Raw genomic sequence first — 55,154 nt, forward strand, 5'->3', positions numbered from 1 at the left:
TGCCCCTCGTAGACGCCGTCGGAGTAGGCGTCAGCGCTCGCCGGCGTGCACTGGGCGGTCAGACCCGCGTAGGAGTCGAAGATGGCCTGCGGCGTCAGGTCGTCGGCCATCTCGGCCGCCGACACCGTGACTCCGGAGGTGCCCCACGACTCCGAGAACTGCTGCAGGTTCGTGCTCGCCCGCACGTCGATGAACTGGTGGCCGCCGATCCCCTCGAAGGGGGCCCCGTCGACGTCGGTCCAGTCGGCGGGCACCTCGACGCTCAGCACGCCGGAATCGTCGCCGACCGTGACGTACTGCCGGTCGTCGGCACCTCCGCCGGTGTGGGCGCCGATGCCGGGCACGGTGACCGCCGCCAGCTCCTTGCCGTTGAACTGGCCCCGATAGAACGTGTCCTCGGACGGACGGTAGACGTCGACGTCGATCGTTCCGTCGACGCCCTGCGTCTTGATCACGTCGCAGTACTCCTCGAGCGACCCGTCGGCGGCGAGCGTCGTGCCCGCCATCCGCGTCAGCACATCTCCCGGCAGGATGCCCGCCGCGTCGGCCGGCGAGCCGGCCTTCACCGAGCTGACCCAGACACCGAGCGGTGCGCCGTCGTCGTCGAGCGGAAGCGCTTGCGCGTTGACTCCGAGACTCAGCACGTCTTCTCCGGCCATCAGCTTCTTCAGCACTTTCTGCGCCTCGTCGCGATGGATGGCGAAGTTCGAGTCGAGCTCGGCGACGCTGGCGTAGTTCACACCCACGACCTGACCGCTGGCGTTCACCAGCGGGCCTCCGGAATTGCCGGGCCGGATCTTCGCATCGTGCTCGACGATGTGGTCGATCGAGGCCCAGGCGGTCTGCCCGGCCGTGTCGTTCTTCGACACGATGCCCTTGGTGAGTGTGAACTCCGGGTCACCGAGCGGAAAACCGGCGGCGTAGACCTCTTCACCGGTGGTGATGTCGCCCTTCTGCCAGTCGAGGAAGGGGAACCCCGTTCCGTCGACCTTGATCACCGCGAGATCGAGGCACTCCGACGAGCCGAGGATCTCGGCGCTGTACTCCTCATCGCCACCACCGACATGCACCTTCGTGGTGCCGGCGCCTGCCACGACGTGGTTGTTCGTGAGCGCCAGTCCGTCGGCCGAGATGAAGAACCCCGATCCGAGCCCCGCCTCCTCGGAGGTCTGCCCGTCGTCGGGGTTCGCGAACGTTCCCTCCGACTCGATCTGGATGGTAGCGGACTGCACGCCGTCGAAGCCGGCAGCACCGCCCGCTCCGCCGCCCCCACCGCCGGCGCAGCCGGCGAGCGTTCCCGTTGCGAGAAGGACGGACGCGGCGACGGCCGCGCGGATCGGAACGGATCGGCTCATGGTCTCTCTTTCGACAGGTCGTTGCTGAGCGCTGCTCAGCTATCGCACCATCTTACAGAGAAACGAGTATTTGTCAGCCTTGTCGGGTGAGTGTGCCGATCGAGGTTCCCGTGTCGTCGACAACCACGGCGGTGCGGCCGTCGAGCGTCAGCCCCACGGCCTTCGAGAGCCAGGTGTCGACGCCTTCGCAGTACATCATCGTCGACGCCAGACCGGAGAGCACGATCGAGCCGCCGGCGCCCGCGCTCCAGGAGCCCATCAGGTTGTTGCACCCGTCTTTACCGGTGACCTTGCCGTCGGTGAAGGTGAGGAAGACCTCGGCGCCCTGCTGCGCATCCGACGACCAGGTGCCGATGACGCTTCCCGCGGCATCGGGCACCGTCCCTTCCGGTGCGGGGACGAGCGTGACGACGGCCGCTCCGTCGGAGTCGGTGAGCAGAAGAGAGTCGCCGTCGATGAGCGCGAGGACCGCGCCCGTGAGCATCTTCGGCAGAGCGGCGCCGTCGCAGGCGATCAGCGTGCTCATGCCGGCCGACACCGTCAGCGACCCGTCGGCCGCCACGGCCCATTCGCCCTCGACGCCGTTGCACCCGTCGGAGCCGGTCCACGTGCCGTCGTCGGCGAAGTCGAGGAAGGGCACGTCCGGAGAGTCATAGCTCTCCTCCGTCACCCAGGCGCCCACGAGGTCGGTCGCGGTCGCCGGATCGGCTTCGGCCGCGCCGGCGGTGGACGAGGGCGTCGAGGAGCCGGATGCGCAGGCGCTGAGCGCCAGCACCACGGCGAGGCCGATGGCCCCCAGACCCAGATTCGTGGCTGCACCGAGCTTCATCTCGATCACTCCCGTTTCGCTGTGTGCCGGTCGGAGGACCGGATCTGGCTCCACGGTAACAACGGCAGATAACGCGGAGGACACGTTCTGCCGGGAATCAGCTGACGTTCAGAGGCTGTCCAACGGCACATCCGGATCGATGAGGGCAGCACGGTCGACGACGTTCCCGCGGCGGATGACGCCCTGCACCGCCTCGTTGACGTCCCAGACGTTCACGTTCATGCCGGCGACCACCTTGCCGTCGGCCAGCCAGAAGGCGATGAACGCGCGCGCATCCTTGTCGCCGCGGTACACCACCTCGGCGTGCCGGGCGAGCGGCCCGAAGCCGGAGTACTCCATGCCGAGGTCGAACTGGTCGGTGTAGAAGTAGGGGATGTCGTCGTAGACGACGTCGAGCCCCAGCATCGAGCGCGCCGCCACAGCCCCGCCGTTCAAGGCGTTGGCCCAGTGCTCGCTGCGCAGGCGGAGGCCCACGAGCGGATGCCAGGCGTCGGCGATGTCGCCCGCCGCGACGATGTGGGGGTCGCTCGAGCGAAGATGCTCGTCGACGGCGACACCCGTGGTGAGCTCGAGCCCCGCCGTCTCCGCCAGCTCGAGGTTGGGTGCGGCGCCGATGCCGAGCACCACGAGATCGGCGGGCAGCACGGTGCCGTCGGCCAGTTCGACTCCGGTCACGGCGCCGCCGGCTCCGACGAGTCGCGCCACCGCGGCGTTGGTGCGCAGCTCGACCCCGTTGTCGACGTGCAACTGCGCGAACACGCCGCCGAGCTCCGCGCCCAGGGCAGCGGCCAGCGGCACGGCTCCCCGCACCACGACCGTCACGTCGTTGCCGAGGGTGCGCGCCGTGGCCGCGACCTCCAAGCCGATCCAGCCCGCTCCGATCGAGACCACACGCCGGCCGCCGCCGGCCAGGAGGCCCCGGAGCGTCTCCGCGTCGTCGAGCGTGCGAAGCAGGTGCACCCCGTCGAGATCGATGCCATCGAACTCCGGACGGCGCGGATGCGACCCCGTCGCGAGCAGCAGCTCGGAGTACCGCAGCTCGCTGCCGTCGTCGAGCGCCACGAGGTGGTCGATCGGATCGACGCTCAGCGCACGCACGCCCGTGAGCAGTTCCACGTCGTGGTCGGCGTACCACTCCGGCTTCTCGACGAACACGCTGTCGCGATCGGCCGCGCCGCTCAGGAACTCCTTCGAGAGCGGTGGCCGGATGTACGGATGGTGCTCCTCCAGGCCGACGAGCACGACCCGCCCGTCGAATCCCTCCTCCCGGAGCGTCTTGGCGGCGGTCGCGCCCGCGAGGGCCGCGCCGACGATCACGAAGCTCTGCTGGGCATCCGTCATGCTTCTTCCTTTCGGAGACGACCTGCCCAGCGTACGCTCCGCGATATCGACGCGCGAAGTACCCGGGCACTCATGGGAATCCCGGGCTGACGCGGCCTTAGGCTGGAGGGGATGCGACTCCTCCTGATCAGACACGGCCAGACCATCGACAACGTGCGCGGCGCCCTCGGCACCGTGGTGCCCGGACCGGGACTCACCGAGCTCGGGCGCGAACAGGCCGCCGCCGTTCCGGCCGCACTCGCCGGCGAGGAGATCGAGGCGATCTTCGTCTCCACGATGCTCCGCACACAGCAGACGGCCGCGCCGTTGGCAGAGGCGCTGGGTCTGGAACCGACCGTGCTCGAGGGCCTCCAGGAGATCGACGCGGGTTCGCTCGAGGGCCGCTCCGACGAGGAGGCGATCCACACCTACACGGGCACGATCTTCACCTGGTGGACGGATTTCTCCGCACGCATCCCCGAGGGCGAGAACGGAACCGAGTTCTACGAGCGCTACGACGGCGTGATCAGCGCCCTGAGCGAGCGCTACGAGGGCACGATCGCGGTCGTCAGCCACGGCGCCGCCATCCGCACCTGGGCCTCCTGGTCGTCGACGAACCTCGACGCGGAGTTCAGCCGCGCGCATCCGCTCGAGAACACCGGCGTCGTCACCCTCGAAGGCTCGGCGGCGGAGGGGTGGATCTGCACCCACTGGCAGGGCACACCGCTCGGCGGTCTGGCGCTGGAAGACGCGTCGGCCCCGGACCCCACGGGCGAAGCGCTCGGCTGAGTCCGGCTGAGCTAAGCTCGGCGCAGGTGCGAGCGCCGGCAGGGGGCCGGGTCGCAGAACGGACGAACCGATGACCGAGCACCGCGAATCCGACATCCGATCCCGGTCGCTCAGCCGCCGGGGCCTTCTGACGGCAGGCGCGTGGGGCGTGCCGGTGGTCGCGCTGGCCGTGGCGTCGCCCGCGGCAGCCGCGAGCGGCAGCGACCCCGTGTTGACTCCCTATGGCCCGGTCGAGGTCGACTCGCACACGCAGGTGTTCGGGCTCTCGCTCTCGAACCTGCCCGGGCTGCCGCCGAGCGAGGAGGGCCAGTACGACGGCGTCATGCTCGACTTCTGCCTGCCCGAGGGCCTCGCCGTGCTCGCCGTGAGCCCCGGCTGGGCCTTCGCCGGCGCAGTCGACAACGTCTACGAAGGCGGCGACTGTTATGTCTGGAACACGGGCGCGATCGAAGCCGGAACGACGTCGGTCGAGGTGACCGTGGGCCTCGACCCCGCCCTGGAGTCGCTCGAGGGAATCCTCGGGGCCGACTGCAGCATCGCCTACGACTACCTGTCGATCGTGTCGTGGAACTACCTCTACGGCACGTCGAGCGGCATCGTTCTGCCGAACTGTGCTGCCCCGAACGCACGCGGCTGACCCAACGAACGTGCACCAGTGACCGGTGGTGGAGATGGGGGGAATTGAACCCCCGTCCATCGCTGTGATTCTGCGCCTTCTACGGGCGTAGCCTGTGCAGACGTTCTACTCGGCTCCGACCTTTGCCACAGGCACCTAGGTCGACGAGCCCAGTCTCAGTGCAAGTCCCGCGTGGCCCTGAGGCTCAACCACGCAGCAATCTCTCTAGATAATGCCGGAACCCGGGTAGAGAGCATTCCCGGACCGACAGTTGCTATTTAGCTAGGAAGGAAGTCCTACGCCGCAAGGGCGAAGGAGGCCTTCTTGGCCGCAACAGTGCTGTTTGAATTGGCACTTATATTTTGCGGAGGGCGTTAACGAGATAACCCCGCATCCTCGACCCGCTTCTCGCAGTTTCGCAGGCGATGTCGAAACCGATCATCCCCTCGATGGGTCACTGGTGCACGCTGTTGAGTTGTCAAACGCTGTTCCGGGCTTCACCCTGGAGCAGCCCTCTAGTCTACGACAGATTCGCGCAGTCATGTGCATGGAATATCGTGGGAACCATGTCAGAGACGATCATCACCGTGGCCGGGTCGAGTCGCCTGCGCCGCAACCCCGAGCGCGCCCGGGTGCGCATCGGCGTGGGCTTCGAGGGCTCCAAGCGCGACAGTGTGCTCGCCGCCACCCGTGCAGCGCACGAGTCACTCACCGGTTCGCTCGAATCGATCCTCGACGAGCGCGACGGACCGGTGATCGGCTGGCACTCCGAAGACATCCGGGTCTGGGGCCAGCGCCCCTGGAGTCAGGACGGCACGCGGCTGCCGGTGGAGTTCCACAGCGCGGTCTTCGTCGACGCCGAGTTCGACGACTTCGAAGCCCTGTCGGAATGGATCGACGTCGTGTCCATCCGCGACGGCATCGCCATCGACGGCATCGAGTGGCTGCTCTCGCACGAGACCGAGGAGCAACTGCAGGCCGAAGCCCGCCGCGGCGCGGTCGTGGATGCGGTCGCCAAGGCCCGCGAATACGCCGCCGCTCTCGGCCTGGGCGACGTCGTGCCGATCTCCCTCTCCGACCCCGGGTTGCTCGACAACCCGGCGCCGGCCCCGCAGTTCGCGGCGATGACGATGGCCAAGGGCGCACCCGGCGGAGGCGGCGGCATGGAGTTGCGGCCCAGCGCGATCGTGATCGAGGCCACCGTGCACGCCCGCTTCTCGTCGCAGTCCGCCCTCACGTGAGCGGCGCCGGTTCTCGCCCCGAGCGGGGTGCATCACCCGCCGTGCCCGACCTCACGGGCCGCACCTTCGTCGTGACCGGAGGCACCGGCGGACTCGGCTACTGGGCCGGCGAACAGCTGGCGGCAGCAGGCGGCAGCGTCGTCATCGCAGCGCGCAACCCCGAGCGGGGCGCCGCGGCGCTCCGCTCCCTCTACTCCCACGTGCCCGGTGCGGATGCGCGCTTCGTGCGCCTCGACCTCGCCGACCTCTCCTCGGTCGCCGACGCCGCCGCCGAACTAGCCGCACTCCCCCGCATCGACGCCCTGATCGCGAACGCCGGGGTGCTCGCCTCCCGTGGCCGCCAGACCACTCCCGACGGGTTCGAATCGATGATCGGCACGAACTTCCTCGGCCACTTCGCCCTGATCGGCCGGATGCTCCCCGCCCTGCTCGAGCAGCCGGTCGCGACCCGGATCGTGCACCTCGGCAGCATCAGCCACGAATTCTTCCGGCTCGACCTCGACGACCTGCAGGCGAGCACCGGGCGGTTCCGCGAGTTCCGCACCTACGGGCGCTCGAAGCTCGCCGTGATGACCTCCGGTTTCGAGCTCGACCGACGACTCCGGTTGGCGGGCGCCTCAGCGGCGAGCCTGGTGGCGCATCCGGGGTACTCGGTCGACGAGCTCGCACCGCGACGCGACATCCTGCCCACCCCGAAGAGCGCACCGGCACCCGTGCGCACCGCCTACCGCGCGATCGCTCAGGGCAAGGATGCGGGCGCCTGGCCGCTCGTGGCTGCGGCGACCGACCCGGGCGCAGCCGGCGGGCAGTACTGGGGCCCGTCGGGCTGGCGCCAGCTGAAGGGCCGCCCCGCCGTCGTGGCTGCGAAGTCCTACGCCCGCGATCCCGCGATCGCCCGCCCGCTCTGGGCGGCCGCCGAGCACCTCACCGGCGTCACCTACGACTTGCCCTCCTGACCCTCGATCTTCTTGCCCCCATTGGCCCTAAAACCCGGGGTTTGAGGCGGAAGGGGGCAAGAAGGTCGTCAGTCGCCGAGGGCGCGGTGGCTCGACATGGCGCGGTCGGCCTCCCGCTTGTCCTGCCGTTCGCGCAGCGCCTGGCGCTTGTCGTACTCGCGCTTGCCCTTCGCCACCGCGATCTCGACCTTCGCCCGCCCGTCGCTGAAGTAGAGCTTCAGTGGCACGAGGGTGTAGCCGCCCTCTTTGGTCTTGTTGTGGATCTTGAGGATCTGCTCCTTGTGCAGCAGCAGCTTGCGCTTACGGCGCGGCGGATGATTGTTCCAGGTGCCCTGGTTGTACTCCGGAATGTGCACCGCGTCGAGCCAGGCTTCTCCGCCCTCGACGAAGGCGTAGCCGTCGACCAACGAGGCCCGGCCTTCCCGCAGCGACTTCACCTCGGTGCCGGTGAGCACGAGGCCCGCCTCATAGGTGTCTTCGATGGTGTAGTCGTGTCGCGCCTTGCGGTTGGTCGCGACGACCTTCTCTCCGCGTTCGCGTGGCACGGTGTCTCCTTGGTTCAGAACGATGGGCAGCCCGGAATGGGGCAGCCCACCATTCTAGACCTTCAGATAGCGGGTGATCGCGACCTTGGCCGCCAGCGCCGCAAGCAGCGCACCGCCGACGATCAGAATCGGCACCACGAAGAACGCATCACTCAGGCCGATGAAGGAGGTGAAGGGCAGCGCCACCGCCAACTGGTCTTGCACGAAGAACTTCACGACGAGCACCAGGGCGGCGCCCGCCAGCACCGATCCGATGAGCGAGGCGATCACCCCTTCGACGATGAAGGGAGTCTGAATGAAGCGATTCGACGCACCGACGAGCCGCATGATGCCGATCTCCCGGCGCCTCGAGAAGGCGGAGAGCCGGATGGTCGTGGCGATCAACAGCACCGCCGCCACGAGCATGATGATGGCGATGCCAAGAGCGGTGATGCTCGCGATGTTCAGAATGTTGAAGATCTGCTCGAGGTAACTGCGTTGATCCGTCACACTTTGAACCCCGGGAAGACCGGACAGGCTCTCCACCAGCACATCGGACTGCTGTGGGTCTTTCATGTTGACCCAGTACGTCTCAGCAAGCAGGTCCGGCGTCACATACTCCGTGACCGGGTTGTCGGCGAACTGCTTCTGGAAGTTCGCGTACGCCTCGTCGTGATCTTCGAAAAAGTACTGTTTGATGAACGGCTGCAGTGTCGGCGAATCCAGCTGTGCTTTCACCGCGGCCTTCTGATCTTCGTTCGCTTCGCCGCCGGCGCAATTCTGCCCCGTGTCCGTCGCGGTGCACATATAGATGGCCACTTGCGCTTTGTCATACCAGAAGCTCTTCATCTGGTTGATCTGGAACTGCATCAGTACGGCGGCGCCCACGAAGGTCAGCGAGATGAAAGTCACGAGCACGACGGAGATGACCATCGAGACATTGCGCCGGAGGCCGGTGCCGACCTCACCCAGGATGAGTGCGAATCTCACGTCGTGGGCCCTACGTTCTGGTCTTTCGCCGGGTCGGCCGGGGCGCCGGGCGCCCGCAGGCCGAGTTTCTCGGCGAGGGTGAGTGATTCGGTGGCCGGGTCGTGCGGATCCGGCTGCGGCGGGTTCACCGGCATCGGCGGGGTTCCCGGATGCGCGCCCGCGGGCACGACCGGACCGGTCTGAGCGGGTGCGGTCTGAGCCCCGTTCGGAGCAGGCGCGGCCTGCACCGGGCGCTCGTACTGCGGCGTCGGCGGCACCGTCACCGGCTCGGAGACGGGCTGCTGCACGGGCACGGGCTGCGAGGCGGGCACGGGCCGCGACACGGGTTGCATGGGCGGTGGCGCGACCACGGGCGTGGCTTGCGTCGAGGTGGGCACCGGCGGTGCGTAGCGCGGCGGGGCGACGTGCGGCTGCGCAGGCCCGACCGGCCGCGCGAGTCCTTCGGAGAGCGCGATCTCGGCGGTGAGGCCGGAGTCCTGCAAGGCGATCTCGGCGGTCATTCCGTAGGCGCCCTGGTCTTCGTCGCGCACGATCTGACCGGTGACCAGCTCGATCACGCGGCGCTTCATGTGGTCGACGATCGCGTTGTCATGGGTGGCCATGACCACGGTGGTGCCGCCCGCGTTGATGCGCTCGAGCACCGTCATGATACCGGCGCTGGTGGAAGGGTCGAGGTTGCCGGTCGGCTCGTCGGCCAGCAGGATGGCGGGCTTGTTCACCACGGCGCGCGCGATGGCGACGCGCTGCTGCTCACCACCGGAGAGCTCGTGCGGCAGGCGGTTGGCCTTCTCGGCGAGCCCGACCATCTGCAGCACGTCGGGAACCGCTTCCTGGATGAAGCCGCGCGACTTGCCGATGACCTGCAGGGTGAACGCCACGTTGTCGAAGACGTTCTTCGACGGCAGCAGCCGGAAGTCCTGGAACACGACACCGAGGTTGCGCCGGAAGTAGGGCACCTTCCGGTTCGAGATCGCATTGAGGTCTTGGCCGAGCACGTGGATGTTGCCACTGGTCGGCCTGTCCTCCTTGAGGATCAGGCGGAGGAAGCTCGACTTGCCCGATCCCGAAGCCCCCACCAGGAAGACGAACTCCCCGCGCAGGATTTCGAGGTCGATCGAGTTGAGGGCCGGCCGCTTGGTGCCCTTGTAGGTCTTGGTTACGTGATCAAACCGAATCATGACGTGTCGAGACTAAGCAGCGCTGCACGCTTTTCGGGGTCGCGACTCGCTGGACACGCCGATTCATAGAAACGGCATCCGGGCGCACCCGCCTTGCCTACTCCGTCTTGCGCTTGCGCCACCGGATGCCCGCGGCGATGAAGCCGTCGAGGTCGCCGTCGAAGACGGCCGAGGGGTTGTTCACCTCGTACTCGGTGCGGAGGTCTTTCACCATCTGGTAGGGCGCGAGCACGTAGCTGCGCATCTGGTCGCCCCAGCTCGCGGTGATGGTTCCGGCCAGTTCCTTCTTCTGCGCCGCCTCGGCCTCGCGCTGCAGCAGCAGCAGTCGCGATGCGAGCACGCGCATGGCGGCGGCACGGTTCTGGATCTGGCTCTTCTCGTTCTGCATCGACACCACGGTGCCGGTGGGGAGGTGGGTGATGCGCACGGCGGAGTCGGTGGTGTTGACCGACTGGCCGCCGGGACCGGAGGAACGGAAGACGTCGACCCGGATGTCGTTCTCGGGGATCTCGATCGCCCCGGCCTCCTCCATCAGCGGGATGACCTCGACGGCCGCGAAGCTGGTCTGGCGCTTGCCCGCCGCGCCGAAGGGGCTCATCCGCACCAGGCGGTGCGTGCCCGCCTCGACCGAGAGGGTGCCGAAGGCGTAGGGTGCGTCGACCTCGAAGGTGGCCGACTTGATGCCCGCCTCCTCGGCGTAGCTCGTGTCCATCACCGTGACCGGGTAACCGTGCTTCTCGGCCCAGCGCAGGTACATGCGCATCAGCATCTCGGCGAAGTCGGCGGCATCCACTCCCCCGGCGCCGGAGCGGATGGTGACGACCGCGGGCCGCGCGTCCCACTCCCCGTTCAGCAGGGTCTGCACCTCGAGGTCGCCGAGCACCTTCTGCAGGCTCACCAGTTCGGCCTTGGCCTCCTCGGCCGACTCCTCGTCGTTCTCGGAGTTGGCCAGCTCGATCAGCACCTCGAGGTCGTCGAGCCGGCTCTCGATCGATTCGATGCGCGCCAGCTCGCCCTGGCGGTGGCTCAGTGCGCTGGTGACCTTCTGCGCCTTCTCCGTGTCGTCCCAGAGATCGGGAACGCCGGCCTCCTCACTCAGGCGCGCGATCTCGGCCGTCAGCGCGTCGACGTCGACGACCGATCGGATGTCTGCGAAGGTGCTCCGGAGCTGGGCGATCTGTTCTGAAAGGTCAATGTCTAACATCGTCCCGACAGTCTATCGAGTGGCCCTCGCCGGCCCCACGACGGACGCATTGCTTAGCAGGCGTAAAGTAGTCGCAATGAGTGTGCAGGCGGGCGACGACTTCCGGTTCCGGTCGATCGCGCTCCCCGCCCTCCTGCCGTCTCTCCTCTTCGGCATCGGCGAGGGCGCGATCATCCCGATCATCCCCGCCGTGGCCTCCTCGCTCGGCGCGGGACTCGCGGGCGCGGGGTTCATCGCGGCGATGATCGTCGTGGGGCAGCTGGCCGGCGACATCCCGAGCGGCTGGCTCGTGTCGAAGATCGGCGAGCGGGTGGCCATGATCTCCGCCGCCGTGCTCTCGATCGCCTCCGTCACCGTGGCCATGTTCGCCGCCACCGCCACTCTCTTCGGCGTCGCCATCTTCTTCCTCGGCCTCTCGGCAGCGGTCTTCGCGCTCGCCCGTCAGGCCTTCATGACCACCTTCGTGCCGGTGCGCATCCGGGCCCGCGCGCTCTCCACCCTCGGCGGCTCGTTCCGGGCGGGCTGGTTCATCGGGCCGTTCCTCGGGGCGGCGGTGATCGGGCTGACCGGCTCGGTGCAGGCCGCGTTCCTGCTCCACATCACCTGCGCCGTGATCGTGACCGTCGTGCTGATCGCGATGCCCGACCCCACCGCGAACGTCGCGAAACCCGATGCCGGCGAACTGCTCGTGCGTGCCGAGTCGGTGAGCCTGTTCACCACGATCTGGCAGAACCGCGGCGTGCTGCTGCGGATGGGCAGCGGCGCCGGGGTGGTGGGCGCGCTCCGCGCCAGCCGGATGGCCATCCTCCCGCTCTGGGCGGTGAGCATCGGCCTCTCCGAATCGTCGACCGCGCTCATCGTGGGAATCGGTGCCGCCGCCGACTTCGCCCTCTTCTACACCAGCGGCCAGATCATGGACCGCTTCGGCCGGCTCTGGAGCGTGGTGCCCTCGATGGTCGGGATGGGGCTCGCGCTGATCACGCTGTCGTTCACCCACGACCTGCCCGGGGCGGTGCAGTGGTTCGTCGTCGTGGCGATCGTCATGGGGGTGGCCAACGGGGTGGGCAGCGGCATCATCATGACGCTCAGCGCCGATCTCGCGCCGCGGGACGACCCGGCCCCGTTCCTCGGCGCCTTCCGCTTCACCGCGGATGCGGGGGCCGCCGCGGCGCCCCTGGTCGTGTCGGGCATCGTGGCCGTGGCGTCGCTCTCCCTCGCCACCGGGTTGGTGGGCGTGGTGGGACTGGTGGGCGCGGGCATCCTGATCCGCAACGTGCCACGCTATCTGCCGCACATCCCGCGCGCCGCCCGCTGACACCCACGCCCCGTCGAGGGCGCGCACGGCCGGCTCAAAGGATGCCGAGCAGCCACCCCCTACACTGGAATTAGCTTTGCGGGAGTGGTGGAATTGGCAGACACGCAGGATTTAGGTTCCTGTGCTTTCGAGCGTGAGGGTTCAAGTCCCTTCTCCCGTACTCTCGATGTTTAGTGCCGCCGGGTGGATGCACCACCCCGACGACTGGAGAACCCCGCTGTGATCGCCGCCTCTGCCCCCGCCTCGCTCATCCCGTGGCTCGACCCCAACATCCTGCTCGGCGGCGTCTTCGGACCCGTGGCCCTCCTGGTGGTCTGCGCGATCGTGTTCGCCGAGACGGGCCTGCTCGTCGGGTTCCTGCTGCCCGGCGACACGTTGCTCTTCTTCACCGGGGTGCTCGCCGTGACGGGCAAGTTCGGCGTCGACATCTGGTGGGTCTGCCTCGCCATCTCGCTCGCCGCCTTCCTCGGCGGCGAAGTCGGCTACCTCATCGGCCACAAGTTCGGTCCGCGCATCTTCGAGCGCAAGGAATCGGGCCTGTTCAGCGTGCGCAACGTCGAACGCACCAACGAGTTCTTCGAGCGCTTCGGCGGCTTCGCCGTGATCATCGCGCGCTTCGTGCCGATCGTGCGCACATTCGCCCCGGTCGCCGCCGGCATCGGCCACATGAACTACCGCCGGTACTCGCTCTACAACGCCATCGGCGCCCTCATCTGGGGTTCGGGCATCACCCTGCTCGGCTACCTGCTCGGGCAGATCCCGATCGTGAAGAACTTCGCCGAGAACTACCTCGACCTGGTGCTGATCGGAGTCGTGGTGCTCACGGTCATCCCCACCGTGTTCCACTACATCCGCACGGCCCGCAAGGCGAAGCGGGATGCCGCCGCCGCCGACGCCGAACAGGTCGAGGTCACCGGCGCCGCCGAGAAGCTCACGCTCGAGCCCGAGGTGTTCGGCAACGACGTCGACGGCCGCGCGTAAGGCAGGCCGCCCCTCCTGCCCCTCGTCTAGAGGTGCTGCTGGTCCTCGTGCCGGGCGTGCTCGGCCGGCTCGAGCTGGAAGGTCGAGTGCTCGACGTCGAAGTGCGCGGTGAGACACGTGCCGAGCGAATCGAGCAGGGGCCCGGTGTCGCCACGCTCGAACACCTCTCGCGCCACCACCACGTGGGCCGAGAACACGTACTGACCCGAGGTGATGGCCCAGACGTGCACGTCGTGCACGTCGACCACACCCGGCTCCTCGAGGATGTGCGCGCGGATCTCCTGTACGTCCATCGCCGACGGAGTCGACTGGCTGAGCACAGAGAACACGTCGCGCAGCAGGGAGACCGCGCGCGGCACGATCATGGCGGCGATCAGGAGCGAGGCGATCGCATCCGCCTTCTCGAATCCGGTGGCCAGGATGACCACGGCCGCCAGGATGACGGCGATCGACCCGAGCAGGTCGCCCAGCACCTCCAGATAGGCGCCGCGCATGTTGATCGACGTCTTGGCTCCCCCGCGCAGGATCAGCAGCGAGGTGAAGTTCGCCACCAGGCCGATGCAGGCCACCACGAGCATCAGCCCACCACGCACCTCCCCGGGTTCGGAGGAGATGAGCCGGGTGACGGCTTCGAAGGTCACGAACACGGCCACGCCGATGAGGATGAGGCTGTTCGCGAGGGCGCCGAACACCTCGGCGCGCTGATAGCCGTAGCTGTGCCGGTCGTTCGCCGGGCGCGCGGCGACGATGGTGGCGATCAGCGCGATGATCAGGCCGATGAGGTCGGAGAGCATGTGCCCGGCATCCGCGAACAGCGACAGCGAGCCGGTGAAGAAGGCGCCGATCACCTCGACCACGAGCACGGTGGCGACGATGGCGATGGCGAGTGTCAGGCGGGAGCGGTTCGCGCCCGCACCGTGGCTGTGGCCGTGACCACCACCGGCTGAACCGGCCCCGCCGCCGCCACCCGCGCGCGCCGCCTCGTCGCGCGCCACCGCCGCGGCGTGCGCCGACCCCGGCCCGCAGCCGGCGGCGTCTCCGTGGTCGTGGCCGTGCTCGTGCGCGGCGGATTCGTTCGTCATCACCTCAACGGTAACCGCCCGCGAGAGCCTGGTGCCAGCGCGTCGGCTACTCGGGAATGAGGCTCGTTCTCAGTACCGGGATCGCCGCCTCGAAGGCGCGTGCCCGGTGACTGATGGCGTTCTTCTCCTCCGGCTGCAACTCGGCCGCCGTGATGGCGAACCCTTCGGGCACGAAGATGGGGTCGTAGCCGAATCCGCCTCCGCCGTGCGCCGCGGTGGCGAGCCGGCCCGGCCAGCGGCCGGAGACGACCTGCTCGAACCCGGTCGCCGGCACCACGATCGCGATGTGGCAGTCGAAGTGCGCGGCGCGGTGCTCGGGCGCGATGTCGGCGAGCTGGTCGAGCAGCAACGCGAGGTTGGCCTCCGAGCCGCGCCCGTGGCCCGCCCAGCGGGCCGAGAAGATGCCGGGCGCGCCGCCCATCACGTCGACGCCGATGCCCGAGTCGTCGGCCATCGCCGGGAGTCCCGAGTGCGCGGCCGCGGCCCGGGCCTTGATCAGGGCGTTCTCGGCGAAGGTCGTGCCGTCTTCAACGGGCTCGGGGCCGTCGTAGGCCACGATCTCGAGCTCGGGCAGGGCCGACCCGAGGATGCCTTGGAACTCCTGCACCTTGTGGGCGTTGTGGGTGGCGAGCACGACGCGCATCCGGATGCCTACTCCCCCGCTGCGCCGGCGGCGAGCACCGCGTTCTGCAGCACTGCCAGCTCGGTGGTGCCGAGCAGCGCCAGGTCGAGCAGCGAGTTCAGTTCGGACCGGTCGAACGGCGCACCCTCGGCCGTGCCCTGCACCTCCACGAACAGTCCGCGGCCGGTGACGACCACGTTCATGTCGGTCTCGGCCCGCACGTCTTCGACGTAGGCCAGGTCGAGCATCGGATCGCCGTCGATGATGCCCACCGAGACCGCCGAGACCGTGTCGAGCAGCGGCTGCGAACGCTGCCCGATGAACTTCTTCTCGCGCGCCCACTCGATGGCGTCGGCCAGCGCGACATAGGCGCCTGTGATGGCGGCCGTGCGGGTGCCTCCGTCGGCCTGCAGCACGTCGCAATCGATCACGATCGTGTTCTCCCCCAGGGCCTTCATGTCGACCACGGCACGGAGCGAGCGGCCGATCAGGCGCGAGATCTCGTGGGTGCGGCCACCGATCCGGCCCTTCACCGACTCGCGATCCATCCGGTCGTTGGTGGAGCGCGGGAGCATCGCGTACTCGGCCGTCACCCAGCCCTTGCCCGATCCCGACTTCCAGCGCGGCACGCCGTTGGTGAAGGAGGCGGTGCAGAGCACCTTCGTCTTGCCGAAGGAGATCAGCGCCGAGCCCTCGGCCTGGTCGCTCCAGCCGCGCTCGATGGTGACCGCGCGCAGCTGATCGGGGGTTCGGCCGTCTTTGCGGATGATGTCGGTCACGAGTGGCTCCTTGTGGGATCGGTGATGGGGATGGTGCCGGTCTCCACCAACTCGACGGAGGACACCTCCGGCCCGAGGAAGAGCTCGGACAAGCGGATGAACTCCTCGGCGCTGCCTCCGGTCGCCTCGTAGCGGTATTCGGCGCGGCCGGGCGAGGTGCGCTCGATGCCGGCGCGCACCAGGGTGCGATAGACGTCGTTCGCGGTCTCGGTGTCGCTCGAGACGAGTCGCACCCCCTCGCCCACGACGTAGGAGATCGCGCCCTTGAGGAAGGGGTAGTGGGTGCAGCCGAGCACCAGGGTGTCGATTCCCTGCTCCACCAAGGGCGTCAGGTACTTCTCGGCGAGGGCGACGAGTTCGCGGCTCGTGGTGTCGCCGGCCTCGACGTGCTCCACGAACTCGGGGCAGGCCTGGGTGAAGAGCTCGAGGTGCGGCGCGGCCGCGAAGGCGTCGTTGTAGGCGCGCGAGGTGATGGTGGCCGTGGTGCCGATCACGCCGACCTTGTTGTTGCGCGTCACCGACACGGCCGTGCGCACGGCGGGCTGGATGACCTCGACCACCGGCACGCTGTAGCGCTCACGCGCATCCCGCAGCATCGCCGCCGACGCCGTGTTGCAGGCGATGACGAGCATCTTCACGTCTTGCTCCACCAGGTCGTCGAGCACCTCGAGGGCGAAGCGGCGCACCTCGGCCAGCGGACGCGGACCATAGGGCGAGTGCGCCGTGTCACCCACGTAGAGGATGGATTCGCGGGGCAGCTGGTCTCGCACCGAGCGTGCGACGGTCAGGCCACCCACGCCGGAGTCGAAGATCCCGATCGGCGCATCACTCACGATAGGACAGCCTAGCCCGAGTGCCACGGCCTAAGCTCGGAGGGTGACCGCGTCCACCGCCCTGCTCACCGACCGCTACGAGCTCACGATGGTCGATGCGGCCATCCGCGCCGGCACCCATGACCGGCGGAGCGTCTTCGAGGCCTTCGGCCGCTCGCTCCCGGCCGGCCGGCGGTACGGTGTCGTGGCCGGAACGGGAAGGCTGCTCGAACTCATCGAGGGCTTCCGGTTCCAGGATGCCGAGCTGGAGTTCTTGAGCGAGCACCGGATCGTCAGCGCCCCCACCCTCGACTGGCTGGCCGGCTACCGGTTCTCCGGAACGATCACGGGCTACCGCGAGGGCGAGCTCTACTTCCCCAACTCGCCGATCCTGGTGGTCGAGTCCAGCTTCGCCGAGGGCGTCCTGCTCGAGACCCTGATCCTCAGCGTGCTCAACTACGACTCCGCGGTCGCCGGTGCCGCGTCGCGCATGGTCTCCGCCGCGCGTGGCCGTCCGCTCGCGGAGATGGGCTCGCGACGCACGGGCGAGCGCTCGGCGATCGCCGCCGCCCGTGCCGCCTACATCGCCGGCTTCGCCGCCACCTCGAACCTCGAAGCCGGGCGCACCTGGGGCGTGCCGACGATGGGCACCGCCGCACACGCCTTCACCATGCTGCACGACACCGAGGAGGAGGCCTTCCGCGCGCAGGTGGCCGCGCTCGGCCCCGGCACGACCCTGCTCGTCGACACCTACGACGTGGCGGAGGGCGTGCGCACCGCCGTGCGGGTCGCCGGCCCGGAACTCGGCGCCGTGCGCCTGGACTCCGGCGATCTGCTGACCCTGGTCTCGGCCGTGCGGGCTCAGCTCGACGAGCTCGGCAACCGCGACACGAAGATCACGGTCACCAACGACCTCGACGAGTACACGATTGCCGCCCTGGCGGCCACCCCGGTCGACTCCTACGGCGTGGGCACCTCGGTGGTCACGGGGTCGGGCTCTCCCGCGTCCGGCATGGTCTACAAGCTGGTCGCTCGGCAGGACAACGCGGGCGAATGGATCTCGGTGGCCAAGAAGTCGCCGGAGAAGGCGACCCACGGCGGCCGGAAGCATCCGGTTCGCGCGCTCAGCGCATCCGGCATCGCCACCTCGGAGACGATCTACGTCGGGGCGGCGGCGCCGTCGGTGGTGCCGGGACGGATGCTGCACACCCGGCTGATGACCGACGGCGTCGCGGATGCCGTCTTCACCGGCCCGCACGGGGTCGCGTCGGCGCGGGAGCGGCGCGCGATCGCGTTGCGCGAACTGCCGCCCGAGGCGTTCCGGTTGGCGGCCGGCGAACCGGCCCTGCCGACGGTGTACGTCGACGCCGAACCGTCGGCTACTCGTCGATGAGCTTCTCGTAGATCTCTTTGCAGGTGGGGCAGATCGGGAACTTCTCCGGGTCGCGACCCGGCGTCCACTTCTTGCCGCACAGCGCCTTGACGGGCTTGCCGGTGAGAGCCGACTCGAGGATCTTCTCCTTCTGCACGTAATGCGAGAAGCGCTCGTGGTCTCCGGGGTCGAACTGTTCGGCCTCGATGAGCTCCTGGAGCTCGCGGTCGAGCGTGGCCGTGCCTCCACCGGAAGGGATGTCCCCGGGCTCGGAGATGCTGTCGAAAACGGGATTGACCATGGGGTCAATTGTAGATCGCTCCGGCGGCGGTTGGCCCGCCGTTTCAGTTGCGCTGCGCGGCCGCCAGGATCTCGGGACCGCGGCGTGTGAAGATGCGTGCGCCCCAGGCGACACCAAGCACGACCACGACGACACCGATGCCGAGGCCGGTCCAGAGCGACACCCAGAAGTAGTCGGGGTCGACGAACACGCCCAGCACCCCGTAGACGACGGCGGGGGTGGAGAGGATGAGCGTGGCACCCAACGAGAAGCCCTGGGCCAGCACCGAGGTGGCGCCGGTCGACTGCGGCTGCGTGAACGCGCTGTCGCCCGGACGGCTCGCCGGATAGGGGAAGCGGGCTGAGAAGATGCTGCCGAGACCGAGACCGGTGAGCACCAGGCAGGTGCTGGTGCCGAGCACCGCGGGAAGCGCATCCGGGTTGTCGGCGAACACCACGCTGAGGAACGAGCCGATGCCGATCAGCGGAATGGCGATGAGCACGACCGGGATCATCCGGCCGATACGGTCGGCGACCCCCACGCGCCCGGCCACGACGTGCAGCCAGATGGCCGTGTGGTCGAACGCGACGTCGTTGTGCACCACCCAGCCGAGGAAGATGCACATCAGCGGGATCGGCAGGAGCGCCGTGTATCCGATCGGGATGCCCACGAAGACGAAGACGACCACGGTGACGATCGGGACCACGGGCACGATCACGAGTTGGGCGTAGTAGCGCGCGTCACGGCCCCAGTAGGTGAGCGAGCGCGCGGCGATGGCACCGGTGCGCGTGGTGGGGGTGCGCCCGAACCACCCGAGACCGGCATGGTCTCGGGTCTCGCTCTGGTGACCGGGTGTCACGAGCATCAAGGCCACGAGGCCTTTCCAGGCCAGCCAGACGAGCGCCAGGGTGGCCAGCGCGATCAGGAGCTTCAGAACCGAGAAGACCCATTGTCCGTTCGCCGCATCGGCCGGGATCGCCCAGACCGCGCCGAGCGGCGTCCAGCCGAGCACGTTCTCGAGCGCGGAGAAGAAACCGCCTCCGTCGTCGCCCCAGCCCGTGAGCATGAGCAGCAGGATGCCGGGAACGATGACGATGATCGCCAGCACGCCGACGGTCACCCCGATCTCGCGCGATCGGCGGGTGACGAAGACGAACGCCGAGATCGAGGTGGCGAGCCGCGCGCCGAGCACGCAGGTGAGTGCCCCGACGACCGCCGACACCACGGCGAGGAGCGCGGAACCGGGCGATTGCGACCAGGTGGCGATGGTGGCGAGGCTCACCAGGGTGACGATCAGCGAGGGGACGCTGAGGAAGGCTGCGATGAACAGGCCGAAGGCCATCGCTCCGTCACTCACCCCGTACAGCGAGAACGAACGCGGATCCATCGGATCCTGCGTGCTGAAGAACAGCGGCAGCAGGAAGAACCCGGCCACCACGGCCGAACCGCCGATCACGACGATGTTGCGCGTGACCTCGGGCTCCCCCGTGCGGAGCGAGAACAGGATGGCGATGAGCGCGATCCCCATGATCACGGCATACGCGGTTCCGATGATCACCCCGACGAGCTGAGGCGTCGGCCGTTTGACGTTGTTGGCGAGGAGGCGCAGCCTCAGTCGGAGGAACTCAGCAACCATTCCATGCCTTCTGCGCTCTTGCGGCCGCCCGCGAGTTCGACGAATCGTTGTTCGAGTGTGCCGCCGTCGCGCACCTCGTCGACCGTGCCCTTGGCGAGCACCTGGCCTTCGACGATGATGGCGACGCGGTCGCAGACGCGCTGGATCATGTCCATGCTGTGGCTGGAGAGCACGACGGTTCCGCCGCCCGCGACGTACTTCTCCAGGATCTCGACCACGTTCGCGGCCGACACCGGGTCGACCGATTCGAAGGGCTCGTCGAGCACCAGGAGGCGCGGTGAGTGGATCATCGAGCAGGCCAGTGCGATCTTCTTCGTCATGCCGGCCGAGTAGTCGGAGACCAGCCGGCCGAGGGCGTCTTCGAGGCCGAAGGCGGAGGCGAGGTCGTCGCTGCGGTGGGCCACCGTCGCGGCGTCGAGACCGCGGAGCGTGCCCGAGTAATAGAGCAGCTGGCGGCCGGTGAGCCGGTCGAACAGCCGCAGCCGGTCGGGCAGCACGCCGATCAGGCGCTTGGCGGCAACCGGGTCGCGCCAGACGTCTTGCTCGAGCACGGTGATGGTGCCGCCGTCGGGACGGAGGAGGCCGGTGACCATCGAGAGGGTCGTGGTCTTGCCGGCGCCGTTCGGGCCGACGATGCCGTAGAACGAGCCCTGCGGCACGTCGATGTCGATTCCGGCCACCGCGGTGGTGCTTCCGAACTTCTTCACGAGGCCCCTGATGGAGAGCGCGATGTTGTCCGGATCGATGTCGCGCACCACCAGTGGCGGCGTGGACACCGCGGCGCGCGGCTTCCGCGGGGTACGGGGCACCCGAGGTGTGCGGGGAGCCGGCGTCGCCGCGGACGGCCTCGCCGGAGCCGGGATCGCGGGGATGACCACGATCTCCTCGGCGGGGGCGGGCGCGGGGGGAGCTGCGACGACCGCGGTCTCGATCCCCTCGGCCGTTCCGGTCGTCGGCGGAGCCGCCGTGGTGGGCTTGGCGGCGGGTTTGCGCTGCGCGGGCTTCCGCGGCGCGGCGGGCTTCTTGCGGGCCGGTGCCGGTGCCGACGTTCCGGCGGCGGCGACGTCGGGCGCCTCAGCCGGCGCGGCCGGCGCGGCCTTGGCCGCGGTCGACGGGCGACGGGCGGCGGTGGGCTTCGCCGGAGTCGTCGGCTTGGCGGGAGTCGCAGGCTTCTGCGCCGGGGTGCGTTTCACGGGCGTTCGGCCCGCGGTCGCGGAGGCCGAACCGGCCGCTTTCGCGGGGGCGCGGCGAGGAGCGCGTGGGCCGCCAGACCGTGCTCCCCCGGCATCTGGAGTGTCTGACTCTGAGCTCACCGCACTAACCTATCAATCCCTTTGCCGCCCTGCACCGGGCTCGTCGCCCTTCCGGAGGGCTCGGTCACGAAGCCCTCAGTCTGACACCTCTTCGGCCCGGCGCACGCATCACGAAACAGAAACGATACACACAGCCTCCCTTGCCCCGAAATGGGGGCACAGTACACTGATCGGAGGCATGACGAGGTGTCTGGAACGAAACCGAGAGGTTAATCGGGCCTGAACTCTGCACTGCTATTCGGCAGACGGCGCTTCACGCCCGTTCCTCTCCCAGCACCGCAGGATCAGCAATGATCGCCAACCAGAGGAGACAAACGTGACCACCCAGGTCGTCATACTTGCCGCAGGCATGGGAAGCCGGCTCGGCCGGTCACTCCCCAAGCCTCTCACCGAGCTGAGCGACGGCCGCACCATCATGGGGCAGCAGTTCGACAACATCCGGCACGCTTTCGGATCGAACGCGAAGGTCACCATCGTCGTGGGCTACAAGCTCGAGCACATCATCGAGGCGTTCCCCGAGGCATCCTTCGTCTACAACGAGGAGTACGACCAGACGAACACCTCGAAGAGCCTGCTGCGGGCGCTCCAGGCGTCCACGTCGGGTGGGGTGCTCTGGATGAACGGCGACGTCGTCTTCGACCCCAGTGTTCTCGACCGCGCCGTTCCGATGATCGCGCGCGACCAGTCGTTCGTGACGGTCAACACCGCGAAGGTCTCGGATGAAGAGGTCAAGTACACGACGACCGCGGAGGGCTACATCGACGAGCTCTCCAAGACGGTCGTGGGCGGTCTCGGCGAGGCCGTGGGCATCAACTACATCTCCTCGCGCGACAAGGCCTCCTTCATCCGTCACCTGCAGAAGGTGAACGACCAGGACTACTTCGAGCGCGGCATCGAGCTCGCGATCGAGAAGGACAAGGTGCTGATCGAGCCGGTCGACATCTCCGACCTGTACGCGGTCGAGGTCGACTTCCAGGAAGACCTGGAACGCGCCAACCTGTTCGTCTGAAATAGAGTAGGGGCCGACCGACAACGGAAGGGTCCCGGCACGTGAGCGCAGCGACACTGGCGCCGCTGTCTCGTAGGAGCGGCGGGTGGTCGCGGTACCGGCATTCGCTGTGGCTGCTGACCCGCCGCGATCTGCGGGTGCGCTACTCGACCTCGGCGCTCGGCTACGTCTGGTCGATCCTCGATCCGCTCGTGATGGCGGGCATCTACTGGTTCGTCTTCACCCAGGTGTTCCACCGCCCGGTCGGCACCGAGCCCTACATCGTGTTCCTGCTGTCGGCACTGCTTCCGTGGATGTGGTTCAACGGCACGGTGTCGGATGCGACGCGGGCCTTCCTGCGCGAGGCGAAGCTGATCCGTTCCACCAAGATCCCCCGCACCATCTGGGTGAACCGCCTGGTGCTGTCGAAGGGCATCGAGTTCCTCGCCAGCATCCCGGTGCTCGTGCTCTTCGCGGTGTTCGCGGGGGCGACCGTGAACGGGGACGTGCTGCTGTTCCCCCTGGGCATCCTGCTGCAGGCGGTGCTCACGGTCGGCGTGGCGCTCATCGTGGCGCCGCTCGTGGTGTTCTTCCGCGACCTCGAGCGCGCCGTGAAGCTCGCCCTGCGCTTCCTGTTCTACGCGTCGCCCATCATCTACGGCACCCATGACCTGCCGGAGAGCTTGCAGCCCTGGGCGGCGTTCAACCCGCTCTCGGGCGTGTTCTCGCTCTATCGCGCCGGATTCTTCCCCGACCAGCTGGACTGGTATCAGGTGGGCGTGGGAGCCGGGATGGCCCTGGTGCTGCTCTTCATCGGCATCCTGGTTTTCCAGAAGTCCGAGCGCAGCGTGCTGAAGGAGATCTGAGCGTGCCGAGCCAGAGCGACGTCATCACGGTCGACCGCGTCGGCATCCGGTTCAAGCGCAACCGCCGCGCCCGCCGGAGCTTCAAAGACCTCTTCGCGGGGAGCTCGCGACGCTCGCGACCGGGCGAGTTCTGGGCGTTGCGAGACGTCAGTTTCACCGTGCGGCGGGGCGAGGCGATCGGCGTCATCGGGCGCAACGGTCAAGGCAAGTCGACACTGCTGAAACTCGTCGCCGAGGTGGTGCTGCCCGACGAGGGGCACGTGCGGGTGCGTGAAGGCGTCGCGCCGCTGATCGAGATCACCGGAGGATTCGTCGAAGACCTCTCGGTGCGCGACAACGTCTATCTCACGGCGGGGCTGCACGGCATGACCCGCCGCGAAGTGGATGCGCGCTTCGACGACATCATCGCCTTCGCCGAGATCGGCGACTTCCTCGACACCCCCTACAAGCACCTGTCGAGCGGGATGCGCGTGCGGATCGCCTTCTCCGTGATCTCGCAGCTCGAGGAGCCGATCATCCTCGTCGACGAGGTGCTGGCCGTCGGCGACAAGGGTTTCCGCGAGAAGTGCTACCGGCGCATCGAGGAGTTGCTCGACGGCGGGCGCACCCTCTTCTTCGTGTCGCACAACGAGCGCGACCTGCGGCGTTTCTGCACGCGAGGGCTCTATCTCGACAAAGGGCGGCTGGTGTTCGACGGCCCGATCGAGGAGGCGCTGGAGCGCTACTCCTCCGACACAGCCGACCCTTCCTGACGAAGTTATCCACAGTTGGCCGGCGGAGGCCGGTTGAGGGGCTCCATTGTCGGTGGTGGGGGTTTTGCTCTGGGCATGGCAAGCAGTCACATCACTCATCACGAAACCGATTCCGTCGCCTACCCCGTGCCGCTCCGCCTCGATCGACGCGATGCACCACGGAGCTACCGGCTCAGCAACATCAGCGACGAGCCCATCCGGGGCCTGTCGTTCAGCCTGCTGGGTTCGGGGCTGATGCGCGCGACCGCTCCGCTCCTCCTCGCTCCCGGGCAGGAGGTGCTGCTGCGCATCCGGGGCGAGTCGTTGCCTCAGTCCGCGGTGCTGATCATCCGCTGGTTCCGCCCGAACGGAGACGAGTATCTCTGGCGGGTGAGCTTCTGATGACGGCCGTCAGGCCGACGGGCTGGGCTCGTCGCCGGCCTCGCGGGCCCGGATCAGGTCGGCCACCGTGATCTTGTGCGGCCGGTCGGGCAGCATGTCGGCCGACATGCCGTCGAGGAGCACCGCCGGGTTGAGGTTCAGCGCACCCGCGATGCGCAGGATCGTGTGCAGCGACGGGTTCGCCTGACCCCGTTCGATCTTGCCGAGATTCGTGAAGTGGAGACCGGCGAGTTCGGCGAGTTCCATCTGGTTGATCGCGAACCGATGGCGTTCTTCACGGATGCGAGCACCGAGCAGTCGGGCGGCGTCAGACGGAACAGAACTCACACGTCATGCCTACCGGCCCCATGCTCGGGCAACCAGAGCACGCACGGCGCACGTGTTGGAGGCGGTGGTGTCAGCGCTACATCGCTACCGGCCACTGCGCGCGACAAGCGGCGCCGCGACCCGGTTCACCGCGAGGTCGAGCAGGGCCCAGGCCATGCGCCGACGAGCGGAGAGGTGGCGGGTGAAGACGGCCGTGTACTCGATCTCGGGTTCGCTTCCGCGATTGCGCTTGAAGTCGGCGACCCCGCTCGAGTTGTGCAGGTCGACGCCCGCCTCGTGGGCGGTGCGAGCGATCAGGTAGCTGAGCATGCGATAGATGCCCGTCTCCTGCGGGAGGGTCGTGTCGTAGCCCACGAGCGGCGCCGCGAGCAGGCCGTGGGCCACGCGCGAACCGAAGACCCCGTCGATCCGGCCGTCGCGCTCCAGCACGGTGAATTCGAGCAGACCCGTGTGCTGGGCGAGGGCGACGAAGGCGGCGGTGTACTGCGGGTTCGATCGCGAGTACTTCGCGATGTAGAGCCGACGGTAGAGGTCGGCGATGCGAGCGTGGGCCGGGTCGGGATCGGGTGCGGCACTCGACCCCGCCGAACCGGAAGGAAGGCGGCGAGCCGTGTAGCCGGAGGCCTCGAGCACGGCTCGATCGCGCTTGACGTCGCGAAGGGTGGCCCATTCGGAGTCGCGCGTGGCGGTGAACAGCACGCTCCGCGAGGGGATCAGCCGGTACCCGGCGCGCCGAAGCGTCTCCGGAAGCCGACGGCCCCGGCCGTGCACACTGCGCCACGCGATCGCACGACCCGGATGCGCCGCGGCGAGTCGTGCGGTGAGCTCGAGAACGGCGCGCTCATCGGGGTCGGGCAGGAGGTTGGTGGAGAGCAGCGCATTCCCCACCATCACCACGTCGTCGACCTGGCCGGCGCGGAGCGCCGCGTCGAGACCGACCAGCATCGCGCGCGCGAGGCCTCGTGCCGCCGGCGACGGCAGCTCCCGGAGCTCCTCGCGGGCATAGCGCACGTAGTGGGTCAGGGGCGACACGACGTAGCTCGGCGGCATGGTCGAGGGTTTCGCTCGATCGCGCCGGCCGGACGGGCTCGTCAGCGCGAGCACCTCCCCTCCCACCTCGACGCTCCCGAGCTCGACATCGACGTTCTCGACGAACACGCTCGTTCCGCCGGTGGCGCGCACGCCGTCGACGAACGCCGCGACGACGTCAGGGTGAAGCGATGCGTTGCCATGTCCAGAGCCCGGGATCGCGATCGATGCGGGTTCCGGTGGAGGCGGACGGACCGCCATCGCACGGCGGGATGGAAGCTCCTCCCCGTTCCATTCCAGGTCGTGCGTCGAAGCCGCCGTGAGCGAGACACCGGCCTGACCGGCCGTGCGCGCCTGCACCGCGACCGACCGGAGGAGCGTCGGGATCGGGATGCGATCGCCCGGCGGCCGGAGCGCATCCGGTGACCGCGTCTGCGACACCCACCGAGCGACATCGGCGGGTCGCTTCATGCCCGCCGCCGCGTACATCGTGTGCGGGATGGCGAGTCGCGCCGACGGCCGGCTGGGCGGGTGCGCCTCGATGCCCCGGAACGCGCCGGCCAGTCCGTCGCCCCGCGCGAAGAGGTGCACACCGCTGGTCGCTCGCGGGTTGCATTCGAGCACCCGGAGCCCCGCATCCGTCTCCATCAGGTCCAGGCCGAACTGGCCGGTGAGCGAGAGGTGGCCCGCGAGGCGGTCGGCGATCGCGCGTGCCTCGGCTCCCGGCCCGGTCGCGGCATCCAGCCGTTCGAAGGCCACGCCGGCGCCCACCCCGGCGCGCCAGACCGGACGGTAGGCCACGAACGCCGTCACCCGGCCGTCGACGGCGACCGCGTAGCTGCAGAACTCCGAGCCCTCGAGCTGTTCTTGTACGAGCCACGGCTCGTCGCGCGTGATCCGGCCGATCTCGGGGAGCGGCTCGCCCGTGGCGACGAAACAGGTGCGGGTGCCGAACCGGGAGAACGCCGGCTTCACCACGAGTGCGGCCCCCGGATGCGCGGCACGGCGAGCCGCCCGCCGCCGCCAGGCGATGCGCGAACAGACCACCTCGGTCGTCGGATGCGCCACCCCGACCTCGTCGAGCAACCCCACGAAGGCCGCTTTGTCGTGCAGCCGCCTCAGGGTGCTGATCGAGGGCGCGAACAGCAGCTGTCGCAGGATGGCGAGCGAACGCTCGGGCGCCGCCGCGGCCGAGACCGGCGCGGCCGTGTCGGCGGCGTCTGCGACCGCGGCCAGCCAGAAGGTCTCCTCACAGGTCGGCAGCACGAGGTCGACCGCGTGCCGTCGCGCGATGCCCGCGACGGCGTCGGCGAACTCCCACGGCCGGAACCGCGCCGAGGGCACCCGGTAGGCCACTCCGACGGTTCGCGACCTCGAGCTGAGCGCCGGCTGGCTGTCGGCCACCACCACGAACGCACCCTCCTCCGCGAAACGGCGCGCCAGATCGAGGGTCGCGGGCGCCCGCGAACCGGTCAGCAGCACCGCCGTCATCCGCGGCTCAGACCGCGCTGGACGACTGCCAGAGGTTGATGCCGGCGTCGACGGCGAACTCGTCGATGCGCGCCAGCTCGGCCGGGTCGAACGCCAGCGCGTTCGTGGCATCGAGGTTGTCGTCGAGCTGCTGCACGGAGGAGGCGCCGATCAGCACCGAGGTCACCCGCTCGTCGCGCAGAGCCCAGGAGAGGGCGAGTTGCGCGAGCGACTGGCCCCGGCCGGAGGCGATCTCGTCGAGCGCGCGCACCCGGGCGAGCGTCTCGTCGGAGAGCATCCGCGACGACATCGACCCCTCTCGGGCCGCTCGCGACTCGGCCGGGATGCCGCCCAGGTACTTGTTCGTCAGCAGGCCCTGCGCCAGGGGCGAGAAGGCGATGCAACCCACGCCCAGCGCTCCGAGCGTGTCGAGGAGCTCCTCTTCGATCCAGCGGTTGACCATCGAGTAGGAGGGCTGGTGGATGAGCAGCGGGGTGCCGAGCTCGCTGAGGATGCGCGCCGCCTCGACGGTCCGCTCGGGCGAATACGAGGAGATTCCGGCGTACAGCGCGCGGCCGGACTGCACCGCGGTGTGCAGCGCGCCCATCGTCTCCTCGAGCGGCGTATCGGGATCGGCGCGGTGCGAGTAGAAGATGTCGACGTAGTCCAGACCCATCCGCTCGAGCGACTGGTCGAGAGAGGCCAGCAGATACTTGCGGGAGCCGTGGTCGCCATAGGGGCCGGGCCACATGTCGTAGCCGGCCTTGGTCGAGATCACCAGTTCGTCGCGGTAGGGCCGGAGGTCCTCGGCGAAGATCCGCCCGAAGTTCGTCTCGGCGCTGCCGTAAGGGGGCCCGTAGTTGTTCGCCAGGTCGAAGTGGGTCACACCACGGTCGAAGGCGCGGCGCAGGATGGCGCGCTGGGTGTCGAGCGGCGTTTCGTCGCCGAAATTCTGCCAGAGGCCGAGCGACACGGCGGGCAGCAGGAGTCCGCTGCGGCCGGTGCGACGGTAGGGCAAGGTGGCGTAACGGTCGTCGGAGGCGAGATAGCTCATCGTCCGATGATTTCACGCACCGGAGGCCACGCGCACGCACTCCGCCATCGATCGGCGCATGTAACGGTGCCAGATCGGCCCGATCACCCGCTCCACCACGAATCGCCGGCGCGCCAGTGGCCGGAAGCCGTAGGTCCACCGGATGACCGACCCACCGGGGCGGGGCTCATAGTGCCAGCTGGCATAGGCATCCGACACCAGACGTCCGAGCGTCTTCGTGAATCCGGTGACGCGATATTCGAACAGCCCGGTCGCATCCGGCGTCTCCGGGGGTGCGTAGCGCACGAGCTCCTCACGGAACTCGCTGCCGTCGGAGAGGTGCACCGTGCGTCTCTCGCCGGGGTGGTTCCACGGTCCGCTCTGATCGGAGACGCCCACCACGGCCGGGAGCACACGCAGGTAGCCCCGGAAGAGAGTTCGGCCGTCGCGGGGCACCACCCGGTCGAACGCCGACCGCGCCGACACGGCGGTCTCCCCCTCGACACGGAATTCGACGAGCTCCATCCGCCCACCGTATTCCTTCCCCCTACGCTGGGACCATGCCCTCCTACCGTGTCACCATGATCGTCGGAACCCTCGAACTGGGCGTGCGCCCCGAGGAGGTGCTGCCGACTCTCACCCAGGCCATCGCCGACTTCACCACCGTCGAGGCGTCGGACATCGCCGTCGTCGGTGGATCGCCGCGGGTCACCGTGCGGTTCACCGCCGACTCCGACGAAGCCGCGTTCCTGATCGCCGAGCAGGGCATCGACGGCGCACGGGTCTCGGCCGAGCCGATCGCCTGGCAGGTCACCCGAATGGTTCAGGGGCGCTGGGAGTCTCTCGCGTGAGGCGCAGGAACGCCGACAGGGTGGCCAGATCGGCCGCGTTCACCGGGAGGTGGTCGGCCAAACCCGGTGAGAACACCAGGTAGGCCGCCCATTTCGCGCGGGAGACCGCGACGTTCAACCGGTTCTTCATGAGCAGGAAGCCGATGCCCCGCGGAACATCCGCGGCGGAGGACGCGGCGAGCGACACGATCGCCACCGCGGCTTCGCGCCCTTGGAACTTGTCGACCGTGCCCACCGGAACGTCGGGCATCCCGGCGGCCGTCAACACCGCGCGCAAGCGCTCGACCTGCGCGTTGTAGGCGGCGACGACGATCACGTCGGTCTCGATGAGGGGGCGTGAGCCTCCCCCCGCATCCGCATCCGCATCCGTATCCGCCTCGACCGGATCGCGCCACGGCCGCCCGAGCAACCCTCGCACGATCTCCGCCACTCGCTCCGCCTCTTCGAGCGACTCGGTCGAGTTGCCGTGGTGCGCCACCGGGTGCAGGTGCAGACCGGGTGCGATTCCATCGAGCGACCGATCGGTGGTGGCCGGCAGCTTCGCGTGCAGCTCCCCCCCGTAGGAGAGCTGGCTCACCGGCTCGCACACGGCCGGGTGCATCCGCCAGCTCACGTCGAGGAAGAAGCCGAGCTCCGCCGGCAGCACGTCGTGCCCGTCGGTCAGCCAGCCGAGCGCCGACGTGTCGACGGGCTCCGGATGCGTACCCTGCGTCACCTGTGGGAGCTGCTGCGGGTCGCCGAGCAGCAGCAGGTTGCGCGCGGCAACGCTCACCGCGATGGTGTTGGCGAGCGAGTACTGCCCGGCCTCGTCGACCACGAGCAGATCGAGCTGCCGGCGGCCGACCCGGCTGATGTTCGTGAAATCCCATGCGGTTCCGCCGACGACCGATCCGGAGCCGGAGGCCCCCGCCCGGGCCAGGAACCGGCTCAGGCCGTCGCGCTGCAAGGGGGTGAAGGCGACTTCGGGCGACTCGCTCGCCTTGCCCACCAGCTCCGGCGCGACGCCCGCATCGACGATGGCGTCGAGCATGTTCTCGACCACGGCGTGCGACTGCGCCACGACCCCCACGGTCCAGCCGTGCCGGTTCACGAGCTCGGCGACGACCCGCGCCCCCGTATAGGTCTTGCCTGTGCCCGGAGGTCCCTGAACGGCGAGGTAGGAGTCGTCGAGCGCCAGCAGGGAATCGCGGATCGCGTCGATGGCACCCCGCGCGCCCTCGCGCACCGGTTCGAGCGCACGCCCGTCACGCCGCCGCGGCGGGCGACGGCGCAGCAGGTCGACCGCCGCGTCAGCCGGAAAACCGGGCAGAGCATCGGCCAGCCGCTGCCCCCACTCCGCGATCGCGACCTGCAACGAGGTCGTCTTCGGCGGCGCCGACGGCGTGATCGCCACCGGCAAGGCCGGGTAGCCCACGCCGTTCATCGTCTGGCGCTCTTCGAAGAGGTACTGGGTCACGCCGTTGGGCAGCGCGATCACGTCGAGCAACGCCGTGCGCGCATGCGCCACCCGATCGCTCACCCGCGACCGGGGCGCGGGCCACGGATGCGGAGGGTCGTAGACGAAGAACCGCCCGCTCTGCCCCGGCTCGAGCCGGCTGCCGGGCGCCAGCTGCCCGCGCAACCGCACCTCACGGCGATCGGTGCGTTGACCGGGGCCGCGGTACCAGTCGGTCTCGACCACCGCGGCCGACACCACGAGCACGTCGCGCGTGTCGGCCCACTCGTCGATCGGCTGGTCGAGACGGTTGAAGTGCTCCCACCAGAAGGACTTGTCTTCGCGACGGTGGTAGTCGATGGCCGCGGCGGCAAGGGCGATCGCCGTCTCGTCGGCGGTGCGATGGGCGGGATCGGCGTGCTCGATCCGTGAGCTGAGCGACCGGTGCAGAGCACTCGGCTCGAACGGCGCCGCCGCCTCCGCCGCGTTCGCGGGCGGCGGCGCTGCGGCGAACGCATCCGCAACACCGTCCAGCGTGAGATCGCTCGCCGCGAACAGCGCGTCGTCGGCCACCGGGGTCGCGCCGTTCTCGGCGGCCCTTGCGAGCAGCCAGTCGCGCAGCCGCAGCGTCGACACGCAGTCGTACTCGTTGTAGTCGGCGATCTCGCGCAGCTGGGCTTCGGCGGCGACCGCGGCCTCCGCATCCGTTCGGCCGCGCTCGCGCAGCTCGACGTAGTGCACGTAGGCCACGATCGAATCGGCCGCGTTCGTGACCTCGCTGTCGCGGTAGAGCGCGCCCATGTAGAGCGGCTCGAGCTTCTTCAGGCTGTAGGAGGGCGAGCTGACCCGGATGCTCTTCTTGACCACCGGGTAGAGGTCGACCAGCACGTTGCGGCGGAGCAGTTCGTCGAGCTGCTCCTCGCCCACGCCGTGACGCGCGGTGAGCGACTGCAGGTGCGCCCGCTCGTAGTTGGCGTAGTGGTAGATGTGCATGCCGGGATGCTCGCGGAGCCGGTCGGTGGCGTAATCGAGGAAGGCACGGAGAGCTGCCTTCTCTTCGGCGTGGTCGTGCGCCCAGAACGGGCGGAACGCGGTGCCCCCGCCGGGCGCGTGCTCCACCACCCCGAAGAGGTAGTCGAGCCCCCAGTCGGGCCCGGCGTTCTCGCTGTAGAGCGGATCGCCCTCGAAGTCGAAGAAGATGTCGCCCGGATCGGGCACCGGCAGACCGGCCAGCCCGTTCGCGTCGTAGACCCGGTAGGCCAGGCCGTCGCGACCCGCCACCTGCATGCGTGCCTGATCGCGCAGCGTCTCGAGCGTCGATTCGGGCAGATCGGCGACCAGCCCCTCCGACTCGGCGAGCTGATCCATCGTGGTGATGCCCGCATCCCGCAGCCGGGTTCGCTGGGTGATGCGGATGCCGGCGACGAGGAGCAGGTCGCGGTGCGCCTCCACCTCAGGGGTGCACACCTCGCAGCGACCGCAGATCGCATAGCGCGGATCGCCCCATTCCACGGCCGGCGCCAGGAGCCGCTCGTCGAGCATGGCCTCGAGCCGGGCGCGCCGATCGAGGAACACCGGCAGGATGTCGCGCAACGAATGCGTCGACGTCGATCCGTCGCCGAGCAGCAGGTGCACCTGCGGGCCGACCGCCACGCCCAGCCGCTCCAGCTGCTCGGCGTAGGCCGCGACCTGGAGCAGCGCCGTCACCTTCGCGTGCCGGGCCAGTTTCGTGTCGTAGACCTCGTACACCGGGCCGGCTGCGACCGATCCGGATGCGCCTGGTCCGGATGCGGAGCCGGGGCCCCGCGCATCCGGAACCCGCACCAGGAAGTCGGCGAACCCGAGGAACCGGCCGTCGAAGAAGGTGCCCTGGAACACCACGTCAGCCCCGGCACGGAGGGCCTCGAGCGTCACCGCCTGGTGCGCCAGCAGGGCATCGGGGGTGGCGCGTTCGGGCCGCTCGATCTCGGCGACGCCCGCCGGAGTCACCCCGTCGAAGGCCCCGAAGCGCTCGCGGAACGCCTCGAGAGCTCGCTCCTCGTGCGCGTCGCCCAGCCGGGCCGCTCGTTCGAGCATCGCGTCTCCGCCGTCGGGAACAGGCGGGATGCGCCCGAGCTTCGCGTCGAGCCGGCGCATCAGAGCGAACTCGCAGTGCGCGGCGGCGGTGAGGTCGGTGGCGCTGTAGAGCACGGTCTGGGGGTGCTCCGCTCCACCGACGACGATCATCCGCTGCCCTTCCCGCACGGCCCCGGGATCGAGACCACCATCAGGGTAGCCCCGGCCACCGACACCGGAGTGGGCGTGCGAGGGCTAGGGTCGGAGCATGGCGGGCAGGACGGTCGTGATCACCGGGGCGAGTGACGGAATCGGGGCCGCCGCGGCGCGCGAGCTGCAGCGGCGCGGAGACGAGGTGGTGGTGGTCGGGCGCTCGCCCGAGAAGACCGCCGCTGTGGCCACGGAACTCGGTGCCGCGTCGTTCACGGCCGACTTCGCGCGGCTCGACGACGTGCGCACCCTGGCCGCGGACCTGCTGGCCCGATACCCCCGGATCGACGTGCTCGCCAACAACGCGGGAGGCCTGATGGGACCACGCGAGGAGACCGTCGACGGGCACGAGAAGACCTTCCAGGTGAACCACCTGGCGCCGTTCCTGCTCACCCTGCTGCTGTCGGACCGTCTCGCCGAGAGCGGAGCGACCGTCATCGCCACCTCGAGCGTCGCACACCGCCTCTACAGCGACTTCGACATCGACGACCTCGAGTCGCGACGCCACTACCGCCCGGAACTGGCGTACGGCAACGCGAAGCTGGAGAACATCCTCTTCACCCGCGAACTCCACAAGCGCTTCCACGACCGGGGCATCTCGTCGGCCGCGTTCCACCCGGGCGTGGTCGCCACGAGCTTCTCGGCGGGTTCCCGCAGCGGACTGCGGCTGATGTACCGCTCCGTGCTCAATCGCCTCATCCTGCCGGCCGAGAAGGGCGCCGACACGCTGGTCTGGCTCGCCACCACCACTCCCGGGGTCGACTGGCAGAGCGGCGGCTACTATGCCAAACGCAAGCCCGCGCGTCTCAAGAAGGGCGTCGACGATCCGGCGCTGGCCGCCGCCCTCTGGGACCGCAGTTCGGCGATGGTCACGCGCTGACCACCGGCCCGCAGCGGCGGGAGCAGGAGCAGGAGCCTCAGGCGCCGACCGGCGAACGGATGCCCGCAGCCGGCAGGATGACGCCGTCGATCAGCGAGATCAAGAACTCGCGATCGACCGGCTTCTTCAGCACGAGCGTGCGATACGACGCCATCGAGGGCGAGACGAGCGCCAGCGCGTCGATGTCGACATCGGGCGAGATCTCGCCGCGATCCCGTGCCCGGCGCATCAGGATGCGATTCACCTCGGCACGCGGCTCGATGATGGCGGAGTTGATCGCATCCGACAGCTCGGGATTGCGCGACAGCACCGACATCAGACCGCCCATGATCTGCAGTTTGCGCTCGGCGTCCTCCATCGACCGCGGCTTGATCATGGCGACCAGATCGCCGCGGAGGGTGCCGGTGTCGGGGAGGCGGGCGTGGTCGAGGTCGCCCTTCTTCATGCACGCCACCGCGTCGATCACCAGCTCGCCTTTCGAGGCCCAGCGCCGGTAGAGCGTGGCCTTGCCGGCCTTGGCCCGCGCGGCCACCATGTCGATGGTCATGCCGTCGTAGCCCTCTTCGGCCAGCACGTCGAGTGCCGCCTCGAGGATCTCGGGGTCGCGGGTGTGATCGCGCTTGCGGCCGAGCCTGGCCTGTTCAGGCGCCTCAGGCGCGTCGGCGTCGAGCTCGGAGTCGATGAGTTCGGATGCGTCGTCGAAATCGTTCTGCGTCATTGCGGCGATCTCCTTTCCTGACGTTCGGGTTAATTCTAGACCGATTAGATCCGAAACTGCTCAGTACCGTATATAGTCGTCTTCATGTCTCAGACCCTTTCCGACAGCGCCGCCTCCGCCGGCGCCCCCATGGTCTCCAGCCGTCGCTGGTGGACCCTGGTCACCGTCGCCCTCGCGCAGCTCATGGTGGTGCTCGACGCCACCGTCGTGAACATCGCGCTCCCCGCCGCCCAGGCCGACCTCGGATTCTCCGACGGCGACCGCCAATGGATCATCACCGCCTACTCCCTCGCCTTCGGCAGCCTGCTGCTGCTCGGCGGGCGCCTCTCCGACCTGATCGGCCGCAAGCGCACCTTCATCATCGGCCTCATCGGGTTCGCCGTCGCCTCCGCCCTCGGTGGCGCCGCCGACAGCTTCGGCACGCTCGTCGCGGCCCGCGCGCTGCAGGGCGCCTTCGGCGCGTTGCTCGCGCCGACCGCACTGGCCGTGCTGACCACGACCTTCACCATCCCGAAGGAGCGTGCTCGCGCCTTCGGCGTGTTCGGCGCCATCGCCGGTGTGGGCGGCGCGGTCGGGCTCCTGCTCGGCGGCTTCCTCACCGAGGCGTTCGACTGGCGCTGGAACCTCTACATCAACGTGTTCATCGCCGTCGTCGCCGTCATCGGTGCGAGCATCTTCGTGACCACCCTCAAGCGCACCGGCCCGCGCCCGAAGCTCGACATCCCCGGCACCCTGCTGGTCTCGGGTGCGCTCTTCTCGCTGGTCTACGGCTTCTCGAACGCCGAGACCGACGGCTGGGACTCACCGCTCACCTGGGGGTTCCTCGGCGCGAGCGGCGTGCTGCTGATCGCCTTCGTGCTCTGGCAGCGCCGCGCGACGCATCCGTTGCTCCCGCTCTCCATCGTGCTCGACCGCAATCGCGGCGCCGCCTACAGCTCGGTGCTCATCGCCGGCGCGGGGATGTTCGGCATCTTCCTCTTCGTCACCTACTACCTGCAGACGACGTTGCAGTACTCGCCGATCCAGACCGGTCTGTCGTTCCTCCCCATGATCGGCATGCTCGTGCTGGCCGCCCAGCTCTCGACCAACATCTTCGTGCCGCGGTTCGGTCCGAAGATCATGGTGCCGTTCGGCATGCTCGTCGCGATGAGCGGCATGATCTACCTCACGCACCTCACTGCCGACAGCGTCTACGCGGCCGACATCCTGCCCCCGCTGATGATCCTCGGCTTCGGCATGGGCTCGATCATGCCGGCCTCGATGCAGACCGCGACGCTCGGCGTCGACCGGCAGTTCGCCGGCGTCGCGTCGGCGATGGTGAACACCAGCCAGCAGGTGGGCGGCTCGATCGGCACGGCGCTGCTCAACACGCTCGCCGCGACGGCACTCACCGACTACGTGGCCTCGAACCTGCCGGCCGACCCGCAGGTGCTGGCTGACGCGGCCGTGCACAGCTATGCCACCGCCTACTGGTGGGGCGCCGGGTTCTTCGCCTTCGGCGCGGTGCTCGCCGCACTGCTGTTCCGCCGCAAGGGCCAGGGCCTGTCGCTCTCGCACACCCCGGCCACGGCGACGGACGCCGCGCCCGAGCCCGTCATCGCCCACTAGGCAATCTGCACGGGGGCCGCACGCACGGTGCGGCCCCCGACGGCGATGTCCTCGCCACCCAGACGGCGGGTGAGGATGCGCGAACCCGCTCCCTGATCGATCGCCAGGTCGCGATCGAGCTGCGCCGTGAGGCGCACGGCCGCGGCACCCGTCGCCTCGTCTTCGGCGATGCCCATCGCGGGCGCGAACATCCGCGACCTCAGGTGACCGGACTCCTCGTCGATCCACGCCCAGAAGTAGTGCTTGCCCTCCGTGAATGCGGCCGGGTCGAGAGCGTCGACCTCGGCCGCGGTCTCGAGCGGATGCCAGATGAACTCGGGCGCCCAGGATGCGCGGCCCGTGATCCAGGTGAAGTCGCCGTCGTGACGCACCGCCACGTCACCCGCGCGCACGCGCAGCACATCGACGGGCAGGCCGGACTGCGCCAGCCACCACGCCGTGCCCACGCACGGGTGACCCGCGAAGGGCAACTCGGCCGCCGGAGTGAAGATCCGGATGTGCGCCGTGCGGCCATGGGGCACCGGCCCTTCGTCGATCTCGTCGACGAAGACCGTCTCACTGAATCCGAGCGCCGTCGCGATCTCCTGCTCCCGGCCCCGGGTCTCCCCCGACGACCGCAGCAGCCCGAGCGGATTGCCGTGCCCACCCTCGGGGTCGGTGAACACGGAGACGACGTCGACGGTGAGCTGCGATTCCATGCTCCGAGTCTGCGCGCCGCGCCGCCCGCGCTCAAGCCGCCGCCCGGCATCCGGTGGCCTTCTCTGGTGCGGCGTCAGCTGTGCACGGCGATGTTCGCCGAGATCGCCGTCCAGTTCGTGCCCACCGTCATGTATTCGGTGTGCAACCAGACGCGCTGCTCGGGCGATTGCAGCTGCAGGGTCGCGCCATAGCGCCCGAACCGCTCGGCGTCGACGCAGCTCGCCTCGGTCTGCTCGCCGCCGAGGGTGCTCTCGGCGATGAAGCAGACGTCGTCGTCGCGGGTCACACCCACCCAGAACTCGGTCTCGTCGTGCACGGTCAGCAGCCGCAGCGACGAACGCACGAGCTCGGAGTCGGAACCCGGAACGATGGGCGGCGTCTCGCCGCCGGCGAGAACGGTGCCCTGGTCGAGGTGCGCGATCTTGGAGTACGCATCGGTCGGATGCGCGGTGCACCCGGCGAGCACCAGTGCACCCAGCACGAGCACGGCGGGGATCGCGATGGCGACGGTACGCGAACGCATTCGGATTCTCCTGAGGGCTGGCCGAAACGGCATCCGGACTACTCCGACACACCCTAGGACACGAAAATGACCGTCTGCTCGGAGCAGACGGCCAGGCGGCGCGGTGCCGGGTGCGGTTGACTCGGGGCATGCGGATCCTCATCCTCGGCGGCACCGAGTTCGTCGGAACCGCGCTCGTGCAGGCCGCCCTGGACCGCGGTGCCGCGGTCACGACGCTCACCCGCGGCACGCATCCGCCGGCATCCGGGGTCACCGCACTCGTCGGCGACCGGCGCGAACCCGCACGCCGCGGGCTGGCGGCCGTGCTCGACGAGGCATCCCGCTCCGGACGGTGGGATCTCGTGGTCGACACCTGGTCGTGGGAGCCGTTCGCCGTGCGCGACAGCGCCCGCGTGCTCGCGCCACTGGCCGACCGCTATGCCCTCGTGTCGAGCCGATCGGTCTACGCCGACCCGCTGCCGGCGGGTGCCGACGAGTCGGTTCCGCTGGTGCCGGCGAACCCCTCCGACGGCGACCCCGTGGCGGTGGCGGCCGAGACCGGAGCCGGCACGCCGCCCGAGCTCGTGGTCGACTACGCGCGAGGCAAGGCCGGCGCCGAGCTGGCGCTCCGCGAATCGTTCGGCGACCGGGCGCTCCTCCTGCGACCCGGCCTGGTGCTGGGGCCGCGCGAGAACGTCGGCCGGTTGCCGTGGTGGCTCTCGCGCATCGCCCGGGGTGGCGACGTGCTCGCGCCGGGGGTTCCGGATGCGGGCATCCAATACGTCGACGCCCGCGATCTCGCCGAGTTCGCGCTCGACGCTGGTCTCCGCGGCGCCTCCGGAGCCTTCAACGTGGTGACCCCGCCCGGGCGGCACACTCTTGGCGAGCTGCTGGCAGCGTGCATCGACGCGACCGGATCGGATGCCCGCCTGCGCTGGGTGGCGGAAGAACGCATCCTCGCCGCCGGTATCGAGCCTTGGACCGAGCTGCCGATCTGGCTTCCCGCCGGGCCCGATCACGACGCCATGCACCGCGCCGACGTGTCGGCCGCGCTGGCCGCCGGTCTGCGCTTCCGCCCCCTCACCGAGACGGTGGCCGACACCTGGTGCTGGCTCCGCGCGATCGGTGGTGCCGCGCCCCTGCGCCTCGACCGCCCGCCCGTCGGCCTCGACGCGGAGAAGGAGCACGCGGTCCTCAGCGCCAGGAAGCCTCCGGCAGTGATTGGATAGCTTCATGCCCGACACCTCGACGTACATCGACGACTTCGCCGAGTTCATCCGATCCTCGCCCTCCTCCTACCACGCGGCGGCCGAGACGGGCCGCCGACTCGATGCAGCCGGGTTCCGGGCCCGGCGGGAGACGGATGCCTGGAGTGCCGAGCCCGGCCTCTTCTACGCCATCCGCGACGGCGCGATCATCGCGTGGGTGGTGCCCGAGGGCGCCGGTCCGCTCACCCCGTTCCGCATCCTCGGAGCGCACACCGACTCCCCCGGGTTCAAGCTGAAGCCCCGCCCGACCATCGGCTCGAACGGGTGGCTGCAGGCCGGAGTCGAGGTCTACGGCGGGCCGCTCCTCAACTCCTGGCTCGATCGTGAACTCGAACTCGCGGGCCGCATCGTGACCCGCGACGGGGAGGAGCGGCTCGTGCGCACCGGGCCCTTCCTGCGCATCCCGCAGCTCGCCATCCACCTCGACCGCGAGGCGAACAACGGCCTCACGCTCGACCGGCAGCGCCACACCGCTCCCGTGTTCGGCGTGGGCGAGGTGTCGCAGGCCGACCTCGTGGGATTGCTCGCCGGATTCGCCGGCCTCGGCTCGGGCACCGACGCCGCGGCCGAGATCGCGGGCTACGACATCCTCACCGCCGACACCCAGTCGCCCGCCCGTTTCGGTCTCGACGACGCGCTCTTCGCGGCCGGCCGGATGGACAACCTCAGCTCGGTGCACGCCGGCCTCACGGCTCTGCTCGTCGCCGCGGAGTCGCCCACGCCCGGTCACATCTCGGTGGTGGCGGCCTTCGACCACGAGGAGCTCGGCTCCGAGTCACGGTCGGGCGCGAGCGGGCCCTTCCTCGCCGACGTGCTGACCCGCCTCGGCGCCGCGTTCGGCGGCGGGGTCGACGAGCGTGCTCGGTCGCTCGCGGCATCCTGGTGCCTCTCCTCCGACGCGGGGCACTCCGTGCATCCGAACTACCCCGAGCGGCACGACCCCGCCAACCAGCCGGTGGCCGGTCGCGGACCGTTGCTGAAGATCAACGCCAACCAGCGCTACGCCACGGACGCCCCGGGTGCGGCCCTCTGGAGCCGCGCGTGTGCTCAGGCGGGCGTGCCCTACCAGGAGTTCGTGTCGAACAACGGGGTGCCGTGCGGATCGACGATCGGTCCGCTCACGGCGACCCGGCTCGGCATCCGCACCATCGACGTCGGGGCACCGCTGCTGTCGATGCACTCCGCCCGCGAGCTCGCCCACGTCGACGATCTCGTGGCCCTCTCCGCCGCGATCGGGGCGTTCTTCGCGCCGGAGGACTGACCCCGAGCCGTGCGGCGACCGGTCACCGCTGGTCGCGCTGACGCTCCTCCGCGAGTGGGACTCCGCCGTCCGCGCCATTCACATCAGGCGCATCAGAGGCATCAGGCGCCTCGGACACCGTCTCGTCGCCCGCCGGCCGCTGTGCGCGGGCCGCCGCCATCGCGGCCCGGCCCGACGGAAGCAGGATGGCCACGACGATCACCAGGATGGTCGCCACCCCCGCCACCACCAGCAGCGTCTGCACGCTGATCACGTCGGCGAGCGGGCCGAACACCATCATGCCGATCGGGGTGGCCAAGGCCATCACGATGCCCACGTAACTGAACACGCGGCCGTGCTTCTCCGGGTCGACGGTCTCCTGCACCAGCGTCATGAACGGGGCCGAGAACAGCGGCACGAGCAGGCCGAACCCGAACATGAACCCGTAGAACACCCACAGGTTCGGGGCCAGCCCGAGCCCGATCGTGAACGCCGCGAACCCGAAGGTGGCGAACAGGATCAGCCCGATGCGACTGAACTTCGCCAGCACGGTCGACACGAGCACCCCGCCCAGCAGCATGCCGACGCTGAATGCGACCTCGAGCACGGTCACCATCCAGACATCCGTGCCGAAGGTGCGTGCCACCAGGAGCGGGGTGATGAACGAGGGCGCGACGGTGAGCAGGAAGATGATGGCGAACACGAGCAGCAGCCAGCGCACCACCTGGTGCCGCCAGATGTAGCGGAACCCTTCGACCAGGTCGTCGCGGTAGCTCGAGGTCTTCTCGGCGATCGACGCCAGCGTCGGCACGACCACGAAGGCCAGGAAGACGATGCCGATCGCCGCCGTCACGACGTCGATGAAGAACACCGGCACGATGCCGAAGAGACCGAACACCGCCCCGGCGGCCGCGGGGGCGAGCAATGCCATCGCCGATTGGATGGTCTGGAAGATGCCGTTCACCCGCATCAGCTGATCCGGCGGCGCGATCTGCGGGATCATCGCCTGCACCGCCGGGGTCTGCACCCCGGCGCCGATCGAACGAGCTCCGACGGCGAGCAGGATGATCCACAGATCGGTCACCCCGTTCAGCATCAGCAGCGCCAGCACCAGGGTGACGGCTGCGATGGTTCCGTCGGCCAGCATCACCAGCACGCGCCGGTTCATCCGGTCGGCGAACACACCGCCGAAGATCGACACGACGCCCTGCGGTAGGAACGCGGCGATGGCGTAGAGCGCCACCGCGAACCCGGACTGCGTCTCGAAGGTGACGTACCACATCACCGCGTACTGCACGATCATCGACCCGAAGAGCGAGATCGTCTGCCCGCTCAGGAACAGGGCGGTGTTGCGCTTCCAATGCGCGGGGGCCGTGGTCTGCTCGGTCATGTGAACAGCGTACACATGGCCTCCGACATCCAGCGGGCCAGGTGTCCTGCTAGGTCGCGGACTGCGCGATGGTGAGCGTGCCGAAGCCGTGCGTGATGAGGTTCTTGGCCAGATAGATCGGCTTGCCGTCGAGCAGCACGTTGTGCGTCAGCACGAGCACGGGGGTCGACGCCTTCAGCCCGATCCCCTTGCCCCGCTCGGCGCCCGCCCGCCCGACGGTCACGTCGTAGACGGCCGGCCCGAGCACCGGACCGACGATGTCCATCACCGCCGCCAGCAGGCTGCGCCCGTCGACCCGGATCTCGTCGAGCCGGGCCGCGAGCACCGGGCTCCGTTCGGCGAGCACCTCGGCCGAGGGGATGATCTCCAGCAGCTGGGCCACCGCCTCGCCGTCGCGCTTCAGCACGTTCTCCTGCACCCACACCTGCGCACCCGGATCGACCTGGAGCCCGCGCGTGATGAAGTCGGAGGTGGGCTGGAGCTCTTCGAGCATCCGTTCGACCGAGACCGTGCCCGACCCTTCGGCGATCACCTTCTCGAGCGGCTGCAGCAGCTCGAGGCCCACCTGGGGCAGTGCTTCGGCCACGAACCGGCCGATGCCGCGGCGGGTGCGGATGAGCCCGTCTTCTTCGAGCAGCATCAGCGCCTCGCGCACCACGGTGCGGCTGACGCGGAGCGCCACGCCGAGCTCCGCCTCGTTGGGCAGCAACGAGCCGAGCTCGACCCGGCCGCCGCGGATGGCGTCGGCGAGCGAGGTGTAGACCGCCACCCGAAGAGGCTGACCGGTGGGCACCGTCAGGGGGTCGAGTCGCAGAGCGGAAACCGTCGTCGTCATGGGCACCCCTCGAAGTGGTCGGTGGTTGTATGACATCATACTCACCACGTCGAGGAAAATCCTCGAGGCGCGCCAACGGATTTCGAGCACGAGGAGACAACCATGACGTCGAGCACGGTCGACAAGAGCACCGTCGGAGTCGGGGAACGGCAATACCATATCGGCATCGCACCGGGCGAGGTCTCCACCGTCGCGCTGCTGCCCGGAGACCCGTTCCGGGTGCCGCTGATCGCGGAGTTCCTGACCGACGTGAAGACCGTCGCGCACCAGCGCGAGCACCTCACGATGACCGGATGGTACAAAGGCCGGCACATCACGGCCACCTCCACCGGCATGGGCTGTCCGTCGACGGCGATCGCGGCCGAGGAGCTCATCCGGGTGGGCGTCACCTCCCTCATCCGGGTCGGCTCCTCCGCCGGGTTGCAGCCGGGCATCAAGCCCGGTGACCTCCTGGTGAGCGAGGGCACGCTGCGCAACGACGGCACCACGGCCGCCTACGCGCATCCGGGTTACCCGGCGGTGCCCGACCTGCGCATCGCGACGACGCTCGGCGACGTGGCCCGGGAACTCACCGCCGGCACCGCCACCGAGGTGTACTCGGGCCTCAACGTGAGCGACGACGCGTTCTACGCCGAGGGCCCGGAATGGATCTCCCAGCTGAACTCGCTGGGCATCCTCAACGTCGAGATGGAGAGTTCGGCGCTCTACGTGGTGGCGCGGCTGCGCGGCGTGCGGGCCGGCATGATCTGCGCGGCCTCGAGCAATCTGTTCGATGGCACCAGCCTCTACGACGGCGTGAAGGAGGCCCTCTCCGAGGGCTGGACGCGCAGCATCGAAGCGGCTCTCGAGACCGCCGTGCGGCTGGAACTGTGACCCTGATGCGGGCCGGATGCTCGTCGCCGGACGACCGGATGCCGCCGCAACACGATGCGGGAAACATGATTGACACATTGGACGTATAACATCCATCATCATACTCGCAGGCAAGGAGGAACCAGGATGACCGCAGCGGGCCGCATGCCGCTCTACGTCGATTGCGACACCGGGATCGACGACGCCCTGGCGCTGTGCTACCTCGTCGCCTCCCCCGAGATCGACCTGGTCGGGATCGGCACGGTGAGCGGCAACGTCTCCTCGGCCCTCGCCGCCCGCAACACGCTCGACCTGCTGGCGCTCTCCGGCGCGAGCTGCCCGGTCGCGGTGGGAGCCGCGCATCCGCTGGCCGGCCGGTTCACCGAGGGCGCCGCGCATGTGCACGGCGACGACGGGCTGGGCAATCATCCCCTCCCGGCCGCCACCACCGCGCCGGTCGAGGGTGACGCCGCCGACCTGCTGATCGCGCTGGCGCACGAGTGGGCGGGCGAGCTCCGCATCCTCGCCATCGGGCCGCTGACGAACCTCGCGGAGGCCCTGCGCCGCGAACCGCGACTCCCCGAGCTCGTGCGCGACGTCACGATCATGGGCGGTGCCGCCCTCGTGCCCGGCAACATCTCCCCCGTGGCCGAAGCCAACATCGGCAACGACCCGGAGGCGGCGGCGCTCGTGCTCGCCGCCTCCTGGCCGGTGACCCTGGTTCCGCTCGACGTGACGTTGAGCAATCCGCTCCTCGAAGCCGACCGGATGCGCCTGCTCGAATCGGGCCGGCCGGTCGCCACCGCGCTGGGGGGCATGCTCGACTTCTACTTCGACTTCAACGCGACCTTCTACGGCGAACGGCGCTCGGCCCTGCACGACCCGCTCGCTGCGGCGATCGCGGTGGGCGCGGTCGTGCCCGCCGTCGCGCCCCGGGTGCAGGTCGTGGTCGACACGACCGGCGGTCCGGGCCGAGGCCAGACCATCTGCGATCTGCGCGGCCGCTTCCTGGGCTTTCCCGACCAGCCGGGTGCGCACGTGCGGGTGGTGCTGTCGCTCGCCGACGACTTCGCTCCGCACCTGCTCGAGCGGCTGCTGGCGCTCTGACGATCGAGGCGAGAAGGAGAATCCGATGCTGATCAATCTGCACAGCCACCTCGAAGGGCGGCTCCGGCCGGCCACGGCAGCCGAACTCGCCGACTCGCTCGGGGTCCCGACACCCGCCGAAGGCTGGGACCACGCGCTCCAGCTCACCGGCCCGGCCGATCTCACCGTCTACCTGCAGAAGGTGGCGGCCAGCTATCCGTTCTTCGCCCGACGCGAGAACATCGCCCGGATCGCCCGCGAGGCCGTGGAGGATGCGGCGGCCGACGGCGGTGACTACCTCGAACTGCGCTTCGGGCCCACCACGCACGCCTCCGAAGCACTGCCCCTCGACGAGGTGATCGCCGCCGCCTGCGAGGGCATCGCCGAGGGAACGGCCGGCACCGGCATGCCGGCCGGCATCGTGGTGGCCGCGCTGCGGCATCACAGCACCGAGCAGAACTCGGCGGTCGCCCGGGCGGCAGCCCGATTCGCCGGCGCCGGAGTGGTGGGCTTCGACCTGGCGGGCGACGAGCTGCTCCACCCCGAGCTCGAGCCGCACGTCGAACCCTTCCGCATCGCGCGCGCCGCCGGTCTCGGCCTCACCTGTCACGCGGCGGAGTCGGCGCCCGGGCACGCCGCTCGCGCAGCGGTCGAGCTGCTCGGCGCGACGCGTATCGGCCACGGGGCCCATCTGGCCTCCGATCCCGAGTCCCTGGCCTGGATCGCCGGCGAGGGCGTGGTGGTGGAGATCTGCCCCACCTCGAACTGGTACACCGGCGCCATCCCGGCCGTGTCCGCGCATCCGGGAGCCCGCTTCGCGGACGCCGGCGTCGCCGTCGTGCTCGGCGACGACAACCCGGTGCAGACCGGCTCGCTCCTCTCGGGCGAGCGTTCCCTGCTCTCCTCCGTGCTCGGCTTCGACGAGGCCGCACTCGGCCGGCTCGACACCGTGAGCATCGAGGCCGCCTTTCTCGACGAGTCGACGCGCATCCGGATGCGCGACCGGCTCGCCGCCCAGACGCCGGCTCCCTGACACCACCGAGCCGCGTCATCGCACCGCCCGCACCACAGCTCCATCCGTTCCACTCCTGCACCACACGCCAACACAAGCGAAACCTGGAGAACACGATGAACCCGACGGCGAGAAAGACGACGATCGGCCTGGCACTGACGCTCTCGGTCAGCACCCTGCTGCTGACCGCGTGCGGCACGGCGCCCGAGGCCGCCACGACCGACGGCGGCACCGACAGCGCGGGGAGCTTCCTGCCCTGCGCCGTCTCCGACCTCACCGGCTTCAAAGACGGCCAGTTCAACGAACTGACCTACGACGGCGTGGCGAAGGCCGCCGACGCCCTCGGCGTCGAGACCCGCACGGCGGAATCGACCTCCGAAGACCAGTACGCGGGCAACATCTCCGCGATGGTCGACGAGGATTGCAGCCTCATCGTGACCGTCGGTTTCGCGCTGGCCGCCGCCACGCGCGACTCAGCCGCCGAGAACCCCGATGTCGACTACGCGCTGATCGACTCGACCGTCTCCGACGACGACGGCACCCCGATCGAGGCCGACAACGTCAAGCCGGTGCTCTTCGACACCGCGCAGGCCGCCTACCTGGCCGGCTACCTCTCGGCCGCCGCGTCGAAGACCGGCGTCGTCGGCACCTTCGGCGGCATGCCCTTCCCCTCGGTCACCGTGTTCATGGACGGCTTCGTCGACGGTGTCGCGAAGTACAACGAGGCGCATGGCGCCACCGTCAAGGTGGTGGGCTGGGACAAGACGACGCAGGACGGCCTGTTCGTCGGCAACTTCGACGACCAGGTTCAGGCCAAGACGCTGAGCGAGGGACTGCTCGACCAGGGCGCCGACATCATCATGCCGGTGGCCGGATCGCTCTTCCTCGCCACGGTCGAGGCCATGAAGGACCGCAACATCGACGGGGGTGTGCTGGGCGTCAACAACGACGCCTACGAGGCAGCACCCGAGAACCAGTCCTACTACCTCACCTCGGTGCTGAAGAACCTCACGAACGCCGCCGATGAGGTCACCACCGCGGCCGGCAACGGCGAGTTCGACAACACCCCCTACGTCGGCACGCTGGAGAACGACGGTGTCGGGATCGCGCCGCTGCACGACTGGGCCGACCGCATCGATCCGGCGATCGTCGCCGAGGTCGACCAGCTGAAGGCCGACATCATCAGCGGGAAGATCGTGGTGGAGTCGCCGTCGTCGCCGAAGTCGTAGGCGCAGGCGGGCCGGTGGCGCTCGGGAGGCCCGCACGGGCATCCGGTCGCCGCCGGCCACTCAGGCCCGTGAACGGTTCGGTGGTTCTCAGTCGGCCCCGGATGCGCGGAGCCAGCGCATGAGGATGCCCTCGAGCGCCGCGCGGTCGGCCGCCGGGAGCGACGCGAGCAGCCGGTGCTCGTTGGCCATGTGCGCCGTGAACGCGGCGTCGATGAGGTCGAGGCCCTGCGGGGTGAGCGCCACGACGCGACGGCGGCCGTCGCTCTCGGACGGGCGCCGCACCACGAGTCCGGCCTCGGCGAGCCGGTCGATCCGCTTGGTCATCGCCCCCGTCGTCACCATCGTGTGCGCGGCGAGTTCGCCCGGCGCCCGCTCGAAGGGATCCCCCGCCCGCCGCAGGGCGGCGAGCACGTCGAACTCCCCCTCGCCGAGCCCGAACTCGCGGTAGACCTCGACGAGGGCCCCGGAGAGCAGCGCCGACAGGCGGTGCAGACGCCCGATGACGCCCTGCGGGCTCACGTCGACGTCGGGCCGCTCCCGCCGCCACTCCTCCTGGATGCGGGCCACTCGGTCGAGTTCTGCTGCCATGCCTTCACTATAGCTTCCCAGGAAGCTATAGTCGCTTCCATGGAAGCAAAATGGCGCTGGCTGCTCGTCACCGCGGTCGCGCCGATCGCCTGGGGCTCGAACTACTTCGTGACGCGCCAGTTCCTGCCGCTGGACTCACCGCTCTGGGGCGCCGTGCTCCGGGCACTGCCCGCCGGCATCCTGCTGCTCCTCATCGCCCGACGGCGACCGCACGGCTCCTGGTGGTGGAAGTCGCTCGTGCTGGGCGCGCTGAACGTGGGCGCCTTCTTCGTGCTCGTCTACCTCGCGTCGCAACTGCTGCCCTCGAGCGTCGCCTCCACCATCATGGCGACCTCCGCCGGCGTACTGCTGCTGCTCGCCTGGCCACTGCTCGCCGAACGCCCGCACTGGATCTCGGGCCTCGGCGCCGCCGTCGGCTTCGCGGGCGTCTGCCTGATGCTGTTCGAGGGCACCGGGGCCGTCGAACCGCTCGGCGTGGTGGCCTCCCTCGCCGCGATGCTGATGTCGTCGGTGGGCTTCATCCTCACGAAGAAATGGACGGCCGGGCAGCCGATCCTGGCCGTCACCGCCTGGCAGCTGGTCGCCGGGGGCCTGCTCGTGCTGCCGTTCGCGGTCGTCGTCGAAGGCGGCGCACCGGGGCTCGATCCACCGGCCGTCGCGGCCTTCGCGTATGTGACGGTGGTCGCCACCGCTCTCGCCTTCGTCTGCTGGTTCACCGGCCTCCGGCACCTGCCGGCCGGCACCGTCGGCCTCGTCGGCCTGCTCAACCCCGTCACCGGCGTGCTGCTCGGCACGCTCGTGGCCGGCGAGACCTTCGGCCTGCCTCAGGCGTTCGGCACCGCGCTCGTGCTCGCGGGGGTCGTCATCGGCCAGCGCACGCCGAGCTCGCCCAACAATTTGCCGTTAACGGCCCCAAAACGCGCTGTATAGGGCGCTTGGGGGCAAATCGTTCGACTCACGACTACGATCAGGTGCTCGACCTGGTGAACGAGGAGACCCCGCATGACCGACACGACGGCCCCGCTCGGCCGGCTTCCATTCTGCGAACTGCACGTGCACATCGAGGGCACGCTCGAGCCCGCGACGATCTTCGAGCTGGCCGCGGCGAAGGACATCAGGCTGCCCTACGCCGACGAGGCGGAGCTGGCCGCGCTCTACGACTTCAGCGATCTGCAGTCGTTCCTCGACCTCTATTACGCCAACATGCAGGTGCTGCAGACCGAAGACGATTTCGAGGCCCTCGGCGCCGCCTACCTCCGGCGCGCCGGTGCAGCCGGCGTGGTGCACGCGGAGATGTTCGTCGATCCGCAGGCCCATTCGGTGCGCGGCATCCCGGAGTCGGTGGTCTTGGCCGGTCTTCACCGGGCGATCGCCGCAGTCGGCGCCGAGACCGGCATCACGGCGTCGATCATCGTGTGCGTGCTCCGCGATCAGCCGGTCGACTCGGCCGAACGGATGCTCGACCGCGTGCTCGAGAGCGGTTTCGCGATCGAGGGCATCGGCCTCGACTCGGCCGAGGTGGGCTACCCGCCGTCGCTGTTCCGCTCGGTCTTCGAACGGGCGCGCGCGGCCGGCCTCCACGCCGTCGCGCACGCCGGCGAGGAAGGCCCCGCCTCCTACGTCTGGGAGGCACTCGACGTGCTCGGCGTCGAGCGCGTCGACCACGGGAACCGGGCCCTGGATGACGCCGCGCTCGTCGCCCGGCTGGCCGCCGACCGCATCCCGCTCACCCTCTGCCCGCTGTCGAACGTGCGGCTGCGCGTCATCCCGTCGATCGCCGAGTTCCCGCTGCGCCGGATGCTCGACACCGGCATCCTGGTCACCATCAACTCCGACGACCCCGCCTACTTCGGCGGCTACCTCGACGACAACCTACGGGCCCTCCGCGGCGCATTCGACCTCGGCGGCGACGTTCTCGGGCTCCTCGCGCGCAACTCGGTCGAGGCGTCGTTCCTCGCTCCGGCACGCAAGCACGCCCTTCTGGGCTGATTTCGGAGTAGGGGTGGCCCGCTCGCGCCTCGGGGCGTATTGTGTAACCAATCACTTACGTAAGGACCTTCTTACATGCCCGCCACCGATGAGCTCAGCCTCGTGTTCGGCGCCTTGGCCGACCCGACACGCCGCGACATCCTCTCGCGGCTGCGCACGGGGCCGATCACGGTCGGCGAGCTGGCGGCGAACTACTCGATGAGCCGGCCCGCCATCTCACAGCACCTCGCCGTGCTCGAGGGCGCCGGCCTCATCGTGCGCACGGTCAACGCGCAATGGCGCGAATGCCGCATCCGCGAGGCCGGGCTCGACGACGCGCAGGCCTGGGTGGAGCGGCACCGCGCCGAGTGGAACGAGCGCCTCGACTTCCTGGGCGAACACCTCATGAAACACCAGCCACGACGAGAGGGAACACGATGATCGACACGAACAAGGGATTCACCCTGGTGCGCCAGTACGACGCGACGCCCGAGGCGATCTGGCGCGCCTGGACCGACCCCGACGAGGTGGCCGAGTGGTGGCATCCGGCCGGCATGCACACGCCACGCGAGAGTGTGAGCGTCGACGCCCGGGTCGGCGGTCGCTACACCTACACGATGGTGCACGACGACAGCGGCCAGGAGTACCCCACCGGCGGGGTCTACCGCGAGCTGATCGAGAACGAGCGCCTCGTCTTCACCTGGGGCTCGCCGGATGACGACCCCGACGACCAGCCCGTCGTCACCATCACCATCGAATCGCTCGGCGAGCTGACCCGCCTCACCTTCGACCTGCGCGGGGTCGACGGAATGAACGGCGACGGCTCCTTCTACGACGGCTGGAACAGCGCGCTCGACGAACTCGCGCAGCACCTCGGCCAGACGGCGGTCGCCGGCTGAGCCGCCGTCGCTGGTCGGCCGGGATGCGGAGGTAGCCGGCGGAGTCGCTCCCTTGACACGAAGGCGCCCTGGTGGGAGGTTCGGCGCGAAGCAGGTGGCCGCGAACGACGAGCAGCACAGGAGGCCGGATGACGGAACGGGTGCGGATCGCGGTGATCGGCGCGGGCTTCGCCGGACTCGGCATGGCCGCGCAGCTGCACCGGCACGGCATCGACGACGTCCTCGTGCTGGAACGGGCCGACGACGTCGGCGGGGTGTGGCGAGCGAACACCTACCCGGGCGCGCAGTGCGACATCCGCAGCGATCTCTACTCCTTCAGCTTCGCACCGAACCCGGCGTGGTCGCGGGCGTACTCGCCGCAGCCCGAGATCCTCGACTACCTGCACGACGTGGTGCGCCGCTTCGACCTCACTCCGCACATCCGCTGCGGCACCGAGCTGCTCTCCGCTGCGTGGAACGAGTCGGCCGGCGTCTGGCGGCTCGAGACCTCCGGCGGGCCGATCGAGGCGACTGTGCTCGTCAGCGGCGCCGGCCCACTCGTCGAGGCCGCCTGGCCCGACATCCCGGGTCTCGACTCCTTCGCGGGCCCGCGCTTCCACTCGGCGGCGTGGCGGCACGACGTCGACCTCGTCGGTGCCGAGGTCGCGGTGATCGGCACCGGGGCCTCGGCCATCCAGTTCGTTCCCGAACTGCAGAAGATCGCCGGCCGCGTCACGGTCTACCAGCGATCGGCGCCCTGGGTGCTGCCGCGCCGCAACACCCGCACCTCCGCCCTGCGGCGCCGCTGGTTCGCGCGGCACCCCGCGGTGCAGCGGGCCGCTCGGAGTCTCATCTTCGCGCGCACCGACGCCCAGTTCGCCGGGTTCCGCTTCACCCCGATCGGGCGGGTGGTGGAGCGGATGTCGCTGCGCAACCTGGCGCGCCAGGTGCCGGATGCGGGCCTCCGCGACCGCCTCACGCCCCGTTTCCGCATCGGCTGCAAGCGCATCCTGCTCTCCAGCGCCTACTATCCCGCGATCACCCGGCCGAACGTCGAGCTGGTGGTCTCGTCGATCGTGGCCGTCGAGGGTGACGAGGTCGTGACCGCCGACGGCGCCAGACGGCGGGCCGACGTGCTCATCGCGGGCACCGGATTCATCGCGACCCGACCGCCCGTCGCGGCGCGCATCCGGGGCCGGGACGGCGTGCTGCTCGCCGATCGCTGGTCGCCGCACATGGCGGCGCTCCGCGGCACCACCGTTGCCGGGTTCCCGAACCTCTTCCTGCTCATCGGACCGAACACGGTGTTCGGCCACAACAGCATGGTCTACGTCATCGAGAAGCAGATCGGCTACGTGCTGCAGGCCCTCCGGGCGCTCGGCCGGCAGGGAGCGCGGTCGCTCGAACCCCGAGCGGATGCGCAAGCCCGCTACACCGAGAAGCTGCGCCGTCGGCTGCGCGGTGCGGTCTGGAGCGTCGGCGGCTGCACCAGCTTCTACCTCGACGAGGGAGGCGTGAACACGACGGTCTGGCCCGGCACGGCCGTCGCCTTCGGCCGCGCACTCCGGCACTTCGACCCGGCCGAGTACCTCTTCACCCCCTGAAGTCCGCCGCGCCGCGCCCCTCGCTGGCACTCCCTCAGTCGTGGAGGATGCGCTGGAAGAGCACGTGATCCTGCCAGCGGCCCGCGATCTCGAGGTAGCGCGGCGCGAAGCCGATCCGCTCGAATCCGTTGCGCTGCAGCACGGCCTGTGACGCGGCGTTCTCGGGCAGGGTCGAGGCCTCGACACGGTGCAGTGCGAGCTCGTCGCGGGCGAGCCGGACGACCTCGGCCACGGACGCGCTCATCACCCCTCGCCCGGTGTACCGCGCGTCGATCCAGTAACCGAGGCTCGCGCCCTGGAGAGCGCCTCGCGCGATGCCCGTGAGGTTGGCGCGCCCCACGATCTCCCCGCCGCTCTCCAGCACCAGGGGCAGCATCAGACCGGCGAGGCAGGCCTGGAGTGCTCCGTCGACCTCGGCGGCCTGGCCCTGTTCGGTGAAGAACGCGGGCGGCCGCACCGGGTCCCAATGAGCGAGATGGTCGCGGTTGCGCTCGTACGCGTCGGCGAGGCCGCCCGCGTCGCCGGCCCGGAGCATCCGCAGCACGACGCCGGCACCCACGACCAGCTCGGGCACGACGACTTCCACCACCGCTCCAGGCTAGACGACCCGCCCCGATCGCGGAGGCGGGTCGACGGATGCGCACTCGGAATTTAGGCTGGACGACGTGAACGATCGGATGCCGCGAAGCGATTCGCGGCTGAACGCGGCCCGATACCAGGTCGATCGGCTCTCGCAGGAGCTCGACGCCGAGGAGCACGCCGGCGAAACCGCCGCCGTGCGGCCCGACGAGCAGACGCACGACGCGGGCGCCCCGACGATGGAGCAGCGCGCTCAGTTCGTCGAGATCCAGATCGCCCAGGCCATGCGGCGCGGCGATTTCGATGACCTGCCGGGCGCGGGCAAGCCGCTCACGCACCTCACCGAGAGCTACGACCCGAACTGGTGGATCCGCCGCAAGATCGAACGCGAACGCCTCACCGGCCTCGGGCCTCCGGCCCTCACCCTGCGCACGGAGGACGCCGCCCTCGACGAGCGGATCGACGAAGCCGGCTCCGAACGCGCCGTGCGCGAGCTGCTCACCGACTTCAACCGGCGGGTCATCGAGGCGCGCCGGCAGTTGCAGGGCGGACCGCCGGTGATCACCGCGACGCGCGACATCGAGCTCGAGGTCGAGCGGTGGCAGGAACGCCGCGCGGCCCGTCGGCGCGCCCACGAAGCAGAGCGCGAACGCGAAGCAGCCGCCCGGGCGGCGATGACCTGGCGCGGGCGTCGTCGCGCACGCCGGGCCGAGCGCACCCGCGGACGCGAACGCGACCGCGACCGCGCCGCAGGTACCGACACCGGCGCGGACTCCCCGGACCCTGAACCGCCCGTCACAGAATCCCCCCGCCCCCTGTCCTAGCTCGTGACCGCCGTGGACCACCGCGGTGCGGCACGGATACGGAACAGAACGGAAGAGGGACATCATGAAGATCGTCGTCATCGGAGGAACCGGACTCATCGGGTCCAAGCTCGTCGCGAAGCTCAGCGAGCACGGCCACCAAGCCGTCCCCGCCTCGCCCAATTCGGGCGTGAACACGCTCACCGGGGAGGGTGTGGCCGAGGTGCTCGCGGGCGCCGACGTCGTCGTCGACGTCTCCAACTCGCCCTCGTTCGAGGAGAAGGCGGTGCTCGACTTCTTCACCACCTCCACCACGAACCTCCTCACTGCGGCCGCAGCGGCCGGCCTGAAGCACTACGTCGCCCTCTCGGTTGTCGGCACCGATCGCCTGGCCGAGAGCGCCTACTTCCGCGCCAAGATCGCCCAGGAGACGTTGATCACCGAATCGGGCCTGCCCTACTCGATCGTGCACGCCACCCAGTTCTTCGAGTTCGTGAAGAGCATCGCGGATTCCGCGACCGTCGACGGCGTCGTGCACCTGTCGCATGCCCTCATCCAGCCGATCGCCGGAGAGGACGTGGCGGCGGCGGTCGCCCGCACCGCCGTGGGCGAGCCGGTGAACGGCATCCGTGAAGTGGCCGGCCCTGAGGTCTTCGGACTCGACGAGCTCATCCGCGCCGGACTCGCTCTCCGCGGCGACACCCGCGACGTCGTCGCCGACCCCGGGGCCCGCTACTTCGGCGCCCTGCTGGGCGAGCGCACCCTGCTCCCGAGCGAGAACGCGGAGCACTCGGAACAGAAGTACACCGACTGGTTCCCCCTCAACACACCCCCGGTCTAGCCTTCGGAAGCCCTCCGTGGCCGGGGCAGGGCGCGAGCGCCGACCGTTCAGGAGAAGGCGGCGATCCCCGTCAGGGCCCGACCAAGCACGAGCTGGTGGATCTCGTCGGTGCCCTCGTAAGTGCGCACCGACTCGAGGTTCGCGAGGTGCCGCATCACGGGGAACGCGCTCGTCACGCCGTCGCCGCCGAGCAGCGCCCGGGCCTCCCGCGCGATCTGCAGCGCCTCGCGCACGCTGTTGAGTTTGCCGGCGCTGATCTGCGCGGGCGTCAGCGCGCCGCGTTCCTTGAGCCGGCCCAGGTGCAGGGCGAGCAGCATGCCCTTCTCGTATTCGACGAACATGTCGGCGAGCTTGCCCTGCACGAGCTGCCGCGCTCCGATCGGCGCCCCGAACACCTCCCGGGTGCGGGCACGGCCGAGCGCCGCCTCGAGGCACGAGCGAGCCGCGCCCAGCGCGCCCCAGACGATGCCGTACCGCGCCTCATTCAGACACGCGAACGGCCCCGAGAGCCCCTGCGCACCGGGCAGCACAGCCTCGGCCGGCAGCCGGACCCCGTCGAGCACGACGTCGCACTGGATCGACGCGCGCATCGAGAGCTTGCCGGCGATCGGTGTCGCCGCGAACCCCGGGGTCGAGGTCGGCACCACGAAGCCGCGCACGACGTCATCGTCGTCCTTCGCCCAGATCACGGCGACGTCGGCGATCGAGGCGAGCCCGATCCAGCGTTTGACGCCGTCGAGCACCCAGTCGCCGCCGTCACGGCGAGCCCTCGTGGTCATGGCCGCCGGATCGCTGCCGCCGGCGGGCTCGGTGAGCCCGAAGCATCCGATCGCCTCACCCTGCGCCAGCCGCGGCAGCCACTCGCTCTTCTGTTCCTCGGAGCCGTGCTTGTGCAGGGCCGACATCGCGAGCGAGCCCTGCACCGACACGAAGGTGCGCCAGCCGCTGTCGGCCGCCTCGAGCTCGTGGCAGACCAGGCCGTACGCCACCGCCCCGGCGCCGGCGCAGCCGTATCCGCTGAGATGCATGCCGAGGAAGCCCTCGGCCGCGAGTTCGGGCACCAGCGACCGCCGGAAGTGGGCGTTCTCGAAGTCGTCCTCGATCACGGGCAGGATGCGCTCTGTCGCGAACGCGCGCGCCCGCTGCTGCCAGCCGCGCTCCTCGTCGGTGAGCAGCGCATCCAGATCGAAGACGGTGTCGACGAGGAGGGTCATGGGGTCCTAACGTTCCGCGTCCGCCCTTTCTACACCTTCGACCGGTCGATCCCGGTAAAGTTGTCGACGGTGCGCCGGGAAGTCTGGTCGGCGGGCGATCGCTGATCGCTCCAACTCGTCGTCGAGCCGCCTGGGCGGCAGCAGGGACTCCGCATGACTCTCATCCGCTCCGAACGCGTCGCCGCCGTGCTGCTGCTGGCCGCCGCCGCCCTCGGACTTCTCGCTGCGAACAGCCCGCTGGGCGCCGGCCTGATGGCCCTGCAAGACGCCCACCTCGCCATTCCGGGCACCCCGCTCGACCTCTCGGTCGGCCACTGGATCAGCGACGGCCTGCTCGCCGTGTTCTTCTTCGTGGTGGCGGTGGAGTTGAAGAACGAGTTCACGGTCGGGCAGCTGAATTCGGTGTCGAAGGCGGTGCGGCCCGCGATCGCGGCGCTCGGCGGCGTGATCGTGCCGGCCCTGGTGTACCTCGCGTTCACGGCCGGTTCGGGCTACGAGGGCGGCTGGCCGATCCCCACCGCCACCGACATCGCGTTCGCGCTCGGGGTGCTCGCCGTGTTCGGCAAGGGCATCCCGTCGCGGCTGCGGATCTTCATCCTGGCGCTCGCCATCCTCGACGACATCGTGGCCATCCTCATCATCGCCGTGTTCTTCACGGCCGATCCGAACCTGCTGATGCTCCTGCTCGCGGCCGTCGGGGTCGCGGTGTTCGGCCTGCTCAGCCGGCTGCTCGGCACCCGGTTCCGGATGCTCGTCGCCGTCGCCCTGG

Annotated in this window: 55 protein-coding genes, 1 tRNA gene and 1 other RNA gene (2 of these 57 cut by a window edge); 29 read left to right on the forward strand and 28 right to left on the reverse strand. The window is 69.6% G+C overall.

Annotation, left to right across the window (positions count from 1 at the left end):
* From BLW00_RS10705 to BLW00_RS10715, 3 genes are all read right to left on the reverse strand, one after another.
* On the reverse strand, window positions 1-1,355 hold the 5' portion of the coding sequence (locus BLW00_RS10705; protein ID WP_092553581.1) for a S1C family serine protease. Its footprint begins 163 nt before the window's first position; 1,355 of the gene's 1,518 nt are visible here — the first part of the coding sequence; it begins with the start codon at window positions 1,353-1,355; its stop codon lies beyond the left edge, outside the window.
* Between the two features lie 73 nt (window positions 1,356-1,428).
* A complete protein-coding gene (locus BLW00_RS24020) occupies window positions 1,429-2,184 on the reverse strand; it encodes an META domain-containing protein (protein ID WP_245741561.1) in 756 nt (251 codons plus the stop codon).
* A gap of 108 nt (window positions 2,185-2,292) precedes the next feature.
* On the reverse strand, window positions 2,293-3,525 hold the full coding sequence (locus BLW00_RS10715) for an NAD(P)/FAD-dependent oxidoreductase (RefSeq protein ID WP_092553584.1): 1,233 nt from the start codon (window positions 3,523-3,525) through the stop codon (window positions 2,293-2,295).
* A gap of 111 nt (window positions 3,526-3,636) precedes the next feature.
* Here BLW00_RS10715 and BLW00_RS10720 point away from each other — a divergent pair, with 111 nt between their 5' ends.
* The gene (locus BLW00_RS10720) at window positions 3,637-4,293 is read left to right on the forward strand and encodes a histidine phosphatase family protein (protein WP_092553587.1); all 657 of its coding nucleotides are present in this window, start codon (window positions 3,637-3,639) and stop codon (window positions 4,291-4,293) included.
* A gap of 70 nt (window positions 4,294-4,363) precedes the next feature.
* On the forward strand, window positions 4,364-4,930 hold the full coding sequence (locus BLW00_RS10725; RefSeq protein WP_092553590.1) for a hypothetical protein: 567 nt from the start codon (window positions 4,364-4,366) through the stop codon (window positions 4,928-4,930).
* 26 nt (window positions 4,931-4,956) lie between these two features.
* On the opposite strand, the gene ssrA is transcribed toward BLW00_RS10725, so the two are convergent.
* Window positions 4,957-5,355: a transfer-messenger RNA gene (gene ssrA / locus BLW00_RS10730) on the reverse strand.
* A gap of 120 nt (window positions 5,356-5,475) precedes the next feature.
* Here ssrA and BLW00_RS10735 point away from each other — a divergent pair.
* Together BLW00_RS10735 and BLW00_RS10740 are read left to right on the forward strand one after the other, a co-directional pair.
* On the forward strand, window positions 5,476-6,150 hold the full coding sequence (locus BLW00_RS10735) for an SIMPL domain-containing protein (protein ID WP_175494221.1): 675 nt from the start codon (window positions 5,476-5,478) through the stop codon (window positions 6,148-6,150).
* A 41-nt stretch (window positions 6,151-6,191) separates the two neighbouring features.
* Complete coding sequence (locus tag BLW00_RS10740; protein ID WP_245741518.1) at window positions 6,192-7,106, forward strand: SDR family NAD(P)-dependent oxidoreductase; 915 nt, start codon at window positions 6,192-6,194, stop codon at window positions 7,104-7,106.
* A gap of 68 nt (window positions 7,107-7,174) precedes the next feature.
* On the opposite strand, the gene smpB is transcribed toward BLW00_RS10740, so the two are convergent.
* From smpB to prfB, 4 genes are all read right to left on the reverse strand, one after another.
* Window positions 7,175-7,651 carry an SsrA-binding protein SmpB gene (gene smpB, locus BLW00_RS10745; RefSeq protein ID WP_092553596.1) on the reverse strand — a complete coding sequence of 159 codons (477 nt, stop codon included), beginning with the start codon at window positions 7,649-7,651 and terminating at the stop codon, window positions 7,175-7,177.
* A 54-nt stretch (window positions 7,652-7,705) separates the two neighbouring features.
* Complete coding sequence (ftsX, locus tag BLW00_RS10750; RefSeq protein ID WP_092553599.1) at window positions 7,706-8,620, reverse strand: permease-like cell division protein FtsX; 915 nt, start codon at window positions 8,618-8,620, stop codon at window positions 7,706-7,708.
* A complete protein-coding gene (gene ftsE, locus BLW00_RS10755; protein ID WP_092553602.1) occupies window positions 8,617-9,798 on the reverse strand; it encodes a cell division ATP-binding protein FtsE in 1,182 nt (393 codons plus the stop codon). The genes ftsX and ftsE overlap by 4 nt, the downstream gene beginning before the upstream one ends.
* Before the next feature lie 97 nt (window positions 9,799-9,895).
* Window positions 9,896-11,002, reverse strand: coding sequence for a peptide chain release factor 2 (gene prfB / locus BLW00_RS10760; protein WP_092553605.1), 1,107 nt, complete (start codon window positions 11,000-11,002; stop codon window positions 9,896-9,898).
* 76 nt (window positions 11,003-11,078) lie between these two features.
* Here prfB and BLW00_RS10765 point away from each other — a divergent pair, with 76 nt between their 5' ends.
* The 3 genes from BLW00_RS10765 (at window position 11,079) to BLW00_RS10775 (ending at window position 13,298) form a co-directional block, all read left to right on the forward strand.
* Window positions 11,079-12,317: an MFS transporter gene (locus BLW00_RS10765; RefSeq protein ID WP_092553608.1), complete on the forward strand. Its 1,239-nt coding sequence runs from the start codon at window positions 11,079-11,081 to the stop codon at window positions 12,315-12,317.
* 78 nt (window positions 12,318-12,395) lie between these two features.
* Window positions 12,396-12,477: transfer RNA gene (locus BLW00_RS10770), tRNA-Leu, on the forward strand.
* Window positions 12,478-12,500: 23 nt separating this feature from the next.
* Entirely contained in the window at window positions 12,501-13,298 is a 798-nt protein-coding gene (locus BLW00_RS10775) for a DedA family protein (RefSeq protein ID WP_407650964.1), read from the forward strand.
* Window positions 13,299-13,324: 26 nt separating this feature from the next.
* Here the strand turns inward: BLW00_RS10775 and BLW00_RS10780 are convergent, their stop codons facing one another.
* From BLW00_RS10780 to murI, 4 genes are read right to left on the reverse strand one after another with little or no spacing between them, the layout of a single operon-like run.
* Complete coding sequence (locus BLW00_RS10780) at window positions 13,325-14,380, reverse strand: cation diffusion facilitator family transporter (RefSeq protein WP_092553611.1); 1,056 nt, start codon at window positions 14,378-14,380, stop codon at window positions 13,325-13,327.
* A 46-nt stretch (window positions 14,381-14,426) separates the two neighbouring features.
* A complete protein-coding gene (rdgB, locus tag BLW00_RS10785) occupies window positions 14,427-15,023 on the reverse strand; it encodes an RdgB/HAM1 family non-canonical purine NTP pyrophosphatase (protein WP_092553614.1) in 597 nt (198 codons plus the stop codon).
* An 8-nt stretch (window positions 15,024-15,031) separates the two neighbouring features.
* The gene (gene rph / locus BLW00_RS10790) at window positions 15,032-15,781 is read right to left on the reverse strand and encodes a ribonuclease PH (protein WP_092553617.1); all 750 of its coding nucleotides are present in this window, start codon (window positions 15,779-15,781) and stop codon (window positions 15,032-15,034) included.
* Window positions 15,778-16,614 carry a glutamate racemase gene (murI, locus tag BLW00_RS10795; RefSeq protein WP_092553620.1) on the reverse strand — a complete coding sequence of 279 codons (837 nt, stop codon included), beginning with the start codon at window positions 16,612-16,614 and terminating at the stop codon, window positions 15,778-15,780. Before murI ends, rph begins: the two co-directional genes overlap by 4 nt.
* A gap of 43 nt (window positions 16,615-16,657) precedes the next feature.
* Between murI and BLW00_RS10800 the strand changes: the two genes are divergently transcribed.
* A complete protein-coding gene (locus tag BLW00_RS10800; RefSeq protein WP_092553623.1) occupies window positions 16,658-17,986 on the forward strand; it encodes a nicotinate phosphoribosyltransferase in 1,329 nt (442 codons plus the stop codon).
* Here BLW00_RS10800 and BLW00_RS10805 read toward each other — a convergent pair.
* The 3 genes from BLW00_RS10805 to BLW00_RS10815 are packed head-to-tail and all read right to left on the reverse strand — an operon-like array spanning window position 17,973 to window position 21,074.
* Complete coding sequence (locus BLW00_RS10805) at window positions 17,973-18,266, reverse strand: DUF3039 domain-containing protein (RefSeq protein ID WP_092553626.1); 294 nt, start codon at window positions 18,264-18,266, stop codon at window positions 17,973-17,975. The genes BLW00_RS10800 and BLW00_RS10805 overlap by 14 nt on opposite strands.
* 43 nt (window positions 18,267-18,309) lie before the next feature.
* Entirely contained in the window at window positions 18,310-19,881 is a 1,572-nt protein-coding gene (locus tag BLW00_RS10810) for a hypothetical protein (protein WP_092553629.1), read from the reverse strand.
* Window positions 19,857-21,074: an ABC transporter ATP-binding protein gene (locus tag BLW00_RS10815; protein WP_175494222.1), complete on the reverse strand. Its 1,218-nt coding sequence runs from the start codon at window positions 21,072-21,074 to the stop codon at window positions 19,857-19,859. Before BLW00_RS10815 ends, BLW00_RS10810 begins: the two co-directional genes overlap by 25 nt.
* A 436-nt stretch (window positions 21,075-21,510) precedes the next feature.
* Between BLW00_RS10815 and BLW00_RS10820 the strand changes: the two genes are divergently transcribed.
* The 4 genes from BLW00_RS10820 to BLW00_RS10835 all read left to right on the forward strand — a co-directional run bounded on the left by BLW00_RS10820 (window position 21,511) and on the right by BLW00_RS10835 (window position 24,181).
* Complete coding sequence (locus BLW00_RS10820; RefSeq protein ID WP_092553632.1) at window positions 21,511-22,203, forward strand: phosphocholine cytidylyltransferase family protein; 693 nt, start codon at window positions 21,511-21,513, stop codon at window positions 22,201-22,203.
* 41 nt (window positions 22,204-22,244) lie between these two features.
* Window positions 22,245-23,048: an ABC transporter permease gene (locus tag BLW00_RS10825; protein ID WP_245741519.1), complete on the forward strand. Its 804-nt coding sequence runs from the start codon at window positions 22,245-22,247 to the stop codon at window positions 23,046-23,048.
* 2 nt (window positions 23,049-23,050) lie between these two features.
* Window positions 23,051-23,800, forward strand: coding sequence for an ABC transporter ATP-binding protein (locus tag BLW00_RS10830; RefSeq protein WP_092553635.1), 750 nt, complete (start codon window positions 23,051-23,053; stop codon window positions 23,798-23,800).
* 75 nt (window positions 23,801-23,875) lie between these two features.
* Window positions 23,876-24,181, forward strand: coding sequence for a hypothetical protein (locus tag BLW00_RS10835; RefSeq protein ID WP_092553638.1), 306 nt, complete (start codon window positions 23,876-23,878; stop codon window positions 24,179-24,181).
* A gap of 9 nt (window positions 24,182-24,190) precedes the next feature.
* Here BLW00_RS10835 and BLW00_RS10840 read toward each other — a convergent pair whose 3' ends face one another.
* From BLW00_RS10840 to BLW00_RS10855, 4 genes are all read right to left on the reverse strand, one after another.
* The gene (locus BLW00_RS10840) at window positions 24,191-24,508 is read right to left on the reverse strand and encodes a helix-turn-helix domain-containing protein (RefSeq protein WP_092553640.1); all 318 of its coding nucleotides are present in this window, start codon (window positions 24,506-24,508) and stop codon (window positions 24,191-24,193) included.
* A gap of 84 nt (window positions 24,509-24,592) precedes the next feature.
* The gene (locus tag BLW00_RS10845; protein ID WP_175494223.1) at window positions 24,593-27,028 is read right to left on the reverse strand and encodes a GNAT family N-acetyltransferase; all 2,436 of its coding nucleotides are present in this window, start codon (window positions 27,026-27,028) and stop codon (window positions 24,593-24,595) included.
* A gap of 7 nt (window positions 27,029-27,035) precedes the next feature.
* On the reverse strand, window positions 27,036-28,061 hold the full coding sequence (gene mgrA / locus BLW00_RS10850; protein ID WP_092553647.1) for an L-glyceraldehyde 3-phosphate reductase: 1,026 nt from the start codon (window positions 28,059-28,061) through the stop codon (window positions 27,036-27,038).
* 12 nt (window positions 28,062-28,073) lie between these two features.
* Complete coding sequence (locus tag BLW00_RS10855; RefSeq protein WP_092553650.1) at window positions 28,074-28,565, reverse strand: SRPBCC family protein; 492 nt, start codon at window positions 28,563-28,565, stop codon at window positions 28,074-28,076.
* A 35-nt stretch (window positions 28,566-28,600) separates the two neighbouring features.
* On the opposite strand from BLW00_RS10855, the gene BLW00_RS10860 reads away from it, so the two are divergent.
* On the forward strand, window positions 28,601-28,891 hold the full coding sequence (locus BLW00_RS10860) for a hypothetical protein (protein WP_092553653.1): 291 nt from the start codon (window positions 28,601-28,603) through the stop codon (window positions 28,889-28,891).
* On the opposite strand, the gene BLW00_RS10865 is transcribed toward BLW00_RS10860, so the two are convergent.
* Window positions 28,851-32,552 (reverse strand): TM0106 family RecB-like putative nuclease, encoded by a 3,702-nt coding sequence (locus tag BLW00_RS10865; protein WP_092553656.1) that lies wholly within the window; start codon window positions 32,550-32,552, stop codon window positions 28,851-28,853. The genes BLW00_RS10860 and BLW00_RS10865 overlap by 41 nt on opposite strands.
* Before the next feature lie 97 nt (window positions 32,553-32,649).
* On the opposite strand from BLW00_RS10865, the gene BLW00_RS10870 reads away from it, so the two are divergent.
* The gene (locus BLW00_RS10870; protein ID WP_092553659.1) at window positions 32,650-33,471 is read left to right on the forward strand and encodes an SDR family NAD(P)-dependent oxidoreductase; all 822 of its coding nucleotides are present in this window, start codon (window positions 32,650-32,652) and stop codon (window positions 33,469-33,471) included.
* A gap of 37 nt (window positions 33,472-33,508) precedes the next feature.
* Here the strand turns inward: BLW00_RS10870 and BLW00_RS10875 are convergent, their stop codons facing one another.
* Complete coding sequence (locus tag BLW00_RS10875; RefSeq protein ID WP_092553662.1) at window positions 33,509-34,189, reverse strand: TetR/AcrR family transcriptional regulator; 681 nt, start codon at window positions 34,187-34,189, stop codon at window positions 33,509-33,511.
* An 84-nt stretch (window positions 34,190-34,273) separates the two neighbouring features.
* Between BLW00_RS10875 and BLW00_RS10880 the strand changes: the two genes are divergently transcribed.
* Window positions 34,274-35,797, forward strand: coding sequence for an MFS transporter (locus tag BLW00_RS10880; protein WP_092553664.1), 1,524 nt, complete (start codon window positions 34,274-34,276; stop codon window positions 35,795-35,797).
* On the opposite strand, the gene BLW00_RS10885 is transcribed toward BLW00_RS10880, so the two are convergent.
* Both BLW00_RS10885 and BLW00_RS10890 read right to left on the reverse strand, forming a co-directional pair.
* Window positions 35,794-36,495: a PhzF family phenazine biosynthesis protein gene (locus BLW00_RS10885; RefSeq protein WP_092553667.1), complete on the reverse strand. Its 702-nt coding sequence runs from the start codon at window positions 36,493-36,495 to the stop codon at window positions 35,794-35,796. The genes BLW00_RS10880 and BLW00_RS10885 overlap by 4 nt on opposite strands.
* A gap of 74 nt (window positions 36,496-36,569) precedes the next feature.
* Entirely contained in the window at window positions 36,570-37,019 is a 450-nt protein-coding gene (locus BLW00_RS10890) for a hypothetical protein (protein ID WP_092553670.1), read from the reverse strand.
* 128 nt (window positions 37,020-37,147) lie between these two features.
* Here BLW00_RS10890 and BLW00_RS10895 point away from each other — a divergent pair, with 128 nt between their 5' ends.
* Both BLW00_RS10895 and BLW00_RS10900 read left to right on the forward strand, forming a co-directional pair.
* Window positions 37,148-38,227 (forward strand): Rossmann-fold NAD(P)-binding domain-containing protein, encoded by a 1,080-nt coding sequence (locus tag BLW00_RS10895; protein WP_175494224.1) that lies wholly within the window; start codon window positions 37,148-37,150, stop codon window positions 38,225-38,227.
* A 4-nt stretch (window positions 38,228-38,231) separates the two neighbouring features.
* A complete protein-coding gene (locus tag BLW00_RS10900) occupies window positions 38,232-39,527 on the forward strand; it encodes a M18 family aminopeptidase (protein WP_092553673.1) in 1,296 nt (431 codons plus the stop codon).
* 22 nt (window positions 39,528-39,549) lie between these two features.
* On the opposite strand, the gene BLW00_RS10905 is transcribed toward BLW00_RS10900, so the two are convergent.
* Both BLW00_RS10905 and BLW00_RS10910 read right to left on the reverse strand, forming a co-directional pair.
* Window positions 39,550-40,896 (reverse strand): MFS transporter, encoded by a 1,347-nt coding sequence (locus BLW00_RS10905; protein WP_092553676.1) that lies wholly within the window; start codon window positions 40,894-40,896, stop codon window positions 39,550-39,552.
* A 49-nt stretch (window positions 40,897-40,945) separates the two neighbouring features.
* Entirely contained in the window at window positions 40,946-41,731 is a 786-nt protein-coding gene (locus BLW00_RS10910) for a GntR family transcriptional regulator (RefSeq protein ID WP_217634350.1), read from the reverse strand.
* A 102-nt stretch (window positions 41,732-41,833) separates the two neighbouring features.
* Here BLW00_RS10910 and BLW00_RS10915 point away from each other — a divergent pair, with 102 nt between their 5' ends.
* The 4 genes from BLW00_RS10915 to BLW00_RS10930 all read left to right on the forward strand — a co-directional run bounded on the left by BLW00_RS10915 (window position 41,834) and on the right by BLW00_RS10930 (window position 45,910).
* Window positions 41,834-42,604, forward strand: a complete 771-nt coding sequence (locus tag BLW00_RS10915; protein WP_092553678.1) for a nucleoside phosphorylase — start codon at window positions 41,834-41,836, stop codon at window positions 42,602-42,604.
* A 126-nt stretch (window positions 42,605-42,730) separates the two neighbouring features.
* Window positions 42,731-43,690 carry a nucleoside hydrolase gene (locus BLW00_RS10920; RefSeq protein WP_092553681.1) on the forward strand — a complete coding sequence of 320 codons (960 nt, stop codon included), beginning with the start codon at window positions 42,731-42,733 and terminating at the stop codon, window positions 43,688-43,690.
* A gap of 25 nt (window positions 43,691-43,715) precedes the next feature.
* Window positions 43,716-44,702 carry an adenosine deaminase gene (gene add / locus BLW00_RS10925; RefSeq protein WP_092553684.1) on the forward strand — a complete coding sequence of 329 codons (987 nt, stop codon included), beginning with the start codon at window positions 43,716-43,718 and terminating at the stop codon, window positions 44,700-44,702.
* A gap of 95 nt (window positions 44,703-44,797) precedes the next feature.
* On the forward strand, window positions 44,798-45,910 hold the full coding sequence (locus BLW00_RS10930; RefSeq protein ID WP_092553687.1) for a BMP family lipoprotein: 1,113 nt from the start codon (window positions 44,798-44,800) through the stop codon (window positions 45,908-45,910).
* An 87-nt stretch (window positions 45,911-45,997) separates the two neighbouring features.
* Here the strand turns inward: BLW00_RS10930 and BLW00_RS10935 are convergent, their stop codons facing one another.
* The gene (locus tag BLW00_RS10935) at window positions 45,998-46,498 is read right to left on the reverse strand and encodes a MarR family winged helix-turn-helix transcriptional regulator (protein ID WP_092553690.1); all 501 of its coding nucleotides are present in this window, start codon (window positions 46,496-46,498) and stop codon (window positions 45,998-46,000) included.
* Between the two features lie 39 nt (window positions 46,499-46,537).
* On the opposite strand from BLW00_RS10935, the gene BLW00_RS10940 reads away from it, so the two are divergent.
* The 5 genes from BLW00_RS10940 to BLW00_RS10960 all read left to right on the forward strand — a co-directional run bounded on the left by BLW00_RS10940 (window position 46,538) and on the right by BLW00_RS10960 (window position 50,948).
* Window positions 46,538-47,428 carry a DMT family transporter gene (locus tag BLW00_RS10940; RefSeq protein WP_092553693.1) on the forward strand — a complete coding sequence of 297 codons (891 nt, stop codon included), beginning with the start codon at window positions 46,538-46,540 and terminating at the stop codon, window positions 47,426-47,428.
* A gap of 72 nt (window positions 47,429-47,500) precedes the next feature.
* Window positions 47,501-48,487 carry an adenosine deaminase gene (locus tag BLW00_RS10945; protein ID WP_092553696.1) on the forward strand — a complete coding sequence of 329 codons (987 nt, stop codon included), beginning with the start codon at window positions 47,501-47,503 and terminating at the stop codon, window positions 48,485-48,487.
* Window positions 48,488-48,562: 75 nt separating this feature from the next.
* Window positions 48,563-48,907 carry an ArsR/SmtB family transcription factor gene (locus BLW00_RS10950; protein WP_092553699.1) on the forward strand — a complete coding sequence of 115 codons (345 nt, stop codon included), beginning with the start codon at window positions 48,563-48,565 and terminating at the stop codon, window positions 48,905-48,907.
* On the forward strand, window positions 48,904-49,365 hold the full coding sequence (locus tag BLW00_RS10955) for an SRPBCC family protein (RefSeq protein WP_092553702.1): 462 nt from the start codon (window positions 48,904-48,906) through the stop codon (window positions 49,363-49,365). Before BLW00_RS10950 ends, BLW00_RS10955 begins: the two co-directional genes overlap by 4 nt.
* A gap of 128 nt (window positions 49,366-49,493) precedes the next feature.
* Window positions 49,494-50,948, forward strand: coding sequence for a flavin-containing monooxygenase (locus tag BLW00_RS10960; protein ID WP_092553705.1), 1,455 nt, complete (start codon window positions 49,494-49,496; stop codon window positions 50,946-50,948).
* 34 nt (window positions 50,949-50,982) lie between these two features.
* Here the strand turns inward: BLW00_RS10960 and BLW00_RS10965 are convergent, their stop codons facing one another.
* On the reverse strand, window positions 50,983-51,537 hold the full coding sequence (locus BLW00_RS10965; RefSeq protein WP_322788338.1) for a GNAT family N-acetyltransferase: 555 nt from the start codon (window positions 51,535-51,537) through the stop codon (window positions 50,983-50,985).
* Between the two features lie 76 nt (window positions 51,538-51,613).
* On the opposite strand from BLW00_RS10965, the gene BLW00_RS10970 reads away from it, so the two are divergent.
* Both BLW00_RS10970 and BLW00_RS10975 read left to right on the forward strand, forming a co-directional pair.
* A complete protein-coding gene (locus BLW00_RS10970) occupies window positions 51,614-52,351 on the forward strand; it encodes a DnaJ family domain-containing protein (RefSeq protein ID WP_407650965.1) in 738 nt (245 codons plus the stop codon).
* 64 nt (window positions 52,352-52,415) lie between these two features.
* On the forward strand, window positions 52,416-53,171 hold the full coding sequence (locus BLW00_RS10975) for an SDR family oxidoreductase (RefSeq protein WP_092553711.1): 756 nt from the start codon (window positions 52,416-52,418) through the stop codon (window positions 53,169-53,171).
* Between the two features lie 47 nt (window positions 53,172-53,218).
* Here BLW00_RS10975 and BLW00_RS10980 read toward each other — a convergent pair whose 3' ends face one another.
* On the reverse strand, window positions 53,219-54,385 hold the full coding sequence (locus BLW00_RS10980; protein WP_092553714.1) for an acyl-CoA dehydrogenase family protein: 1,167 nt from the start codon (window positions 54,383-54,385) through the stop codon (window positions 53,219-53,221).
* 153 nt (window positions 54,386-54,538) lie between these two features.
* On the opposite strand from BLW00_RS10980, the gene nhaA reads away from it, so the two are divergent.
* Window positions 54,539-55,154, forward strand: partial view of a Na+/H+ antiporter NhaA gene (nhaA, locus tag BLW00_RS10985; RefSeq protein WP_092553718.1) — the 5' portion only. Its footprint extends 566 nt past the window's final position; the window shows 616 of its 1,182 coding nt (coding positions 1-616); the start codon lies at window positions 54,539-54,541; its stop codon lies off the right edge, out of view.

The organism is Herbiconiux ginsengi, from assembly GCF_900107435.1.
Taxonomy (GTDB): Bacteria; Actinomycetota; Actinomycetes; order Actinomycetales; family Microbacteriaceae; genus Herbiconiux; species Herbiconiux ginsengi.

Excerpts from the sequence above, each read along its gene's own strand:
- BLW00_RS24020 (WP_245741561.1), bottom strand. The coding sequence starts at position 2,184 with ATGAAGCTCGGTGCAGCCACGAATCTGGGTCTGGGGGCCATCGGCCTC.
- BLW00_RS10715 (WP_092553584.1), bottom strand. The coding sequence starts at position 3,525 with ATGACGGATGCCCAGCAGAGCTTCGTGATCGTCGGCGCGGCCCTCGCG.
- BLW00_RS10720 (WP_092553587.1), top strand. The coding sequence starts at position 3,637 with ATGCGACTCCTCCTGATCAGACACGGCCAGACCATCGACAACGTGCGC.
- BLW00_RS10725 (WP_092553590.1), top strand. The coding sequence starts at position 4,364 with ATGACCGAGCACCGCGAATCCGACATCCGATCCCGGTCGCTCAGCCGC.
- BLW00_RS10735 (WP_175494221.1), top strand. The coding sequence starts at position 5,476 with ATGTCAGAGACGATCATCACCGTGGCCGGGTCGAGTCGCCTGCGCCGC.
- ftsE (WP_092553602.1), bottom strand. The coding sequence starts at position 9,798 with ATGATTCGGTTTGATCACGTAACCAAGACCTACAAGGGCACCAAGCGG.
- prfB (WP_092553605.1), bottom strand. The coding sequence starts at position 11,002 with ATGTTAGACATTGACCTTTCAGAACAGATCGCCCAGCTCCGGAGCACC.
- BLW00_RS10765 (WP_092553608.1), top strand. The coding sequence starts at position 11,079 with ATGAGTGTGCAGGCGGGCGACGACTTCCGGTTCCGGTCGATCGCGCTC.
- BLW00_RS10780 (WP_092553611.1), bottom strand. The coding sequence starts at position 14,380 with ATGACGAACGAATCCGCCGCGCACGAGCACGGCCACGACCACGGAGAC.
- rdgB (WP_092553614.1), bottom strand. The coding sequence starts at position 15,023 with ATGCGCGTCGTGCTCGCCACCCACAACGCCCACAAGGTGCAGGAGTTC.
- BLW00_RS10805 (WP_092553626.1), bottom strand. The coding sequence starts at position 18,266 with ATGGTCAATCCCGTTTTCGACAGCATCTCCGAGCCCGGGGACATCCCT.
- BLW00_RS10810 (WP_092553629.1), bottom strand. The coding sequence starts at position 19,881 with ATGGTTGCTGAGTTCCTCCGACTGAGGCTGCGCCTCCTCGCCAACAAC.
- BLW00_RS10835 (WP_092553638.1), top strand. The coding sequence starts at position 23,876 with ATGGCAAGCAGTCACATCACTCATCACGAAACCGATTCCGTCGCCTAC.
- BLW00_RS10845 (WP_175494223.1), bottom strand. The coding sequence starts at position 27,028 with ATGACGGCGGTGCTGCTGACCGGTTCGCGGGCGCCCGCGACCCTCGAT.
- mgrA (WP_092553647.1), bottom strand. The coding sequence starts at position 28,061 with ATGAGCTATCTCGCCTCCGACGACCGTTACGCCACCTTGCCCTACCGT.
- BLW00_RS10855 (WP_092553650.1), bottom strand. The coding sequence starts at position 28,565 with ATGGAGCTCGTCGAATTCCGTGTCGAGGGGGAGACCGCCGTGTCGGCG.
- BLW00_RS10860 (WP_092553653.1), top strand. The coding sequence starts at position 28,601 with ATGCCCTCCTACCGTGTCACCATGATCGTCGGAACCCTCGAACTGGGC.
- BLW00_RS10865 (WP_092553656.1), bottom strand. The coding sequence starts at position 32,552 with ATGATCGTCGTCGGTGGAGCGGAGCACCCCCAGACCGTGCTCTACAGC.
- BLW00_RS10870 (WP_092553659.1), top strand. The coding sequence starts at position 32,650 with ATGGCGGGCAGGACGGTCGTGATCACCGGGGCGAGTGACGGAATCGGG.
- BLW00_RS10875 (WP_092553662.1), bottom strand. The coding sequence starts at position 34,189 with ATGACGCAGAACGATTTCGACGACGCATCCGAACTCATCGACTCCGAG.
- BLW00_RS10880 (WP_092553664.1), top strand. The coding sequence starts at position 34,274 with ATGTCTCAGACCCTTTCCGACAGCGCCGCCTCCGCCGGCGCCCCCATG.
- BLW00_RS10885 (WP_092553667.1), bottom strand. The coding sequence starts at position 36,495 with ATGGAATCGCAGCTCACCGTCGACGTCGTCTCCGTGTTCACCGACCCC.
- BLW00_RS10890 (WP_092553670.1), bottom strand. The coding sequence starts at position 37,019 with ATGCGTTCGCGTACCGTCGCCATCGCGATCCCCGCCGTGCTCGTGCTG.
- BLW00_RS10895 (WP_175494224.1), top strand. The coding sequence starts at position 37,148 with ATGCGGATCCTCATCCTCGGCGGCACCGAGTTCGTCGGAACCGCGCTC.
- BLW00_RS10900 (WP_092553673.1), top strand. The coding sequence starts at position 38,232 with ATGCCCGACACCTCGACGTACATCGACGACTTCGCCGAGTTCATCCGA.
- BLW00_RS10905 (WP_092553676.1), bottom strand. The coding sequence starts at position 40,896 with ATGACCGAGCAGACCACGGCCCCCGCGCATTGGAAGCGCAACACCGCC.
- BLW00_RS10910 (WP_217634350.1), bottom strand. The coding sequence starts at position 41,731 with ATGACGACGACGGTTTCCGCTCTGCGACTCGACCCCCTGACGGTGCCC.
- BLW00_RS10915 (WP_092553678.1), top strand. The coding sequence starts at position 41,834 with ATGACGTCGAGCACGGTCGACAAGAGCACCGTCGGAGTCGGGGAACGG.
- BLW00_RS10920 (WP_092553681.1), top strand. The coding sequence starts at position 42,731 with ATGACCGCAGCGGGCCGCATGCCGCTCTACGTCGATTGCGACACCGGG.
- add (WP_092553684.1), top strand. The coding sequence starts at position 43,716 with ATGCTGATCAATCTGCACAGCCACCTCGAAGGGCGGCTCCGGCCGGCC.
- BLW00_RS10930 (WP_092553687.1), top strand. The coding sequence starts at position 44,798 with ATGAACCCGACGGCGAGAAAGACGACGATCGGCCTGGCACTGACGCTC.
- BLW00_RS10935 (WP_092553690.1), bottom strand. The coding sequence starts at position 46,498 with ATGGCAGCAGAACTCGACCGAGTGGCCCGCATCCAGGAGGAGTGGCGG.
- BLW00_RS10940 (WP_092553693.1), top strand. The coding sequence starts at position 46,538 with ATGGAAGCAAAATGGCGCTGGCTGCTCGTCACCGCGGTCGCGCCGATC.
- BLW00_RS10945 (WP_092553696.1), top strand. The coding sequence starts at position 47,501 with ATGACCGACACGACGGCCCCGCTCGGCCGGCTTCCATTCTGCGAACTG.
- BLW00_RS10950 (WP_092553699.1), top strand. The coding sequence starts at position 48,563 with ATGCCCGCCACCGATGAGCTCAGCCTCGTGTTCGGCGCCTTGGCCGAC.
- BLW00_RS10955 (WP_092553702.1), top strand. The coding sequence starts at position 48,904 with ATGATCGACACGAACAAGGGATTCACCCTGGTGCGCCAGTACGACGCG.
- BLW00_RS10960 (WP_092553705.1), top strand. The coding sequence starts at position 49,494 with ATGACGGAACGGGTGCGGATCGCGGTGATCGGCGCGGGCTTCGCCGGA.
- BLW00_RS10975 (WP_092553711.1), top strand. The coding sequence starts at position 52,416 with ATGAAGATCGTCGTCATCGGAGGAACCGGACTCATCGGGTCCAAGCTC.
- BLW00_RS10980 (WP_092553714.1), bottom strand. The coding sequence starts at position 54,385 with ATGACCCTCCTCGTCGACACCGTCTTCGATCTGGATGCGCTGCTCACC.